The following is a 57,671-nucleotide window of genomic DNA, read 5'->3' on the forward strand; positions in this document are numbered from 1 at the left end:
ATACGACCACGAGTCTCAGCAGTTAAACGCTGCCGATAAGGCTTGGCTTTACGTCTGAGACACTGCCATAACCTGCCGCCCTTACGCTTGTTTGTCCATATATAGCGATAAATGCTCATATGACTGAGTCCACCATGAACACCTGCTATTTGCTGGGGACTCCAGTTCTCTTTAAGCTTGTCTGTGACCCAGTCCCATACGTCAGCGATGATGCTGAGCGCATTGTTTGATCGTCTTGCACAAGCTTTCTTATGAGCGTTATTGACTCGGTAACCGCGCAGGCTTTTATTGCGTCTGATTTCTCTTAATATGGTACTGGGACTTCTGTTTAACGCCCGCGCTATAAAATTAATACTATGTTCTGCCCCTATAAGGGCATAAATCTGGTATCGTTCCCCTAGGCTTAGATGCGTATAGTTCATGGTTGCAATCTCACTTTGGTCGGTGGATAAAGACTTTGATGCTAGCGCATCTAGGTCTTTTTTTCACCTCACATTTGGTATTGCACTTCATGTGTTAATCTAAGTGTCTTAATATATCACAACACAACATTGCATAACTTACGATGCATTTTCATACAGCATACCTTCAAAGCAAAAAAAAGCCTTTCAAGCTTTATATTTTATAGCTTGAAAGGCTTTACCGATCACATGTCTTTATCTAGGTAAGCGTCTTAATATTGGGGTTTGCTTACCGTTTACAGCCGCTCTTACTCTATGTTCAACATCGATTTTGCCACAGCTTCAGCCACTTTAATACCATCAATCCCTGCTGATAATATACCACCTGCGTAGCCAGCACCTTCGCCTGCAGGGAATAATCCTTTGGTATTAATGCTTTGGAATTCTTTATTGCGTTTAATGCTGATTGGTGACGATGTTCTGGTTTCTACGCCAGTGAGTAAACCGTCGTCAGATGAAAATCCTTTAATTTTTTTATTAAATGCTGGAATGGCTTCACGTATGGCATCCACGGCAAAGTCAGGTAACGCTTTGCTTAAGTCAGTTAAGGTAATACCCGGTGTGTAAGAGGGTTTTACATCGCCTAATTCTGAGTCTGGCTTTCCTTTTAAGAAATCACCAATGGTTTGCGCTGGTGCACTGTAGTCTTTGCCGCCCAATTCAAACGCTAAGGTTTCTAGTTGTCTTTGTAAGTCGATACCAGCAAGAGGGTGATTTGGGTAATCTCGCTCTGGGTCAATGCCGACAACAATAGCACTGTTGGCGTTACGCTCGTTTCTTGAATATTGGCTCATGCCGTTAGTGACAACACGGCCTTCTTCTGATGCGGCGGCAACAACCGTTCCGCCTGGACACATACAGAAACTATAAACAGAACGACCGTTTTTACAATGATGAACCAGTTTGTAATCCGCAGCGCCAAGTATTTCGTTTCCAGCATTGTCACCAAAGCGTGCTTTGTCTATGGCCGACTGTTTATGTTCAATCCTAAAGCCAATAGAGAAAGGTTTTGCTTCAACGTACACGCCTTTATCATGGATCATTTCAAAAGTATCTCGGGCGCTATGACCAACAGCAAGAATGACATGATTGGTTTTTAAGATTTCGCCACTATTAAGGGTCATGCCCGTTACTTTTGCGTCAGTGATATGCAAGTCGTCTACGCGAGTAGCAAAACGGACTTCCCCACCGAGTGCTATGATCTCGGCACGCATTTTTTCTACCATGGTGACTAACTTGTACGTGCCTATGTGCGGTTTACTAACAAATAAAATTTCCTCTGGTGCGCCCGCTTTTACAAATTCAGTCATGACTTTACGGCCATAATGATTGGGATCTTTCACTTGGCTATATAATTTACCGTCAGAAAAAGTACCTGCTCCACCTTCACCAAATTGTACGTTGGATTCTGTGTTTAATTTACGCTGACGCCAAAAGCCAAAAGTGTCTTTGGTGCGTTGTCTTACTTCATTACCGCGTTCAATGATAATTGGTTTAAAACCCATTTGAGCAAGGGTAAGCCCTGCTAATAACCCACAAGGTCCAAAACCAATAACAACAGGACGCTCAATTAAATTCTCTGGTGCTTCACCTACATATTTGTAGCTGGTATCTGGTGTTGCTTTAACATGGTTGTCTGACTCAAATTGAACCAGTAAATCATTGGCTAACTCCGAGTCGGTCAGTGTGATGTCTAACGTATAAATTAATTGGATATTTCTTTTATTACGAGCATCATAACCACGTTTAAACATCACAAATGACGCCATTTGCTCAGCAGAAATTTTAAGTTTTGTCGTTATAGCAGTCGTTAGATCTTCAGGTGTATGATTTAATGGCAATTTAATTTCAGTTAAACGTATCATTGGTTACTCATAAACTAGTGTAGAAAACAGTCTCGCATTTTACTGGTACTGATACAAATAAGCGAATAAATATTTTACTTAGGCAGGATAAATTTACGGATTTGTATTGTAGTTTGAAAATGTTTTATGTTGTAGTTCGCTTAGCCATGTATAAGTCAATCTCATGATTTTGCTCTATCAGATTCGAATGTAATCGAACAAAACCATGGATTTTGAGTAGCGTCTAAAAACTTAAAATTAGCTACATTTATGAAATCGCCGTCATCTCAGTAATGATAAACTCATCGACCATCCCATCTGTCACTTTTACATAATTTTGGAAATGCGGACTTTGTACATGCTGCTGCAACGACTCGTTGTTTTCCCAAATCTCATAAACGATGAAACCAGTCATATTCGCATTATCTTGATGCAAGATATATTGAATACAACCTTGATCCGCTTGTGATGCTGCGGTTAGTGTCAGCAGCTCAGATTTGACCTGCTCGGCATGCTCAGGTTTAGCTTTAATAGTGGCAACGATAGTCAGTGGTTTGTTTGCTTGTGTGTTCATAAATGCTTCCTATGTTCAAATATTGGGATTGTTTTAGACGGTATAAAACATTTGTTTTTAAGAACTTATACAGGCCAGCCTTCTAGTACAACCTTACCATATGCTTGGCTGTTTTCTAACATTTGATGCGTGTCTCGTAAGTGCTCAGCCGTTATCGTACCAATATGATGGGCGATGGTGGTTTTAATCTCGCCAGCATCAATTATTTTTGCTACATCTATCAATAAACGATGCTGTTTAATCATGTCAGGCGTTTGGAATATTGAGCGGGTAAACATGAATTCCCAATGTAAACTTAAGCTTTTCATTTTAAGCGGTATGACGTCCAGTGTGACTGGATCATCAATAAGTCCAAGCTTTCCTTGTGGCTTTAAGCACTTAATAATCTCTTCATAATGCTTTTCCGTATTATTAAGACTGACGACGTAATCTACTTCAGTAATGCCAGTCTTTTGCAGCTCATCGTACAAAGCATTACGGTGATTAATCACATGATCCGCGCCCAAGTCTTTAAACCATTGTACGCTCTCATCTCTTAAAGCGGTGCCGATAATAGTAGCCGATGTTCTCACTTTTAATAGTTGCGTCAATATTGAGCCCACGCCGCTTGCTGCACCAACGACTAGTACCGATACATTATTTTCATAAGCACTTAGGATTTACCTATTTTTATAGAAATGGCACGGATGAACAATTTATCTGCCTGTGCCTGTCATGTGGATCTCTGTCCAGCGATCATGATTGCCTCTATTAAATACTTATAGAACAATATTAATACTTTGTTGTTTATCCGATCAATATATAAACTGCGCCTAATCAGCAAGGCTGAGCAGTGTTTTTAGCAATGCAAAGAGGCAATCGGTATTTTGGATAGTGTCACTTTATCTACATACACTGGTGGGCTTATTGGATATTGACTCAAGGTGAAATATTCTAAGTTAATGTCTATAGGATTGACAGCGTAAGTCTTATCCGTTCACACTTTTTAAACTTAATAGCACCTCGCTTACCACCCAATCGTTTTTTATGCACAGCTTTGGTTCTCTAAACCAGACGCTTATGGTGCATAAAAAACCATAAATCCATGATGGTGCATAAATAAGAACAATATTCTCTAATTAAGAACGATTTTGGTGCAAATTATTATACTTTAGGTTGGCACAAATATTGAGGTATTAATAGTAGTTAGGAATGGGCTGTTCATTCAGCCTAACCAAGCTGCTACTTTATCTTTTGGAGAAATATATGTCTTTGTTGCCCACTCTTATCACTGTTACTCCTATCAATACAAACTATCGTATCGATTCAAAATTGACATCACGTTTATCTGTATTAGCAGTCGCCATTATAGGAAGTTTAAGCCTGATTGGTTGTCAAAAACCTGCTGAAACCAATACTGAAACCAACTCTACAGCAACAAAAACTGAAACAACTGCGACTACTGCTACCCCTGCGGCAAATGGCGATACGATCAAAGTGGGTATCTTACATTCTTTGTCTGGAACGATGGCCATCTCTGAAACGTCATTAAAAGATACTGCCCTCATGACCATTGATGAAATAAATGCCAATGGCGGCGTGTTAGGTAAGCAGCTAGAGCCCGTCGTTGTAGATCCCGCTTCTGATTGGCCGTTATTCGCTGAAAAAGCTCGTCAGCTATTAACCCAAGACAAAGTTGATGTGATATTTGGTGGCTGGACATCGGTGTCACGTAAGTCAGTGCTGCCTGTCGTTGAAGAGTTAAATGGCCTCATGTTCTACCCTGTGCAGTACGAGGGTCAAGAGCAGTCAGAAAACATTTTTTACACTGGTGCGGCTCCCAACCAGCAAGCCATTCCTGCCGTTGAATACTTAATGAGTCCAGAGGGCGGTAGTGCAGAACGCTTTGTACTGCTTGGGACAGATTATGTCTACCCCCGTACTACCAATCAGATTTTACGGGCTTTCTTAAAGTCTAAAGGCGTCGCTGAAAAAGACATCATGGAAGAATATACTCCATTTGGCTTTAGCAACTATCAGACTATCGTTAGCAATATTAAAAGCTTCTCTACCGGTAAAAAGACGGCAGTTATCTCTACCATTAATGGCGACTCAAACGTGCCATTTTATCGTGAGCTTGCCAACCAAGGTATTAAAGCCTCTGACATTCCAGTTATGGCATTCTCAGTAGGAGAAGAAGAGCTTCGTGGTATCGATACCAGCTTGTTACAAGGGCATTTAGCGTCATGGAATTATTTTATGTCGGTTAAGAATCCCGTTAACAGCGCCTTCACCAAAAAGTATAAGAAATATGCACTAGATCATAAGCTACCGAATGCTGATAAGGTCGTGACCAACGACCCTATGGAAGCCACTTACGTCGGTATCAATATGTGGAAACAAGCGGTTGAAAAAGCGGGTACTACTGATGTCGATAAAGTGCGTATTAGTATGGGAGGTCAGACTTTTGACGCGCCATCAGGATATACCTTGAAAATGGATGAAGAAAATCATCACTTATGGAAGCCTGTCATGATCGGTCAAATCCGTGCCGATGGTCAGTTCGATGTGATCAGCAAAACGCCAAAAGTCATTCGTGCTGAGCCATGGAGTCAGTACATTCCTAAATAAGTTTATGGTCACCTAAACCTTAAACCTTAGTCCCTTAATGATATCAATACCAGCAACCCTTTAGAGCCTCTACTGATAAAACATTTTTTTAGTAGAGGTTAGAGGAGTGTTGACTGCAAAAAAGGAATTATCATGTCACATTATCCTTCCTATTATAAAAGTGACGCGCCAGCCAATTATTCTAATAATACTTTTATCATTACCCTATTATCTTTAGCACTATTACTGATTACTCCCACATCGTCTGTTTATGCTCACGAGACGCCAGTAGTACACAGTCATGACGAGGCAATATCTACTAATATGGTGGCTGCGACATCCAATGCTGTCAGTAATAAGACTTTGCTTGTTCAAAACGAGCAGTCTTTAATCACGCCAGCTAATGCTGTGATAGGTCAAGGGGATGCTATAGAACAATTTGTTGCTGCTGATTTCACCAAGCGCCAAACCATGCTCAATCAGTGGCCAGGGTCAGTTGAGAGTCTAGATACTTTGGTTGAGCTGATAAAAAATGATGAGCTCTACCAAGGCAATGGCGGGCAAACCTACCTACTTAACAGCGAAGATGAGCTATTTACTTATCCTACTAAGCAGCTGACCACCGAGTGGCCCAGCGACTTGGCGCAAGTGACTTTGACCAATACGCTACGCTCAGCTTTGGTGTTTGGACAAGCCAAAGTTAAGCTTGAATCAGACGATCCTAAGCAACGTATGCAGGCAGTAGCCATCTTAGCGGACAATATCGAGCAGCTAGATCCAGCGCTCATAAGTACTGCTGCCACTAATGAGCAAGATGTCGACGTCAAAACGGCGTTGAGCACTTTACAAGCGAGGATTGATTTTAGAGATGGCGACGTCGCTAAGCAAATTGTCGCGCTTACCGTGCTTGCCGATAGTGATAGCCCGCAAGTCTTAGTCGATGTCAAACGGGCATTGGCGGCGGACGATATCGATCCTGTGCTCAAATCTGCCCTGTTAGACGCTGAGACGAGTATCGAGCGACGTATTACTATCAGTACTTGGATAGGACATCTCTTTACTGGTATGAGTACCGCCAGTATCTTGTTATTAGCAGCACTTGGTCTTGCTATTACCTTTGGGCTACTGGGTGTCATCAATATGGCGCACGGTGAGCTGATTATGATTGGTGCTTACGCCACTTATATGGTGCAAAATTTATTTCAAGCGTATTTTCCCGGTATGGCAGGTTGGTATCTGGTTGCCGCTATACCCGTTGCTTTTTTAGTCAGTGCCATTATCGGCATGATTATCGAACGAATCGTTATTCGACCGCTTTATGGACGGGAGCTTGAAACCTTACTGGCAACCTTCGGTGTCAGTCTGATTCTTATGCAGTTGGTAAGGATGATATTTGGCGCGCAAAACGTTGAAGTCAGCAATGTTGACTGGTTAAGCGGTGCCTATCAAGTGTCCTCTAGCCTTGTACTCCCCTTCAACCGTATCGCTATTATCGGCTTTACGATCATTATTCTTATGCTACTAGTGTACTTACTTAAAAAGACTCGTTTCGGGCTATTTGTGCGCGCTGTGACGCAAAACCGGCAAATGGCGCGCGCGGTTGGTATCTCATCTGCCCGTATCGATATGTTGGCTTTTGGACTTGGTTCAGGTCTCGCAGGTCTCGCTGGCTGTGCGTTAGCGCAAGTAGGCAACGTCGGACCTGACTTAGGTCAAACTTATATTATTGATGCGTTCTTAGTCGTCGTGGTTGGCGGTGTTGGGCAAGTATGGGGCGCGGTATTGGCATCTTTAGGTCTTGGCGTCAGTGGTACGGTGCTTGAGATTGGCATTGGTGCTGTGATGGCTAAGATTGTTTTACTGGTTCTTGTGATTTTGTTTATTCAAAAACGTCCACAAGGTTTGTTTGCCCTCAAAGGCCGTTTTGTGGATTAAGGAGAACCTAATGCGTTTGACTCAATTATTATCTGATTCCCCACGTAATGCCATTTTGATTGGTTTATGTTTTTTGGTGTTACTGATATTGCCTTGGCTCCATCTACTACCTGAAACCTCTAGTTTTCATTTGTCTGCTTACTGGATAACGCTCATCGGTAAAATAATGGCACTGGCTATGGTAGCACTGGCGCTAGATCTCGTCTGGGGCTACGCTGGCATTCTAAGCTTAGGACATGGTCTTTATTTTGCTTTGGGCGGTTATGCCTTTGGTATGTACTTGACGCGTGAAACGGCTGGCGCTGGTATCCCAGACTTTATGCGCTTCTTAAGTTGGACCGAATTGCCGTGGTATTGGGCAGGCACTCAACACTTTTGGTGGGCGATGGCTCTAGTGGTGTTAGTTCCCGGTTTGGTTGCTTTTATCTTTGGTTATTTTGCTTTTCGCTCAAAAATCAAAGGTGTTTATTTTTCGATTATCACTCAAGCCATGACCTACGCTGCCGCCTTATTATTCTTCCGTAATGAGACAGGCTTCGGTGGTAACAATGGCTTCACAGGTTTTACCACGCTATTAGGCTATGACATCACTGCTGCTTCAACGAGAGCTGTGCTGTGCTTTACGACTGCTTTGGCGCTGCTAGTGTCATATCTTGGCCTACGCTATCTGATGAGTCAGCCTTACGGGCGCGTGCTCGGTGCCATTCGTGATAGTGAAAATCGCTTGCAGTATTTAGGCTATCGCACGCTTTGGTACAAGCTTTCGGCTTGGGTATTGTCTGCAGTCATTGCTGGTATCGCTGGTGCTCTATATGTACCGCAAGTTGGCATCATTAACCCAGGCGAGATGAACCCAGTCAACTCTATCGAGATGGCAGTATGGGTGGCTGCTGGAGGGAGAGGGTCACTCATCGGTGCTATCGTAGGCGCAGGTGCCGTGAATGTTATTAAAACTTACTTTACGGTGGCCTACCCTGAGTTTTGGTTGCTTATTCTAGGTGGACTATTCGTGGTGGTTACTTTGTTTTTACCTAACGGGATTATTGGCGTACTCGATCGTTTTAAGAAGGAAAAAGAATAATGTCAAAAGTACCTAATGAAACTGACCGTAGTATAAATACCCCAGCTAGGACTCTTAAATCTGCTAACAGCATAGCGACTGCAGAAACCACACCTACCCGACCAGTCACTACTTTGGCTGAAGATTATGGAGATAGTGCTGGCTTGGCGCATCCTGTTCCTAAATCAGGTCCAGATATGAGACATGGTATTGCGCTATATTTGGAAGACGTTAGCGTCTGGTTTGACTCGTTCCGTGCACTCAATGACTTATCTTTATACATTGAGACGGGCGAGCTACGCTGCATCATCGGTCCCAATGGCGCAGGTAAGACCACGTTAATGGATGTTATCACTGGTAAAACGCGTCCGACCAAAGGTAGCGCGTTTTTTGGTCAAGTACATAATTTGGCCAAGCTGTCTACCGAAGAGATTGCCGAAGCAGGCATTGGTCGTAAGTTTCAAAAACCAACGGTATTTGAAAACTTTACCGTCCTTGATAACTTAATGCTAGCGGCCCCCAAAGATAAGCGGGTATCAAAAAGCTGGTTTACTAAAATTGATGCTGACACAAAAAACACACTTGACTCAACGCTACAGCAGATTCGCTTAAAAGACCTGATCAACAAGCCAGCCGGACTGTTATCTCATGGTCAAAAGCAGTGGTTAGAGATTGGAATGTTACTGATGCAAAGACCAAAGCTTATCTTACTTGATGAGCCTGTGGCAGGCATGACCGATGCCGAAACTGAACATACCGCTGAGTTATGTTTGCGCCTTAAAAAGAATCATACCTTAATCGTGGTTGAACATGATATGACCTTTATTGATGCCATCAGTGAGAAAGTGACAGTTTTGGCAAATGGCGCTATTTTGGCTGAAGGGACATTGAGTGAAGTACAGAACAATGAGGCCGTTATCGAGACCTATTTAGGTCGATGATACATTCAGGTCGATAATAAATAGTAGCTCTTAAACTTGACTTAAAAAAGAATAAAGGTATTTATATGTTAGAAGTCAATGCCATAAATCAATATTACGGTGGCAGTCACATCTTACGTGATGTCACCCTCGCCGCCCCGTTAGGAGAATGTAGCGTGGTACTGGGTCGTAATGGCGTCGGTAAAACCACTTTGCTTAAATGCTTGATGGGTATCCTACCCATCAAATCAGGTGAAATTTTATTAAACGGTAAGGATATTAGTAAGATGACGCCTGAACAGCGTGTACGCGCAGGACTCGCTTATGTACCGCAAGGCCGTGATATCTTTTCCACCTTGACCGTTGAAGAAAATATTCTAATTGGCATGGCTAAATTCTCTCAACGAAAAGCAAGTAAAGTACCCAAACACTTATATGATATATTTCCAGTGCTGGACGAGATGAAACATCGTCGCGGCGGCGATCTATCAGGCGGTCAACAGCAGCAGTTAGCTATTGCGCGTGCGCTGGCCTCTGAGCCTCAAGTGCTGGTACTTGATGAGCCTACCGAAGGCATTCAGCCGTCAATTATTAAAGACATCGGTAGAGTCATTCGTAGTCTTGCTGATAAAGGCGATATGGCCATCATTTTGGTCGAGCAATTTTATGATTTTGCTGAAGAGCTTGCCGATAACTATACTGTGCTTTCTCGAGGGCAAGTCGTTGCTCATGGAGCGGGATGTGATATGGCAGAAAATAATATCCAAGAATTGGTGGCAATCTAATGAGCAGCTACTAGATTCTACGTATTAAATAAAGCTTCGAGAAGGTAATACATGCTATATTTTTACTAGCTGTGATAGTCAAACTTATAGTCAAAATTGGGTTTAACAACATACAGCATAGTTTTAAGGATATTATATTTTGACTTGGCAATCCTCGCTACAGCTCCATTTCGACCATTTAGCGGATAAGACTAAAACTCGGCTGTGTCATCGTGCCCATACTGGTGCGCTAATGGTGCAGCGCGCGCTTTATCCTGAGCCTGACAGTCAAACAGGGATTTGCCATATTTATGTGTTGTATCCTCCTGCTGGTATTGCCGATAATGACCGCTTAACGTTAGCATTTAATCTACACTCTAATAGTCACGCGGTGATTACCACCCCTGGAGCCGGCAAATGGTACGGACAACGCAAGTCATTGCGATCCTCTAGACCCAACGCAAAATTTACCAACGGTACTTCATCAGCAAAAAACAACGTCTCCGACCATGCCCTTTATGATAGCTCCTGCTCTCATACTATTAGCAACACTTTCAACGATACCGTCAGCGCAGAACAACATATCGACGCGCGCCTTGATGACCACGCTATTCTTGAATGGCTACCCCAAGAAAGCATTTATTATGATCATTCCGTCTCTAATGCCAACAATCGCTTTTATTTAGCTAAGACGGCAAGCTTGCTGACTTGGGATATTGCGGTGTTCGGACGGCAAGCGTATCAAGAAACTTTTGCTAATGGTTATTATGCCAACCGCTTAGAGATATGGCGTGATGGCAATTTATTGGTCAGTGAGTGCACCTCCCAGCAAGCCAATACGCGCTGGTTTACCTCACCGCTTGGGTTAAACAATCATCATGTTCATGGCTCTTTTTGGGCAATACCTAGCACAGAGATTATTGCGCCTGAGCTGCAGAATAATCCGCTCAAGCTTGGTCAGTATTTAGATACCACTATTACCGAGATACGCCATCTTATCGATCAGCAGTTACTACCCATTCACTGTACTCATAATTATCAAGGTATTAATTGCCGTTATTTGGGGTCAGATGTGCGCGCCTGCTTTGAATCTTTTTACCAAGTCCGCGAGCTTATCAGGTCTAAATGGTACACGCTTGAGCCTCATCGACCGAGAATTTGGGACACCTAATATTATGTGCTTCCACTTAATCTCATCCTTAAACTACGCTTGGTCAAACCGAAATAACTTTATTTAAAATATTTGCTTTATAAAGGTTAAAAACGGTTAATAACCTTTAAAGTAAAATAATTATCGAGGAAGCTTTATGCAATTAAACCCTACCGAAAAAGATAAACTCCTGCTATTTACTGCCGGTATGGTGGCGGAACGTCGTAAAAATCGTGGCGTCAAGCTAAATTACCCTGAGTCTATCGCCTACATCAGCATGTTACTGATGGAAGGTGCGCGTGATGGCAAAACCGTGGCGCAGCTGATGAGTGAAGGGGCCACTTATCTCTCTACCGATGACGTCATGGAAGGCATTGCAGAGATGATACAGGATGTCCAAGTTGAAGCCACTTTCCCCGATGGCACTAAGCTGGTGACGGTACATAATCCCATCGTATAGCTTGTTTGCTATAAAACCGTATAAAACGATATTGAACGCGAATAAAGCCATTGCCGTAAGACAATTAAGGATAATAAAAATGACGATGAAAGCAGGCGAATATAAGATTAAAGCAGGCGATATGGCTTTAAATGCTAATCGCTGTGTTCAAACGGTAGCGGTAATCAATACAGGCGACCGCCCTATTCAAATCGGTTCTCACTATCACTTCTTTGAGGTAAACGCGGCACTGAGCTTTGATCGAGAGTCGACGCTTGGCTATCGACTCAATATCCTATCTGGCACTGCGGTACGCTTTGAGCCTGGGCAAACGCGTGAAGTGGAGCTAGTCGCTATCGCCGGTAGACATCACATTTATGGTTTTGCCGGAAAAGTCATGGGACTAGCCAAAGTCAAAGCCACCAAAGACACTTCGCAAAAACGCATTGATAGACGTATTTATGCTGAGCACTTTGGCCCTACTACAGGGGACAAAGTACGCTTAGCAGATACTCATTTATGGCTTGAGGTCGAGTATGATTTGACTAACCATAGTGACCAAAGTACTGATATTGTTAGCATCGGTGAAGAGGTTAAGTTTGGCGGCGGTAAAGTCATTCGCGATGGCATGGGTCAGTCACAGCTAATAGGTGAGCAAGTTGCCGATACTATTATTACCAATGCTTTGATTGTCGACTATAGCGGTATTTATAAAGCAGATATCGCTATCAAAGAGGGTCGTATCAGTGGTATTGGTAAAGCTGGCAACCCTGATATTCAGCCTAACGTGACGTTACCTATTGGCGCGGCTACCGAAATTATCGCAGGGGAAGGTAAAATCTTGACTGCTGGCGGTATTGATAGTCATATTCATTTTATCGCGCCGCAGCAGTGTGAAACGGCATTGATGTCTGGTGTGACTACGATGCTTGGCGGTGGCACGGGGCCTGCTGAAGGTACTCTAGCCACTACTTGTACGCCTGGTGCTTATCATATTCATAGTATGCTAAAAGCCACTGATTCTATTGCGATGAATATCGGATTCTTAGGTAAAGGCAATGTTAGTTTGCCTACGCCTATTGTGGAGCAGATTGAAGCAGGCGCTATTGGTCTTAAACTTCATGAAGACTGGGGCTCCACGCCCAAAGCCATTGATAACTGCCTTAGTGTGGCTGAAGAATATGATGTGCAAGTGGCTATTCATACCGATACGTTGAATGAAAGCGGCTATTTGGATAGCACTCTAGGCGCGTTTAAAGATCGCTGTATTCATACCTTCCATACCGAAGGAGCCGGTGGCGGTCATGCCCCAGATATCTTAAAAGCTATTGGCGAAACCAACGTTTTGCCGTCATCAACCAACCCAACGCGCCCTTTCACTATTAATACCATTGACGAGCATCTCGACATGCTCATGGTTTGCCACCATCTAAGCCCAGCCATTGCTGAAGATGTGGCTTTTGCAGAAAGCCGCATTCGTAAAGAAACCATTGCCGCTGAAGATATCTTACAAGATATGGGCGCCATCTCCATGATGAGTAGTGATTCGCAAGCGATGGGACGCGTGGGAGAAGTCATTATTCGCACGTGGCAAACGGCTGATAAGATGAAAGCCCAACGTGGCCACCTTGCTCCAGATCAATCAGCTAAAACCGAGCAATCTTCAGAGCATATCATGCTAAGTCCTACTGACTCTGATAGCGGCAATGATAATTTTCGTATCAAACGTTACCTCGCAAAATACACCATCAATCCCGCAATCACTCATGGCATTAGTGATGAAGTGGGGTCACTTGAAATAGGCAAATGGGCAGATTTAGTGTTATGGTCGCCTGCATTTTTTGGAGTAAAGCCTGACCTAATCATTAAAGGGGGTTTAATTGCAGCAGCGCCTATGGGCGACCCCAATGCCTCCATTTCCACTCCGCAGCCTGTGCACTATCGCAGCATGTTTGGTAGCTTCCCCAAAACTGTAGCGCAGACTTGCATTACCTTTATGTCAAGCGCTGCTATAGACAAGGGCGTTGACAAGCAATTAGGATTAGAAAAAGTTATCAAAGCCGTACACAACATCCGTCAAGTACGCAAACAAGACATGAAGTTTAACAGCTACTGTCCTCAGATGGAGGTCAATCCCGAGACTTATGAAGTATATGCTGATGGTGAACTGTTGACCTGTGAGCCTGCTGAATATCTACCGATGGCACAGCGCTATTTTTTATTCTAGCTGCTTTTTATTTTAGTAGTGATGACCCCTAATCAAACATAAAACCTTAAATTATTGGTTTTAACTGACTATAGACATACTTATGAAAATTTATACGCAACGCCTCGATAAATCAGACCTAAACGCTGTACAGCAAGCCTTGATTGATAGCCATAAAAAGGCAGAAAACTTTTTATATCTAGATTTTGATACTCGTCAACGTAGCCGGTTTAAAGCAGAAACTCAACATCAAGAAGCCGTTGGTGTTGATCTACCGCGTACGGAAACCATTAAAAATGGCAGTGTACTGGCGGATAATCAAGGCAACTTAATACAGATTATGGCTGCCAAGCAAGCCTTAATCGAAGTGACTGCCGATAATAGCTTTGATCTCATGAAGGGCGCTTACCATTTAGGCAATCGTCATGTTCCTTTAATGATTACACCTAAGGCGCTATATTTTGAGCCTGACCATGTTTTAGAAGCAATGTTAAATCAACTTAGACTACGTACCCAAGCCGTACAAGCGCCGTTTGAGCCAGAAACTGGTGCATACAAAGGCAATCATGGCGGGCATTCTCATGGTCATGATCATTCACACAGGCATGGTCACTCTCATGACTAATCATGCCACGCCTTCACAGCAGACTACCAGTACAGCACAAGGTACAAACAACTTGAATAATACAGATGTGACCGGACGGCTGTTGATGTTGGCTTCAAGTAACTTGCCTATTGGCAGTTATACCTACTCGCAAGGCATAGAACCCGCTATTGAGTCAGGTCTCATTCATAACGAAAGCAGTACTTTAGAGTTTATGAGTGATTATTTGGAACTGGCGTTATGTCGTTATGAGCTACCACTACTGGCGCTCATGATTGAAGCCCTTATGGTTGATGACGTAGAGCTGGCTGATGCTTTAGGTGCAGATTACCACGCCAGCCGTGAAAGCAAAGAGTTCGTTTATGAGTCGAGCCAATTGGCACTGTCTTTATCTGCATGGCTAGACAATGTTCTTGAGCTCAACGTGCCTGATAGCTTACTCGCACATGGGTTTTTGCCACTATTTGCCCATATCAGCTCACATTGGCAATTTAACCCTGTACAAGCTATGACTACTTACGCCTTTGGTCAAATAGAAAATATGGTGCTGGCGGCGGTTAAAACGGTACCGCTTGGGCAAATGGCAGGACAGCGAATCATTTGGCAATTACAGCAGTTATTAAGCACGCAGGTATATCCATTGGCTACCAGCGTCAAGCAAAGCTTTTTGCAAGTTCAAGACATGCCGTTAGAGCTCAACACACCTAATGTAAGTATATTAAAGCTAAATCTACTTTATAAACAGCTACACATGTCCGCTAATTTACCCAATTTAGCGATACTGTCTTGTCAGCATGAAAGGCAATACAGCCGTTTATTTCGCTCTTAATCGCTAATCAACACAACCCTTCTTAAGGAAATTTATTTATGGCACTGACACCTAAAGTCGAAAGCAAACATTCAGACACGACACTGTCTCCCCTACGCCTAGGTATTGGCGGTCCCGTTGGTTCAGGAAAAACGGCATTAACACTAAGATTATGTCAACGCTTGCGTGATGACGTCGATATGGCAGTGGTGACTAATGACATTTATACCAAAGAGGACTCTGAATTTTTAACCCGCAATAATGCCATGCCAGCTGAGCGTATTCGTGGTGTCGAAACGGGTGGCTGCCCGCATACTGCCATTCGTGAAGATGCATCAATTAACCTCTCTGCTATCGCCGAATTACAAAATCAATTTAAAGATCTTGAGCTTATTATTATCGAATCTGGTGGTGATAATTTGGCAGCAACTTTTAGCCCTGAATTATCAGACTTGACCTTATATGTCATTGATGTTTCAGCAGGCGATAAAATCCCTCGTAAAGGTGGACCTGGCATCATGAAATCTGACTTACTTATTATTAATAAAACCGATCTTGCCCCTTTAGTAGGCGCATCGCTTGAGGTTATGGCACATGATGCGAAAAAAATGCGCGGCGATAAGCCGGTAGTCTTTAGTAACATGAAAACAGGCGAAGGGCTTGATGACATTGTAGCCTTCATCCTTGATAAAGGCATGATAAGTGTGGCGTAAGACGCTACATATAATGTCTCATGCCATGGCATAAAGAGATGTTATACAAACCACTGACTGATAAGTAAATTATTAGACAGTGATCATATCCATTTGTTAACTAATTAAGGATTTATTATGACAAAAAAAACATCACAAACTATGATACGCAAAAATTTTACTCGCAAAACTGCAACGGCTAGTGGCTTAGCATTGTTATCATTACTACCAACACTCGCATTTGCTCACCCTGGACACGACTTGCTAGCAGATGGATCATTTAGTACTTCTATATTATCTGGTATGTTGCACCCTTTAACTGGGTTAGACCATCTTATGTTAGCGCTGGGTATGGGCTTACTATTTTCTCAAATGCACAGTTTTAAAAAGGGCTTTGTAGCACTGTTAATTGGTTTAGTAGCAGGTTTTGCAATGAGTTTAAGTGTGAGCCTGAACAGCTTGTTTATTGAATACGGTATCGTACTGTCTATCGTATTACTAACCATGGCACTTATGAGCAGCTACTTTAACAGTGCATTAAATCAAAGCAGTGAGACGTCCGTCAAAACCGTGTATAACTTTTTAGTAATCGGCTTTGGGGCGCTTGCTATGTTCCACGGTGCAGCCCATGCAATCGAAGTTCCTGTAAACGGCAATACCGCTGGCTTCTTTACAGGTATGATTGTTGCTATGCTAGGTCTATATACTGTCGGCAAAGGCGTGGCCACTTATCTAAACAATTACCTGCAAGATAGCTTGATTATTCAACGCGTTATGGCGGTTGTCGGTCTATGCGCTGTACTATTTAGTTAGGGCGTATCATCAATTAAACCAAACAACACAAGACGCTTTAGTCGCTAGGGCAATACCTTCAACTGTCATGAGTATTTGAATGAAGTTATAAAATACAAATTCAAGATATTGTCGTCTGATAGAGACTTATTTGGCAAAATCACGGTATACATAGCGATTACTTATTTCTTCTTAAACGCTCAATGACCCAGCCTGCTAGTGGGAAAGACACCAACTGTGTCAGTGGAACAAGTATTATCGTTTCAATTAATACCACCACTGGCAGGCTTAATCCTTGGGTCACAGGCTTTAGTAACGTTAACACGATCAAGAGCGTCGGATAAAGGCCGACATATCCTACTAATATGCGTATCAGTCTGTCTTTAACTTTCTCATTCATTGTATTACACCAGAAACCATTAAGTTTATAAGTAAAAATAAGGCCACGAATGGCCTTATTTTATTAACTATTTTCGTTTTTTAACTATTCTTGATATAGTCGTTCCACTATTAAATAAATACAGCGTTAAAATTTACACCAGTAGCGCCTGATAATAGTTATACTTTTTTATTTAGGACTGACTATAGCGCGGATAATCACTATAGCCAATCTCAGTGCCGCCATACATCGTGGCAGGATCTGTCTCATTAAGTGGCCAATTATTGGCTATGCGCTCAGGTAAATCGGGATTAGCAATAAAAGGACGACCAAAAGCAAATAAATCCCCATAACCTTTAGATAGTATATCGACCGACTTCTGCACAGTGTATTTACCCGCATAAATAATACGTCCTGAAAACTCAGCTCTGACCGCTTGATAAAAAGGCTCTGGTAAATCAGGCGCATTGTCCCAATCAGCCTCTGCAATGGATAGGTAAGCAATGCCTGCTTGTTCAAGTACTTTAACGGCTTCGATATAAGTATGATGCGGGTCTGATTCTACGAGACCCAAATACACACGGGTCTCGTTGGTACTCGCAAATAAAGGCGCAAAACGCACGCCTAAACGATCAGCACCAACCACATCACTGACGGCAGCGACCACTTCTTGTAAAAAACGCAGACGATTAGACAGTGAACCACCATATTGATCATCGCGTGTATTGCTATGCTCAGAGATGAATTGATTCACTAAATAACCATTGGCACAATGCAGCTCTACCCCGTCAAATCCAGCTTTTAATGCGTTGCGAGCAGCTTGTGCATACATCGCGACCAACTCGCCCACCTCTTCTGTACTGAGTGCGCGTGGCTCACTTGGATCAGCTAAAGCGCCCTCGCCTGGACCGGTTTCAATAAATACTTTGACGTTAGTGGCAGTGATAGCAGATGGAGCGATAGGCTGAGCTTGATTTGGTTGTAAGCTGGTATGAGACACACGGCCAACGTGCCAAAGCTGAGCGAAAATAATACTGCCTTTGGCATGTACCGCCTGCGTGACTTTTTTCCAGCCTTCAATTTGGGCTGGTGAATAAATGCCTGGCGTCCATGCGTAACCTTGACCTCTTGGCTCAATCTGTGTGCCTTCGGTCACCATAAAGCCTGCCGAGGCGCGCTGTGCATAATAGCTTGCCATTAAGTCATTAGGGATGTTGTCAGGTTGCGTGCTACGAGAGCGCGTCAACGGTGGCATCACGATACGGTTTTTAAGCGTATAAGGTCCAAGTTCTACAGAGGAGAATAATGTACTGGTATTTGGTATAGATTGTTTCATAACACTCTCTTTTGAAGCAAACGGATAGGCTTATTCTTTGAGCCAAGCACCCTGTTTTCAGGTTTGATTGGCGACTTAAGCAATGTTGGTCAGCATAGAGTTTTATAGGTACAATTAGAAACAACCTTTTCTTGTTTAAGATACAATTATTAATGGTATTAATTATGGATGGTATGAACCGGCTTGATATCAAGCAGCTCAGAGTGCTACAGGCATTACTTGATCTAAAAAATCTCTCAAAAGTTGCACGCAAAATGGGTCTGACGCAACAAGCGATTAGCGAGCAGTTGCGTAAGCTGCGCGATCTATTTGATGACCGTCTATTTATTCGTCAAGGCAATAGCATGGTGGCAACGCCAAAGGCACTATCGCTGCAACAACCTATTGACGAGATATTAAAGCAGTTGGAAGTATTATTAGAGCCGGAGGTATTTACGCCGCAAACCTATAAAGGCGTCTTTACGATTAGCGCGACCGACTATGCGACGCAGGCATTATTGCCGCAATTGTTTCATATAACGCGCCGTGAAGCGCCTGATTTAAAATTGATCGTGCGCGACTTCGCCTTGGACAATATTAATCAGCTGATTGCGGCAGGCGAACTTGATTTGCTGATTACTTTTCCAGAGTTTATTCCTGATAACTTATCGTATGTTACTTTGCTTGAAGAGCAGCACTTATGTATTACAGGTTATAAAAATGAGTTGGCAACAGAGATATTGACACTGGCGCAAATTGCCGTACACCCGCAGCTAGTAGTATCCCCTTCGCGTGCCAATTTGCGTGGCTCCCATGATCAATGGTTCGCTGAAAAAGGCCTTAAGCGAAACATCGTGATGTCAGTCCCTAGCTTTTCAGCGGTACCAGATATTCTACACACCACCGATATGATTGCGTTTTATCCTGCGCGACTATTGCCAAACAGTAAGGTTAAAGAGATTGCTGTGGAAGCCTTACCGCCAACCTTTAAGGTAATAGCCGCATGGCATCCACGTACCAATGACAGTGGCATACACCGTTGGTTAATTGAGCAATTAAAAAATTTATAACGTATAGGGTTGTTAGCTACTTGTCTTGCATATTCTGAATGAGGCAGTCAATACTGTAGCCACGCGTATTACAAGATCATCAAGCAGCACCACGACACGGTTGTTAAATAACATAGCATCGATTTTATATTCGTCGAAAAGTTAAGTTACTATAAAAAGTTAGGGCGAGTCATCTACTTTTGAGCGCGCTACTCTCGTTTTCTGTGAGCTTATCCTAAATCGTATTCATAAAATCAACTTTGCTTTTATACGTAAAGTCCTCACCCGCTACTACTTCGTTCTATAACTTTCTAAGCTTAAGTTAAGCGCTTACGGCTCATCACAAACCCTCTTGATACTTTTGCCAAAGAGGGTTTTATTAAGTTGATTATAATGACTAAAGACTTTTTGAGAGTCAGCATGATAAATCTGATTATTGACGCAGTTACCAAAACCAAAGGTTAACAAACTTATTTTGGCATAATTAGCAGGATCGCTGGCTTTTTCTTCCTCATAGCGCTCGGTCGCAAACTTGCGATATGACTGACCACCATCACTATGCATAAGGGCTTGCTGCTCAATTCTTTGTTCAATGAACTGCCGCCATTTACGCTGTACGGCAGTTTCGTTTTTGAAGAAAGGTTCAAGATACTGTTTGCACATCGGCGGGCTCAATCTCATCGCTTGTATAGGATCTATATAAGCCAAAATACTCAATCTATCATGAACGTATTCGCCTTCAATAGACTTTAGTAGCTCACGCTTATACGTCTGGGCTGCTGGTACGACTTCTAATGGCTCAACTTTACGCTTGAGTGACTCATACTCTTTATCTAAATTGGTTATGTCTGTCTTCGATACGTTGTCTATATCGTTAATATTCATCGGTGGAAAAAAGCTTTGTAGATTTGCCCTCGTTAAACCCTCCAATACGAAATGTGAATTCTTGATTTGCTTGGCGGTATATTTTTTATTGTCAAAATTACCCTGCATATCGCATAGCTCATCTTGCCATTTATAGATCTCGGCTCGGGCGATATTAGTGACTGTCATTGCGGTAAGTATGGCGGCGATAGTCATTGCTTTCATGACTTCAGCTCCTGATTTAAGTCCTTTTATTTATCTTAGTATTTATAAAGATAATGTAGGGGAAAATATTACCCATCTTTATACTTTCTTTATACCCCACCGCGTTATCTTGACAACACTTTTATACCTCTCTCGGCATACTATTCCTATTAATAACTAAGCAATAAAAAAGTAATAAAAGATCAGTCTAACCATCGCTGATCTTCATTATTCATGGTTCATTGTGCGTTTTTGGAGAGTGTCATGGAAGTTTTTGCAGGGTTTCTAGCCCTCGGTTTATTCATCTATTTGTTATATGTACTGATTAAACCGGAGGCATTTTAATGACCATATATGCGCTTTCACAGCTGGTTATTTATTTAATCGTTCTATTTACCTTAGGGTATTTTCTATCAGGGTACCTGCTGCAAAGGATGCAAGCCCCTGTTTCTCGGCTTGAATCCCGTATTTTTACGACGCTAGGTATGATCGGTCAAGATACCAAGGGCAACCCTGCTTTTGGTATGAATTGGAAACAGTACGCGCTCGCCATTGTGCTATTCAATCTCATTGGATTGTTGGGGTTATTTGTGTTGCAGTTGGTGCAAGGACACTTGCCGCTAAACCCTGCCAATATGTCAGGCGTCACATGGGACTTGGCGATGAATACCGCCATTAGTTTTGTCACTAATACCAATTGGCAGGCTTACGGCGGCGAAAGTAACATGAGCTATCTGACCCAAATGATGGGTATGTCGTTGCAAAACTTCTTATCAGTCGCAACCGGTATCGTAGTGGCTTTTGCCTTAATGCGCGGTCTAGTATTTAAAAAAACCACGCACTTGGGTAATGCTTGGATAGATTTATGGCGCTGTAATCTTTATATTTTGCTGCCGATAGCGGTAATTATAGCCGTGCTGTTGATGAGCCAAGGCGTCATACAAACGCTATCCATGTATACCGATGTGCAGACCCTACAAGGTGAATCGCAAACGATTGCTTTGGGCCCTGTTGCCTCGCAGGAAGCCATTAAGATGCTCGGTACCAACGGTGGTGGATTTTTTAATACTAACTCTGCTCATCCGTTTGAGAATCCCACGCCCTTTTCTAATTTTATCCAAATGTTGGCCATCTTCCTTATCCCAACGTCGCTTTGTTTTTGTCTTGGCAAAATAAGCGGCAACCTCAAACAAGGTATCGCTATCTTAAGTGCTATGACGATCTTGTTCATAGCGATGTATTCTTTGACCGTCAGCAGCGAGCTTGCCGGCAACCCTTGGTTGGCGTCACAAGTTCAAGGTCTGACCGATGCCAGTGTGAGCGGCAACATGGAGGGCAAAGAAGTGCGTTTCGGCATTGTTGCCACGTCATTGTTTGCCACGATTACCACTGCCGCTTCGTGCGGAGCGGTCAACGCCATGCATGATTCGGTGGTGTTCTAAAAAGTATGCTGGCATTAGACGTAGCCATAATTGACATAAAAGAACACCAGATCGAATACTTTAAAGTGATTATCAAGCTTTTTTGAGAAGCAACAAGTCTTTCTAACCGCTCGTCTTAACCGGTGTCTAAGACGGCAGTTATTACCTTCAATGCCTACCGTATGTTGTTTGCCAATTCGTTTGTTATCACTTTTAAAGGCGGTTATAAAACTGTCCCAGTTGTCCATACTGATAGAGCCATAGCTGACTGTAAGCTGCTTAAGACGCGCTCTTAACTTCTTAGCCGTTTTTAGGTCACGTTTGCCCCAGACATAAGCGACAATCTCATTAGTTGCACGGTCATAAGCGTAGATGAGCCAGACTTTACGCTTCTTGCGATACACGTAAGTCCAGAACTCATCAACCTCTAAGCGTTCATAGTAGCGCTTCTTAGGCGCGATCTTATAAACAGATGAGCCTATGGTGCTCAATACTTTACCAATACTGACTGAGGCTATAACCGCTATGTCTCTAACGCCGCAACCATGAACCGTCATTAGCCGTATTTTATCTTCTATTTGAGAGTGACAACCTTGGTAGGTTAAAGCATGATCACCAATAAATTGTCGTTTGCAGTCCTTACACTGGTAGTTTTGCTTACCATAGCTTTTTATACCATTTTTCTTTAGACTAAGACTGTGACAGTCGGGGCAATTGATCTGTATTTGTGTCTTCATAACCTCAAATATATCATCTTGCTTTGACTGTCACCCTTCCTTTATTACCCCAGCATACTTTTTGATACACCACCAAATATTAAAACTGGATTTAAACGCTACTCGCTGATTTTCTAAGCTCATGGCGCAGTGTTTTACCTACGGTAGATTTGGGTAACTCGGTTATGAATTCAATATGGCGAGGGCATTTGTAGCCTGCTAGATTTTCTTTACAAAGCGCTTTTATCTCGTTTTCATTCAAACTCTGATCGGCTTTAACAACATAAGCTTTGACCGATTCACCTTGCCGTTCATCAACAATACCAACAACAGAACATTCGACAACTTTAGGATGAGTTTCAATGATGTTTTCGACTTCGTTAGGATAAACATTAAAGCCGCTGACAATAATCATGTCTTTTTTACGGTCATAAATTTTGATAGCGCCCTGCTCGTTCATAGACGCGATATCGCCAGTTTTTAGATAACCATCAGCAGTGAAAAAACCAGCATTGTCAAGATTATGATAACTAGCGATGACGTTATCGCCTTTGATACACATCTCACCCACTTCACCTAATTCGATAATTTCCCCTGCTTCATTACGGATACTAATATCGACTCCGGGTAGTGGCAGGCCGACATTGCCAGTGTACTCGGTGCCATCGAATGGATTGGCAGTGCCAACTCCTAGGGTCTCAGACATTCCCCACCCCTCTAAAATAGGCAAGCCCGTGACTTCAAGCCAGCGCCTTGCTGTCTCAGGGGTTGCTGCCATACCGCCAACCACGGTCAATTTGCATTCTGAAAAATCTAATTTGCTAAATTCGGGATTATTGACAAAAGCTTGAAACAAAGTATTGACGCCAGGAAGAAAGTGGAAAGGACGTTTAGCTAGAATCTTAATAAAGCCAGGAATATCACGTGGATTGGTGACTAAGGTGAGATGTTGACCTACGCTCAATCCTACTATCGAGCAGATAAAGGCATAAATATGATAAAGCGGCAGGGCAATAATACTATTCATCTGGATGTTATCAGCAACGTCCGCATAAACCGGTTTAAACCATTCAACGAACTGATAAGTCGCCGTCACCACGTTTTTATTGCTAATCAAAATACCCTTAGCAACACCCGTAGTGCCCCCTGTATATTGCAACATCAATAAGTCATCAGGTTTTATAGCAGGGCGAGAGTAAGGCAAGTTTTTGCCGTTTTTTAACAGTGACTTATAGCTAGTGACCTCATAATTAGCGTTAGATTTTAAATGATAACTAGGGATAGCTTTTTTGACATAGTTAGCGGCAAGGTTTACAAGTGTCCCTTTCGCTGTACCTAGCATGTCGCCAATTTTGCTAATGACAACAGTTTTGACTGGAGTATCTTTGACTATTTTTTCTAAAGTATTGCAGAAAGGCTCTAAGATAAAAATTGCCGCAGCATCAGAATCAATCAACTGATGTCTCAATTCGCGGGGACTATATAGTGGGTTGATTAAGGTCGTCACCATACCTGCGCGAACGATCCCTATAACAATAGGCAAGTACTGATGAACATTGGGCATCATAATACCGATGACTGAGCCTTTGGCTAAGCCTAAGTTCTGAATCCACGCGGCAATCGTTAATGATATCTGGTCAATTTGGGCATAAGAGTAGCTAACGCCCATATTGCTAGAGAACTCTCGATCAGCATATTCTATTAACTTATCATTGATTATATCAATCACGGTACTGTGCGGCGGGGCTATTTGGGCGTTCACCCCTTTTGGATAACCCTGTGTCCAAAACTTATCCATAACTTACCTTCCTTGGTAATGAGTTTAAAGAATAAATGATTTCAAAATTCAGCTTTGATAATTATTCTTTGATATCTTGCCATCCTATTGTTGAGTGATGCTCGTCCTGATGGGCAAATAGTGGATGTGCTTTGGCCTCTTCTAACGTCAGTACAGGAGTGGCGCAAACGTCTGTAGCCTCAAATGCTTGTTGCCAAAAATCAAGCGGCTGACTGGCAAATTTATCAGTAACCGCTTTAGCAGCTTCTTGACTAGCTGGCAGATTAGGCATAACTCCGCGCTGCCAATGAGCATCTTTGTACTGCGGCAGCTCTAAAACCTCACATAATCCTTGCCAAAATTTCAGCTCAAGCGAACCCACCGCCATGTAGCGATCATCTGAAGTTTTGTATAAGCGATAGCATGGTAATAACCCACCTAAAAAGTCATAGTGTGGTGGCGGATTTTGACCCGAGAAGCTCTTAACGAGCGTCCCCGTAGCTTTAGGCATAATCATATGATTGTATAAGCTATGCGTCATGCTGACTGCGACATGTCGACCTTTGCCCGTGCGCTGAGCAGCAAAGACCGCTGCAAGTAAGGCAATGACAGCCGTATCACTACCCCCAGCCAAATCTGCAAACTGAATATTAGGCATGGCTTGTTCGCCCTTTGCGGTACGCAGCTGATCCAGCACGCCACTCATCGCCATAAAGTTGATATCGTGACCCGCTTTATCCGCCCAATTATGCTTAACTTGAACTTCGGAATCAGCTTTAGCATCGCTGTCGTCTGCTAAACCATATCCTGTAATCGATATCATGACCAGCTTAGGATTAATTGCATGTAGGGTTTGAGCATCTAAACCCATACCCTTGAGCACTCCGGGACGGAAGCTGTCGAGCATGACATCGGCGTTCTTAAGATGCTCCTTAATAGCCTCGATGTCTGCAGTATTACGGAAATCTATCTTTTCAATCGTTTTTCCATGATTTAAAGCATCGAACAATCCACCTAGAGCGCGAGCAGGATCGCCACCTTTAGGCTCGATTTTTATGATTTCTGCGCCCAAATCAGCAAGCAAACGTGTCGCAAAAGGCCCAGGCAGATTGCGGGTCAAGTCAATGACGCGCAATCCTTGTAAGCAGTCGCTCATGCCATCCATAGCATTAGCTAAATTAGCCATCGAATCAGTCATCAGAGAAAACCTCACCACTTGACGCCATCTCTACTAGAATATTCGCCGGCTCAAAACGCTTGCCATATTGCTTGGCAAGTTCGCGACTACGGGCGACAAACTGCTCTACACCCATAGAATTAATAAACTGCAACGTACCACCTTGATGCGGCGCAAAACCCCAACCAAAAATAGAACCAATATTGGTATCGGCCACTGAGCGCACGACGTTTTCTTCATAACACTTAGCGGATTCGTTGGCTTGAATAAACATCAAACGATCCACAAGATCTTGTTGCGATGGTTGCTCAGCGGTGGTTGGGTATAAGTTCACCAGCTCAGACCATAAGTGCTTGTCGCCTTTTTCTGGATACTCATAAAAGCCTTTGCCGTTCTTTTTACCTTCGCGATCGTGCTCTTTAACAAAAGCGCTAAGGATATTATAAGAAGGAGGCATCACCATCGTTTTGCCTTCGGCTTCCATATCCTTTTGCTGCTGCTCGATGACATGCAAGGCTAAGCTCAATGACACCTCATCTTGTAGCGCTAGCGGCGGCATAGGCATACCGGTTTTCATGCCAGCAACTTCGATACTACGTGGATGCACACCTTCACCTAGCATGGCGACGCCTTCTGATACATAGGTACCGAATACACGTGAGGTATAAAAGCCGCGACTGTCATTGACAACAATAGGAGTCTTACCAATTTGCAGCACGTAATCAAAAGCTTTGGCTAAGGTTTCGTCGTCAGTTTTTTCACCGACAATGATTTCCACCAAAGGCATCTTATCGACTGGCGAGAAGAAATGGAGACCAATAAATTGCTGCGGACGTTTGCTCGCTTCAGCCAGTCCTGTTATGGGCAAAGTTGACGTATTAGAAGCGTAAACCGCTGATTCTGGAATCACAGCTTCAGATTGCTGCGTACACTTGGCTTTGATTTCACGGTTTTCGAACACGGCTTCGATGATTAAGTCGCAATCTGTTAGATCGTCATAAGAGACAGTTGGGTGAATACGTGCCAGTAATGCTTGCTTCTTGTCTTCGGTAGAGCGTTTACGAGTGATCGCTTTATCCAAAAGATTGGTAGAATACCCTTTGCCTTTTTCGGCACCTGCCAATTCAGTATCGAGTAGTACCACATCTAGTCCTGCTTTTGCGCTGACATAAGCGATTCCCGCACCCATCATGCCCGCACCTAAAATGCCCACTTTTTTAGTTTTATAGTGCTCAAAACCATCAGGACGAGACTGCCCTTTTTTGATGTTATTCAGCTGCGTCCAAAGGGTGCCAATCATGTTTCTAGATTCAGGGGATAGCACACAAGCGGCAAAGAAACGCGACTCAAGCTCGAGACCGGTGTCGATATCGACGATACAGCCTTCAAAGACGCAAGACATGATATGAGTAATCGCTGGATAGTTGCCGTGCGACTTTTGATTAGCCATCGCAGACGCGATAGAGAATACTTGCACCACTTTAGGATGCATACTATTGCCGCCAGGGATTTTGAAGCCTTTTTTATCCCAAGGTTGCTGCGCTTTCGGATTGGCTTCGATCCACGCTTTCGCTTGCGCTAACATATCATCATTATCAGAGGCAGTAGCATCGATAAGACCGATATCTAAGGCGGCTTTAGGACGTAGCTCAATTCCTTGCGTCATCAGCTCAAGCGCTTTTTGAATGCCTACAAGTCTTGGTAGACGTTGAGTACCGCCCCCACCTGGCAATAGACCCAACTTAACTTCTGGTAGACCAAGTTTGGTTTTTGGAGAGTCAATCGCTATACGGTAGTGACAGGCTAATGCAAGCTCAAGCCCGCCGCCTAAAGCCGTTCCCGTCATAGCGGCAACTACAGGTTTACCTGAAGTTTCAAGTTTACGTAGGCTACCTTTTAAGTCTTCGACTAAATCAAACGCTTGTTCAGCGGTCTCAATACGTGATAGTTGATCAATATCAGCGCCCACAACGAAGCTGTCTTTTGCTGAGGTTAGGATCAAGCCTTTAGCAGACTCATCATTAATAAAACTGTCCGTCATAGCGGCAAAAGCGTCGGTAAAACCATCGCCGATAACGTTCATTTTTCGATTACTTTGATCGATAGTGACCATGACGATACCGTCATCATCACGTTGCGCTGAAAAGTTTGCTAGATTATTAATAATATCGATGCTGTCTGTATTTGTAGTCATTTTTTATCCTTTAAATGATCTCAAAATTATCATTTTTATGCATTAAATAGAGGGTTTATACGCGCTCAATGATAGTCGCAATTCCCATACCGCCACCGACGCATAACGTCAGCATGGCGGTTTTAAGATCACGACGCTCTAACTCATCTAGTACGGTAGTCATTAGCATAGCGCCCGTAGCTCCTAGCGGATGACCCATAGCAATAGAGCCACCGTTTACATTGACAATATCAAGAGAAATACCAAAATCATGAGCGGTGTTCATAGGAACAGCGGCAAAGGCTTCGTTAATTTCCCACAGGTCAATATCAGAGGCTTTCATACCGGCTTTATCCAAGGCCTTTTTGCAGGCAGGTGTTGGACCCGTTAGCATAATGGCAGGTTCTGAGCCTATAACTGCGGCCATGGTAATCTTGGCACGCGGCGTAAGGCCGGCTTTTTTGCCAGCAGCCGCGCTACCGACCAAGCATAAGGCAGCACCATCAACGATACCCGATGAATTGCCCGCATGATGCACATGGTTTACTTTTTCGATAGTGGTGTATTTGTCCAAAATAACACTATTAAAACCCATCTGACCGGGCATCACAAAAGAAGGATTTAACCCTGCTAACGTCTCAACCGTCGTATTCGGACGGATAGTCTCATCTTTAACTAGTAACAGCATGCCATTAATGTCTGTGACAGGCACCACTGACTTATCAAAATAACCTTTTTCCCAAGCGTTGGCAGCGCGGCGATGGGATTCGGTAGCGAATGCGTCAACATCAGTACGACTAAAGCCTTTGAGTGTGGCTATCGTATCAGCGCCAACCCCTTGTGGTACAAAGGCAGTTGCGGCGTTAACTCGTGGATCCATGTACCATGCACCGCCATCAGAACCCATTGGCACTCGGCTCATTGATTCGACGCCACCTGCGACGACCAAATCTTCCATACCTGACATAACTTTGGCAGCCGCAAGATTGATGGACTCAAGCCCTGACGCACAATACCTAGAAAGCGTGACGCCAGCGACACTTTGATCCCAGTCGGCATCAAGCACCGCAATACGAGCAATATCAGAACCTTGCTCGCCTACAGGAGTGACGCAGCCAAGGACAACGTCATCCACTAAGCTGGTATCCAAGTTATGGCGCTGCTCCATCTCTTTTAATAAACCACGCACCAGCCAAATAGGCGACGCTTGATACAATGAGCCGTCTTTTTTGCCTTTACCACGCGGGGTACGAATACTGTCATAGATGTAAGCGGTCTCAGTCATAAAAATCCCTTTTTACTTTTTTAAATGGGTAACAAATATAATTGCTAATAAATATCAAATTGTCAGCTGAATTATAAGTGATCAAAACCTCAATAAATAAATCCAGCTGCACTTCTCGAACAAAACGAGTTACATAAAGCGAGCAGCAAGCTCTTTCATAATCTCGTTGGTACCGCCATAGATCTTTTGTACCCGTGCATCAGCGTATAAACGCGCAATAGGATACTCGTTCATATAACCATAGCCACCGAACAATTGCACACATTCATCGATCACTTCGCACTGCTTTTCAGTGACCCAGTATTTGATTAGTGAAGCATGAGGAATAGACAGTCTTTTTTCCATGATGGCATCTATCGCTAAGTCACACATACTATGAGCAGCTAGATAATTGGCATAACACTCTGCCATTTTGAATTTGGTGTTTTGGAATTTCCAAACCGGCTTGCCAAAGGCTTCACGTTGTTTGACATAATCAAGCGTCAAATTGATAGCTAATTTCATCGCGCCGATGCCTGTCAAGGCGATTAATAAGCGCTCACGAGGTAGCTCTTGCATCATTTGAATAAACCCCATCCCTTCTATCGGACCAAGCAGATTCTTTTGCGGGACGCGCACGTTACTAAAAGAAAGCTCTGAGGTATCTTGGGATGTCAGGCCAACTTTATCCAAATTTCGACCACGCGCAAACCCTTCTAAACCATCAGTCTCTATTACGATGAGCGAGACGCCTTGCGCGCCTTTTTCGCGATCTGTCTTACAAGCGAGCAGAATGAGATTGGCATGCTGACCATTGGTAATAAAGGTTTTTGAACCATTAATAATATAGTCATCACCCTCTTTTACCGCATAAGTCTTCAGGGCTTGTAAATCAGAGCCAGTGCCCGGCTCAGTCATAGCGATAGCCGCGATATATTCGCCACTAGCCATTTTGGGCAACCACTCTTTCTTTTGCTCTTCGGTAGCATGGTTCAATATATAAGGAGCAACAATTCCTGAATGCACAATACCGCCAAAGCCTGACTGATTAGATTCTGCTTGCGCATAGATAATCGCGACTTCATCACGAAAATCACCGCCACCGCCGCCATATTCTTCAGGCATTGAGGCACATAAAAAACCATTTTCGCCGGCTTCTTCCCAAGCCTCGCGGTCAATCATGCCGTTCTTTCGCCATTGCTCATCTTTTGGTTCCCAACCTTTAAACATTTTAAGCGCACTCTCGTATACCATTTTGCGCTCTTCAGTCATCCAATCTGGCGCTAAGTTTTCGATACTCATATTGTCTATCCTTGACGGTGTGACTTAGTAATAACCAATTAATTTAAAATTATATAGAACTTCAATAGCGCTATTGGTAATTATAATTACCTTAATATAAAGCTATCCATTCATTTAAAGTTCCTTACCATGCTAGATATACTAAAATAGTAAGTATGCGGTTGCAACCCATATTTTAACAATGGTAATTTATATTACTTTATCACTATAATACTATTTTAAAGGTCAGTGCGGCTTTATTAAAATAAAAAAATTTCATACAGCCGCACACCATCAAAAACTCAGTTTTTAATGAGGTGTAATAAAACCTTAATACGCAGCGTTGGAGTGAACAATGAAGGCTAGGATATATATAGTTGAATTCAAATATTTTTCATACATGGAAACCAAGTGCAATCTATACCTTAGCAGGGTTATCGAGAATACATCGGGTTTATATGGATTTGGTTATATAGCCATTAATGCCGTCATCAACTACAAACAGAGGAAGCTGATGTCGTATTTGTTGTAGTTGATCCAATGTAAAAGTACTACAAAGCAACTGAGTGCCGATGTATATGTGATACTTCAAGCGAGGTTAACGTCGGAACTTTTTTATAGGGGATTGACTATAGGAGAATAAAAGGACAGTCTGCTTTTGGAAAGCTAGCGAAGAGGCAGTATTGGTAGCTAATGGCTTTTGAGCTTTGAACTTTGTCATTAGCTACCAATGCATGTACTATATTTTTTGACGCTCGTTGCGTGGTAGCTGCACTGCATAAATATGGCATACCACTCTGCAACCACTTATTTATAAAAGCTAAAGCTGTGGGAGTTTTGAAGTCTATAGGACTGTACTTTTATCCTTATCTTTAAAATGAGGACACGCCCTAGGCAAAATTTACGCGATAAAGGTCATCTCAGTGATAACAAAGTTATCGATCATATCCTTTGTCACTTTAACAAAGTTTTGAAAATGCTCGCTTTGTCCATGCTGCTCCATCAGCTCCTGATTTTCCCAAACCTCATAAGTGACAAAATTATTAGGATTGGCATTGTCTTGATGTAGGTTATACTGAATACAGCCTGTTTCAGCTTGTGACGCTTTGGTTAGCTTGAGTAGCTCAGATTTGGCTTGCTCAGTGTGTTCGGGTTTGATCTCAATAGTGGCAACGAGGGTGATGGCTTGGTTTGCTTGCGTGTTCATAATGGCTTCCTATGTTTATATACTATGATGATTTTGAGTGCATTCACTTTGTTATGGTATCCAATAAATGATCCGACTGACTATAAGTCTTATGTAGAAATCGATTTTAATACTGCCTGAGTTTGGCGTTTAAGCGCTGTAATGGCTTCTTTATTTAAAGCATCGGCATGCGGTTGACCGAACTCGCCTCTAGCATCGCCATGTGCCCCATCTTTAATATCATTATCAAAGTATTTGCCCGTATCATCAGCGAACTCATCCGAGATAGCCAACTCCGCTAGGATATTCGCCCCTTTATCTGCTGAGGACCAATATTGTCCGTAAGCCGCATCGACCATTTTGGTATTGAGTAACGAGCCTGGATTGACAGCAATCACACTGATACTATTGCCTGCGACGGTATCGGCTAAGTCCATACTCCACATCGTGAGCGCCAGCTTACTTTGCGCGTAGGCCTCTTTATCATTGAGATGCTCGTTTCCTGCAAATGCTTTATAGGATATCGGCGCTTGAGCTGCTGAACTTAGATTGACGATGCGCGCTTTATTAGATTTTTTGAGTAGCGGTAACAAGGCGTTGGTCAGCTTGTAAGGCGCTAAATAATTGACCACAAATCGTACGTCTAATCCGTCTTTGGTAATGGCCGATGCAGTGGTATAAATCCCTGCGTTGTTAATCAGCACATCAAGCTTTGACAGTTTTTCGCTTACTTCTACAGCCATATGACGTACTGCATTTAAATCTGAAAAATCAGCCACAAATCCATCAATATTATCTACCGCTGCACCTGTTGACACTGCTTTGACTTCTGCAATGACCCTGTTAAGTTTGTCAGCATCTCTGCCATGCAAATACACTCGATGTCCCGCTTCTGCTAACTTTAAAGCCGCAAGTTTACCAATACCATCAGTGCTGCCAGTAATTAAAATAGTTTTAGTCATGAGCCGTCCTTATGGTCTAAGTTGTTATTTGATTTTTAGAAGTGCGTTATATTGTATCCGTCGTCATGGCGATGATTGTAATGAAAATGTTGTGATTCAAATAGTAACCTAAGACCTCTACTTTTCTCTTCTTAAACGCTCAATGACCCAGCCTGCTAGTGGGAAAGACACCAACTGTGTCAGTGGAACAAGTATTATCGTTTCAATTAATACCACCACTGGCAGGCTTAATCCTTGGGTCACAGGCTTCAATAACGTCAATACGATTAGGAGCGTTGGATAAAGTCCGACATATCCTATCAATATGCGTATAAGTCTGTCTTTAAAATTTTTACTCATCACTTTATATCACCTTATAAAAATACTTACGTTTATAAGCAAAAAAATAAGACCACGAATGGTCTTATTTCACTAATTTATTTTTGGTAATAAGGATAATCACTGTAGCCCACATCAGTACCACCATACATCGTGGTAGGATCTACTTCATTCAATGGCCAGTTATTGGCAATACGCTCTGGCAGATCAGGATTGGCGATAAAAGGACGACCAAACGCGAATAAATCACCGTAGCCTTTTTCTAAAATGTTCACAGCTTTTTGTACCGTGTACTTGCCAGCATAAATAATACGGCCTGAAAACTCTTCTCTGACTGCTTGATAAAAAGTGTCTGGTAAATCAGGCGCATTATCCCAATCAGCTTCTGCAATGGACAAATAAGCAATACCCGCTTGCTCAAGCAATTTGACTGCTTCGACATAGGTATGATGGGGATCTGACTCTACCAAGCCTAAATACACGCGCGTCTCATCCGTACTCGCAAATAATGGCGCAAAGCGTACGCCTAAACGATCAGCACCCACCACATCACTGACAGCAGCGACGATTTCTTTTAAGAAGCGCAAACGATTGGTCAACGACCCACCATATTGATCATCACGGTGATTGGTGTGCTCAGAGATAAACTGATTGACCAAATAACCGTTAGCACAATGCAGCTCTACCCCATCAAAACCCGCCTCTAATGCATTGCGTGCAGCCTGAGCATACATCGTTACCAACTCACCAACTTCATCGGTACTGAGAGCGCGTGGCTCACTTGGATCAGCCAATGCACCTGCACCTGGACCTGTTTCAATAAATACTTTGACGTTATCAGCGGTAATATCAGACGGCCCTACCGGCTGAGCACCATTAGGCTGCAAGCTGGTGTGCGACACACGGCCTACATGCCAAAGCTGAGCAAAAATAATACCGCCTTTGTCATGTACTGCTTGCGTGACTTTTTTCCAACCTTCAACTTGGGCTGATGAATGGATACCTGGCGTCCAAGCATAACCTTGACCTCTTGGCTCAATCTGCGTACCTTCCGTCACCATAAAGCCTGCTGACGCACGCTGTGCATAATAGCTGGCCATTAAGTCATTAGGGATATTGTCAGGTTGCGTGCTACGAGAGCGTGTCAATGGCGGCATTACGATACGGTTGTTGAGCGTATAAGGCCCAAGTGCTACAGAGGAAAATAATGTCTTTGTATCTGGAATAGTTTGTGTCATAAGTATCTCTTTTAAAGCAGCTGATGGCTTATTATTGAATGTATTGAGCCTGTTTTAATGCTTAATAGCTCATTTAGTGGCTACTTAAGCAATGTTGGTCAGCATAGAGTTTTATAGGTACAATTAGAAACAACCTTTTCTTGTTTAAGATACAATTATGAATGGTATGAAATTATGAATGGTATGAATCGGCTCGATATCAAGCAACTTAGAGTATTGCAGGCGCTACTTGATCTAAAAAACTTGTCGCAAGTCGCACGCAAAATGGGGCTGACCCAACAAGCCATCAGTGAGCAGTTACGCAAGTTACGTGAGGTGTTTGATGATCGTTTGTTTATCCGTCAAGGTAATAGTATGGTGGCAACGCCAAAAGCACTGTCGATGCGGCAACCGATTGACGATATATTAAAACAGTTAGAAATGTTGTTAGAGCCCGAGGTGTTTACGCCGCAAACCTATAAGGGTGTGTTTACGATTAGCGCAACTGACTATGCAACGCAGGCATTATTACCACAACTGTTTAATATAACGCGCCGTGAAGCGCCTGATTTGAGGTTGATAGTGCGCGACTTTGCTTCAGATAACATCAATCAGCTGATTGCGGCAGGTGAACTTGATCTACTCATTACCTTTCCCGAATTTATTCCTGATAATTTATCGTATGTGACGCTGCTTGAAGAGCAACATTTATGCATTACTGGTTGTAAAAACACCTTTGCAACAGAGGCACTAACACTGACACAAATCGCCGCACAGCCGCAACTGGTGGTATCGCCTTCGCGTGCCAACTTGCGTGGCTCACATGATCAATGGTTCGCTGAAAAAGGCCTTAAGCGAAACATCGTGATGTCAGTACCTAGCTTTTCAGCCGTGCCAGATATTCTGCATACCACCGACATGATTGCCTTTTATCCTGCGCGACTACTGCCAAACGATAAAGTTAAAGAGCTTAAAGTAGAAGCCTTACCGCCCACCTTTAAGGTAATAGCCGCTTGGCATCCCCGTACTAATGACAGTGGTATACATCGCTGGTTAATTGAGCAATTAAGAAAATTATAATAAATGTTCATCGCTATTTTATAAAACTGTCACCTGTCACCTGTCACCTGTCACCTGTCACCTGTCAGATAAATTTGAACAACCATTCAATAACCCTTACAATGCCTAACAGACCTATATTAGCCATTTTATTTGCATTTGAGCATTCACTCAAATTAAACCACATTGTTTGCATGTATTGCCCTATCTTTGATAAGGCATTCGAGTGGTTTAAGTTTGGGTAAAAGACTTTATCAGCTCAAGCTTAAGACAGCTGCTAGTAAGTCTGAGTAGTTATTTTGATCTACAAACTAAAAAACCATATGCAACGACGAATAATAAAAAAGTAGATTATAGTAAGACTGATGACATAACGATGCGTCTAGAAGTAAGACTTTTTTAAATGCTGTCATCCACATCCGCCCCTTTGCATGACTATTTTGCATGACTATATAGCTGGATAATCCATGATTAAAAAGATAGTTTTAATATTAGCCGTATTGATGTTAGTCATTGGCTTTTTTTACTTTGACCTCAACGAACTATTGACGCTTGACGGCTTAAAAGGGTCGATGGATCAGTTCGACCAATATAAAGCGCAAGCGCCGTGGCTGGTCATTGGTGGCTTCTTTTTAATCTATATATTAGTCACAGCCCTATCCTTACCGGGTGCCGCTATCCTAACTTTGGCAGCTGGAGCGTTGTTTGGCTTATGGCAAGGCTTACTGGTTGCCTCATTTGCCTCTAGTATTGGTGCGACACTGGCCTTTTTAACCTCACGTTATTTACTGCGTGATTCTATCAAACAGCGCTTTCCTGAACGCTTAGCAGCCATTGATGCTGGCGTTGAAAAAGAAGGCGGGTTTTACTTATTTACCCTGCGCTTAGTGCCGATATTTCCCTTCTTTTTAATCAATCTCTTGATGGGCGTCACCGCGATTAAAGCAAGGACATTCTACTGGGTCAGCCAAGTTGGTATGCTCGCCGGCACCTTGGTTTACGTCAATGCAGGTACACAGTTGGGGAAAATCGATAGCCTTTCAGGTATTTTATCGTTTAATTTAATTGTCTCATTTGCGTTGTTAGGTTTCTTCCCATTAATAGCAAAAGGGATATTAAATATGCTAAAAAAACGCCGCGTCTATAAAAACTACAACAAACCTAAACAATTCGACCGTAATATGATTGTGATTGGCGCTGGTGCTGGCGGGCTAGTCACCAGCTATATTGCAGCCACCGTCCGAGCAAAAGTGACTTTAATCGAAGCGGGTGAAATGGGTGGCGACTGCTTAAATTATGGCTGTGTACCGAGTAAAGCTTTGATTAAAAGCGCAAAAGTCGCAGAACAGATGCGCAATGCTGAGCGTTACGGCTTAGAAAATACACCACCAAAGTTCTCATTCAAAAACGTCATGAGCCGTATCCATAAAGTCATCGCTGATATCGCGCCAAACGATAGCGTCGAGCGTTATACGGAATTGGGTGTCGAAGTGCTAAAAGGTTATGCCAAATTCATCGATCCGTGGACGGTAGAGATTGCGCTAAACGATGGCGGCACGCAAAAACTCACCGCACGTTCCATTGTTATCGCTACTGGCGCGCGTCCATTTATCCCAGATTTGCCGGGTTTGGAAGAAACCGGCTATGTGACCAGCGATACTATTTGGAACAAGTTTACCGAGTTAGAAGAAGCACCGAAAAAGCTAGTGGTACTTGGCGGCGGGCCAATCGGTTCTGAGCTAGCACAAGCTTTTGCACGCTTAGGCTCCAATGTTACCCAAATCGAAAGAGGCGCGCGTCTCATGAAAAAAGAAGACGTGGAAGTCTCTGAATTTGCACACAAAGTACTCGTCGAGAGTGGCGTGAATGTCTTAACCTCGCATCAAGCGATTCGCTGTGAAGCTCGCGATGGTAAAAAATTTATTATCGTTGAAGCGCAAGACGACAGTACAGTTAAAAAAAGCGGTACAGATAAGCAAGAGATCGCTATTGAATATGACGAATTGCTTTGTGCCGTTGGACGTAGTGCGCGCTTAGAAGGCTATGGCCTAGAAACCTTAGGGATTGAAACTGAACGTACCATCGAGACCGATGACTATTTAGAAACCCTCTACCCCAATATTTACGCTGCTGGTGATGTCGTTGGCCCTTATCAGTTTACTCACGTGGCCTCCCATCAGGCATGGTACGCCGCCGTAAATGGTTTGTTTGGGCATCTAAAGAAGTTTAAAGTAGATTACCGCGTGATTCCGTGGACGACTTTTATTGATCCAGAAGTCGCACGCGTTGGCTTAAATGAGCAAGAGGCTATTGAAAAAGGCATCGACTTTGAAATTACTCGCTATGACTTTAAAGATTTAGATCGTGCGGTGACGGAAAGCGCCAACGATGGCTTTATCAAAGTCATTACGCCGAAAGGCAAAGATAAAATACTCGGCGTGACCATCGTCGCTGAGCATGCTGGAGACATCATGCCGGAATTTATATTAGCGATGAAGCATGGCTTAGGGCTGAATAAAATACTCGGCACCATTCATATGTACCCGACATGGGCGGAGGGTAATAAATACGCGGCTGGTGAATGGAAACGCAATCATGCGCCTGAAACGGTATTAAACTGGCTTGAGAAATATCATACATGGCGTCGAGGGTGATTAGCTTTCCAGTGAAACTCAATGCTGTTGGCACTCATTAGTTTATCAACTTTTAGACGATCGATTTGCTTTAGAAATAAGTGCTGTTGGTACAAATTTTCTTCGCTTGCTGTGTGACTTCGTCACTCCAGAGGCTTCAAAAAATTTATCCCAACAGCACTCTTCAGAATATATGACTGAATGACGTTTAACACGGGTTATAACGAGAACATAAATGTACGTTATTAAATCTTTACTAGCTTTGCCAACGCTAAAACATCTAAGCCGCTATAGCACCTATGCTATGGTGCTTAGCGTTTGCATTGGCATATCAGCAAGCACTGCCTCACCCACTACCGATGACCTTAATCAAACTTTATCATCTTGGCAGCAGATAGAAGCCCAAGGTAAAAACCAAGACGTTTACTTCTATGCATGGGGCGGTGACCCGCAAATAAATGCCTATCTACAGTGGGCCGCTGAAGAAGTGGATGACAAATATAATATTAATTTGGTTCATGTCAAATTGAGCGACACCAGTGAAGCCGTTAGTCGCGTACTCGCGGAAAAGTCTGCCAACAACAATGATAAAGGCAGCGTTGATCTCATCTGGATAAATGGCGCAAACTTTGCCACCATGAGTGAGAATTCGTTATTACTCAAACAATGGGCGAACAAGCTGCCTAACTTTGCTTTGACCGATCCAGAGAATAATCCTGCCGTTAACTTTGATTTTGGTGTGCCAACCAATGGTATGGAAGCACCATGGGGTCAAGCCTCGCTGACCTTTTATTACGACAGTTTATCAACGAATAAGCCACCAACGACTCTGAATGAGCTGGTCAATTGGACGGCGCAAAACCCCGGGCGTTTTAGCTATCCAAAGCCACCTGACTTTTTAGGCATGAGCTTTTTAAAATACGCTTTAGTCATGCTGCACGAGCAGCAAGATGCGAATACAGGCAAAAATATCAAAGCACAGCTCAACCTGCCAGCCACTGAGCAGAATACAGATATGATATTAGCCCCTTTATGGGCGTTTTTAAATGATTTGCATCCCACCTTATGGCGCAAGGGTGAGCAATTTGTGCAAACGGGCGCGCACATGCGACGTCTGGTCGATGATACTGAACTTAGCTTAGCCTTTAGCTTTTCCGCGCCTGAAATTCCTGCGGCCGTGCAGCGTTATGATTTACCCCAGAGCATTCGTAGCTATGCCATGAGCGATGGCAGCTTAAGTAACACCCATTTTGTGGCGATTCCTTATAACGCCAGCCACCCACAAGCCGCGCAGCTAGTGGCAAACTTCTTGCTAAGCCCAGAAGCACAGGCTAGAAAGCAAACGCCTGCTGTGTGGGGTGATAAAACCGTACTCATCCAATCGACGCTCGACCCTGAGCAACAAGCGCTATTCAAGACTAACAAACCGCATCCGAGCGCCCTACCTGTTGACGCTATAAAACGTACCGTGAATGAACCACATCCGAGCTGGGTTGATGCCATTATGCAAGGCTGGCAGACACGTTATGGAGTCAGCCCATGAGTAAAGATTCTAACAATAAAAGGGAGAAGAAAAACGTCAATTCCGCAACAAGCACTCGCATAACCGCGCCTTATAAAACAGATCTATTTACGCGTACCGTCTCCTTGAGTCCGACATTTTTACTGCTGCTACTGATATTACCGGTACTCGGTGGTTTACTCAGCGTGCTGTTACCTGCCTTTAGCTGGGTGCCTGCACTTGAGCAAACGACTTTTGGTCTACAAGGCTTTAACGATCTTTGGCAGACGCCTGGTCTTATCCAAATGGTAGCGTTGAGCATCGCTACTGGATTAATCAGCACGCTATTCGCTTTTGTCATGGCCTTAATGGTATTGGCGGCATTTTTTAATAGTGTTTGGCTGACCCGTATTGAGCGTTTGCTGAGTCCAATCTTGGTCATTCCTCATGCAGCGGCAGCCATCGCGGTTGGCTTTTTGATTGCGCCTTCTGGTATGTTTTCGCGCCTTATTTCACCGTGGCTAAGTGGCTGGGAGTTGGCGCCAGGCGGTATGTTTCCACATGACCCGTACGGCATCAGTATTATTTTAGGTTTGACGTTAAAAGAGCTGCCATTTTTATTACTTATGGCACTAGGGGCTTTGGCACAACCAGAGCTTGGTAAAAAGCTGCGTCAACAATATAAAGTTGCGCTAAATCTCGGCTATTATCCCATCACTGCCTTTTTTAAAGCCGTACTCCCTGTCCTCTATCCTTTTTTACGTTTGCCTATCTTAGCCGTTCTTGCCTATGCCAGTGCCAGCGTAGAGATGCCATTGATATTGGGTCCAAACACGCCGCCAACGCTAGCGGTTACTATCATGCAATGGTTTAACGATGTGGATTTAAACCTACGTATAAAAGCCTCGGCGGGCGCGTTATTACAATTGGCATTGACGGGTAGCTTAATCGCCTTGTGGCTTGGTAGCGAGAGAGCGATAAAAACTTGTTTTAACAGCACGTTGATAAATGGCAAGCGCCACTATGCCGATGCATTATGGCAAAAAATCACTGCCGCGTTGACCACTGTATTGATTGGCTTTATTTTGCTGGCGCTCATTGGTCTGGTCATGTGGTCAGTAGCTGGTTTTTGGCGCTTTCCCGCCGTATTGCCAGAGCAATTGGTGTTATTACATTTTCAAAGTGCCTTTACGCAAATGGGTACGCCATTATTTAATACCATCACAATCGGTATCGTGAGCACCGTATTTGCCATTGTGCTGACTTTATTATGTCTAGAAGCTGAACAATTAAGTAAAAAACCACTTTCAACATTTACCAGTTTCATTATCTATTTACCACTGTTAGTGCCCAGCATTGCCTTTCTATTTGGTTTGGTATGGCTACAGCAGTTGGTAAATAACCAAACGGCGTTTTTTAATGTGGCGTTTACCCATCTGCTTTTTGTACTGCCTTATGTGTTTTTATCGCTTGCCAGTAGCTACAGGCGTCTAGACCCTCGTTTTGCTCATGTAGCCGCAAGCCTTGGTGCGACCCCAGCAAAAGTATTTTTGCAGGTGAAATTGCCACAATTATTTGCGCCGCTGTTAATTGCTATCGCCCTTGGTTTGGCGATTAGCTTTGGTCAATACTTGCCGACATTATTAGCAGGCGGCGGACGAATCGCCACCATCACCACAGAAGCGGTGACTCTCGCAAATGGTGCCAGTAGGCGCACCAGTGCGGTGTACGCCATCATCCAAATGGCACTGCCGTTAATTGGCTTTATATTGGCGTGGGTATTGCCGAAGTATTTCTTTAAAAGTGGCACTCGTTAGAAATAACATCTATAAGCGCTCCACTTTAAAGAAACAGTTGGCGTAGGCTGTGGCTTTAGCCCAGCTTAAATCTTTGCAAAAGCAAAATGCTGGGCTAAAGCCACAGCCTACGTTCGTCCATACTAAGTTAAGAGTCAGGTAGCTGTGAAAATATCAGTCGTTAAAAACACAAAAAAGGGTCCTTGATGCAATCATCTTTACAGATAAAAAACTTACAGTTATATCGACAAGGCAAGCTATTACTAAGCCTAGACGAGCAGATTGCTGGTGGTGAAATATTGACTGTCATGGGCCCATCTGGCAGTGGTAAATCGAGCTTATTGAATTGGCTGACAGGTACCTTACCAAATGGTTTTACCGCTACTGGTGAGGTCTGGCTAAATGATAAAAATGTAAGCCACCTGCCGACGCACCTGCGCCATATTGGGGTACTGTATCAAGACGCCCTACTGTTTTCGCATTTATCGGTAGCGGGTAATATTGCTTTTGCGATGCCTAAAAGCAATAAAATGGGCGATAGAAAACAGCGCCATGAAAAAATAGAACAAGCGCTTGCACAGGTTGGATTAGCAGGCATGGGAAATCGCCATCCTGACAACCTATCGGGCGGACAACAAGCACGAGTGGCACTACTGCGCACCTTGCTCAGCGAGCCAAAAGCGATACTACTCGATGAGCCTTTTAGCAAGCTCGATACCCAGCTGCGAGTAGATACGCGCCAATTGATATTTGAGCAAATTCGTACTCATAAACTCCCCGCCATCATGGTCACGCACGATCATAGCGATGCTGAGGCCGCAAAGGGTAAAGTGATTCATTTAGACTTGTAGCTCTAAACCTGTAGTCTTAGAATTATAACCTTAAACATTGAAGCGAAATACAAAAGGCAAGCGCATGCTAGACAAATTTCTCACGCCCATGATTAAGCCGATACTAGCCCCTGTGGTCGTTGTATTGCACAAGCGTGGTATTACAGCTGATCAGCTCACGGTGGCGGGCTTTTTAATCGGCATGTTAGCCTTACCATTACTGGCGTTTGAATTGTGGTATGGCGCGCTTGCGGTGATTGTATTAAATCGCATTTTGGATGGTCTTGATGGCGCGCTTGCCCGCTATGCACAGCAAAGCTCAAGCGCAGGCGGCTACTTAGATATTACGCTTGATTTTATCTTTTATGCAGCAGTGCCGCTGGGTTTTATCTTGGCAAATCCTGAACAGAACGCTATTGTTGGCGCTTTATTACTTGCTACCTTTATCGGCACAGGCTCTAGCTTTTTGGCGTTTGCCATCGCCGCGGAAAAGTTTAAACTGGATAAACCACAGTTCAAATATAAAAGTTTTTATTATTTAAACGGTTTGACTGAAGGTACTGAGACTATTGCGCTGTTCGTGGCCTTTTGCATTTGGCCACAGCACTTTGTACTACTCGCTAGCATTTTTGCCACGGCATGCGCGATTACGATTTTTACCCGTATCCATGGTGGCTATCATACCCTTAAACAGCTAGAGGCGAATGTTAGTAGCTCAGCTGGTTTAAACTCTCAAGAGGTAAGTAATGACTAACGAAGTATGGTGGCGGCTTGGGTTCTTTTTTAGCATCTTAGTCATCATGATGCTGATTGAATGGCGCATGCCTGCACGCACCGCGCCGATCAAAAGCAGCAAACGCTGGTTCGCTAACTTTGGCTTGGTGTTTGCGTCATCCGTTATTGCTCGTCTAGCCGTGCCTGTCGGTCTAACCGCTGTGGCGCTTAATAATCAGCAGCATGGGATTGGTCTATTTAATATTATCAATTTGCCAAGCATTGTCGTCATCATACTAAGCCTAATATTGCTCGATATCATTATTTACTGGCAGCACCGATTATTCCACCGCGTGCCTATTCTATGGCATCTGCATAAAGTCCATCACGCTGATGCGCATGTTGATGCCAGCACAGGACTTAGGTTTCATCCTATTGAAATCGTTTTAAGCATTTTAGTGAAGCTCGTTGCCGTCAGCTTATTGGGCGTCCCTGCCATCGCAGTACTGATTTTTGAGATTGCGCTAAATGGCTTAGCAATGTTTAACCACGCCAATATCCGCCTGCCACCTGCCATTGAAAAACCTGTTCGTCTGATATTAATGACGCAGATTTTGCACCGTATTCACCACAGCCAAAGCGTCAGCGAGACCAACTCAAACTATGGTTTTAGCGTGATTTGGTGGGATTGGATTTTTGGTAGTTATAAAGATGAAGCGACGAAGTCTGATAACGAGCTAGATATCGGGCTAAAAGAATATCCATCACCCAAACAAAACGCATCGCTATGCGGATTGCTCGTAATGCCTTTTAAAAGTAAAGCCTTTATAAATAAGTCATTCAAAGATTAGCATCGATTGAATAAAAGAATCTGCACAATAATAAGGAAGGAATACATTATGACCAATTCAAAAACTCCGCTTAGAATAGATATCATATCGGACGTGGTTTGCCCTTGGTGCGCCGTTGGTTATGGACAGTTGGCTGAAGCACTAAAGCAAACGGACAATGAACATGAGATTCATTGGCATCCGTTCGAATTGAACCCTGATACGCCAAGTGAAGGGAGAAATTGGCGTGAGCATATTGCTAAAAAGTACGGCTCTAGTAGAGAGGAGTCTGATGCCAGTCGCGTCCGAATCACTCAGGCGGGCGCAGAAGTGGGATTTGAGTTTAACTTTACTGAAGAGACTCTCACCTATAATACTTTTGATATGCATCAACTGCTGCACTGGGCAGATCAGCAAGGGCATATGCATGAGTTAAAAGAAGCGTTATTCGCGGCTCACTTCACCTATGCTAAAGATCTCTCTAAAAGAGATGTATTGGCAGATATTGCAGCACAGATTGGCTTAGATCGTAGTGAAGCACTCGCGGTATTAGAGGATCAACGCTTTGCCGAAATAGTACGTCAAGCGCAGCAGCACTGGCGGCAGCAAGGTATCCAAAGTGTGCCCTCCTTTATCTTTAATCAAAAACACTTGGTTAGCGGTGCACAAGGGGTAGAGAACTTCAAAAGTATCTTGCAGCATTTAGCAGAACTACCAGAGTAAGACGCATTTTTGATTATTTCAAAATTGATTTGGCAAAATCAGTTATTAAAATCCAGATATAAAAAAGGGCAACTCAAAATTTAATATTTGAGCCGCCCTTTTCTCATTTATTCATACCGATAATTGACCTTATTGCATATTGCTTGGTTCTCAGCTTAGCTTTTAATTATCCTAAAGATCACTCTTGCCTAAACCAGTTAGCAGTCTAATTAACAAACGCGCCATTACGCATGTTTTCTATAGACAATGCCATATCTTCAGCCAATGCTTGCACCGCTGCACTATCAACATCACGCTGAGCAAAGGCACGCAAGCCCATCACTTCAGCCTGCAAGCGTCGCCCCAGCCTAGTCGCATCAAGATCACTATCAAGCTCGCCTAGGCGCTGCGCCTCAACGAAACACTTTGTAAAACGTGTTTCCATGCCAGCCAGTAATTTTTCTACTTTATCTAACGCTGATTGCTCACGAGCACCAAGCTCGAGTAAGCTTTTGACCAACATACAAGCTCGACTCGGTATCTTTTGATCACAGATACCGCCAAGCTGACGCATATAAGCCGCCAATCCTAATAAAGGGGACTCGTGGCTGGCGAATATGCGTTCAAGCTCAGTCAGCGAAGCGTTAGCATAATGATCGAGTGCTTCTTGAAACAGCCCATCCTTATTACCAAACGCCGCATAGATACTTCCCGGCCGCATATCGAGAGCTTGTTCGATATCTTTTAAGGAAGTGGCATGAAAGCCCTTTTGCCAGAACAGCTGTATAGCACGCTCCAAGGCTTCGTGACGATTGTATAGTGTGGTACGTGACATAATATCTTCCAACCTCTCAAAGCCATGACCTCTATATGAAGTCAGCATGGCTGTATCGTTTGAGTAATTAGCCAATTTTATCTTGAATGATTACTCAAGTCCAGTTAAAGTAGGCGTAACCAGCCTTTAATGGAATGCTTAGCAAGGTTTACGCTAACTTATTCACAAACACTCATTACCCAATAATTAAATAAGTTTTTTAACCCTCATCACTCACATTAATACAACACCTCAAAGGATAATATGATGCAAGCAAAAGATACTCAAAAACTCCGCGCCGGTAGTCAATTCCCTGACATACAAGTACCAATGTTAGATGGTGAAATGAAAACCTTAGGCAAGCCTGAAAATGGTCACGATTGGAAGTTAGTGGTGGTTTATCGCGGTAAACATTGCCCGATCTGTACTAAATATCTCAATCAATTAGAAACGGTAAAATCATCATTCGCTGATGCTGGCGTCGACATCATTGCTGTATCAGGTGATAGTAAACAGCAGCTAGAGGCGCATTTAGAAGAGCTGGATATCAGCTTTCCAATAGCTTATGGCTTGACTGTTGAGCAGATGAATACCTTGGGGCTTTATATCTCCGACCCACGTTCTGAAAAAGAAACCGATCATCCTTTTGCAGAGCCTGGTGTCTTCGTTATTAATGCTAAAGAAGAGATTCAAATCATTGACATCTCTAATGCCCCATTTGCCAGACCTGAGCTTGAAGCCCTTGCCAACGGATTGTCTTTTGTTCGAAAAAACGACTACCCTATTCGTGGTACCCATGTTTGATTGCAGAGGGCTATATGATACTTCAAACGAGATGAATCCTGTCACGTTTTTATAATAGACTGTCTGTCTATTTCAATACAACAGTGAAAGCATCTCCTTAAAATAAAAAACCTTCAAGCTCTATATACTATAGCTTGAAGATTTTTTTATTAATCCAGTACTGGTTGATTATATTTAATCAACGAAACTATAGTCAGTGAAAAGTAATATCGATACACGACGCCCTGCTGATATCAATTTTTCTTGCTTGCTGTGCCTGCGCAGACAGAGGCGACAAAAAATTAATATCAGCAATACCCTAGAGCGTGTCCTCAATTCAACCGATAGCAATCTAAATGGGCTAAAAATGGTTAAATCTTGCCAAACATCGTCAAATAGCTAGGTAATATCTCGATATTATCTGCACTATTTTCCTTGTTTGACTGCAATTTACCTCATTTTTATCACCATTTTTAAAATGAGGACACGCCCTAATGTTTTTAGGATATTTTGACTATATATTTAATCTTAACCGAAGAATATGCCGCTCTAATAATTAACCTGTATTGCGCAAACCTGCTGCCAAAGCGTTAATACTACGGATTAATGGATCCTCAACATCAAGCTCATCATGATTGATGACGCCTGTAACGTCTTTTTGTCTGGCACGTTTTAACAGCTCGATTTGTATATAATTAATCGGATCTAAATAAGCGTTTCGCCACTGTAGTGAGGCGGCAAGATTCTGCTGGTGCTCTAATAACGATGTTTGGTTAAGCAAGGAATTTAAACCAGAAGAGGTCAGCTGGTGCTCATCGATGACCGCTTGCATAATTTTTTCACGTAACGCCTCATCGTCACATAACTGGCTATAAGCCTGAGCGATATTCATCTCAGATTTGGTAAAAGCCATTTCGATATTGCTGATAAATACGCTAAAAAATGGCCAATGTTTATTCATCTCCCTCATTAAGTCTTCGTCTGCTTTAACGCTCTGTAACGCACTGCCGACGCCATACCAAGCCGGTAAGGTGAAACGCGCTAATGACCAACCAAATACCCAAGGAATTGCCCGTAAAGTCGTTTTGCTCGGCAAGCCTTTTTTGCGATGCGCTGGACGTGAGCCAATATTTAATAAAGAGATTTCTTGCACAGGGGTCACCTGTGAGTAGAACTGATAAAACCCTTCAGTATTATCAGTCAGTTGACGATAACGCTGCTCACCTGCATCTGCCAAACGCGCAAAGAGTGCTTCATAATTTGGTAGTTCAGGCGGTTGCACAACGAATCTGGTAGAGCAGGCTTTCAATGTACCGGTGATGCCCATGGTCAGCTCAAATACAGCGGTGTCGGTGTTGGCATATTTGGCATAGAGTACTTCGCCTTGCTCAGTGACTTTAATTTCTCCATGCAATGTACCCGCTGGTTGTGCGGCAATCGCGTTATGCGTTGATCCGCCACCACGACTCACTGAGCCACCACGACCATGGAACAAGCGCGTTTTGATGCCGTATTCTTCAGCGATACGATTGATAGTTTGCTGCGCGCTATACAGCTGCCATGCAGAGGTAATGATACCGCCATCTTTTGATGAATCTGAATAGCCAAGCATGATTTCTTGGGTGTTATCTGAGTGCGCAAGCAACCCTCGATACAGTGGATTATCCAACACGGCAGGTAGAATCTTGTCAATATTTTTAAGATCTTCAATGGTCTCAAACAAGGGTGCAACGGGCAAATCAGCAGATAACTGTCCTGCCTCATCAACCCTGCACAGGCCAGCAAACCGCATCAATAATAAAACTTCTAATAATTGACTGGCATTATTAGTCATCGAAATAACATAACTGCCAAAAGTCTCTTGCCCTACCAGCTTACGTAATGTCGCCACTGAGTTCATCAATGCCAATTGTTCACGTGTTTTATCAGTCAAGTTATCAGTATAAATGAGCGGTGTACCAGGCTTTGCAAGCAAACGAGTCAGCCACTCTTGGCGCTCGCTTTCACTCAAAGTTTGATAATCTGGCAGATTAGAGGCACTGGCAAAAATATCGTCAATCACCTCACTATGATAAGACGACTCTTGACGGATATCCAGCGCGGCTAAATGAAAGCCACAGGTTTTCACCAGACGAATAACGTCAAGCAATAAGCCTTCTGCATGAGCAGTATCATGGCCATTCACGCTCTGACGAATAATACGCAGGTCTTCTAACAGCTCTTGTGGGTCGGCGTAGGCATCTTTTTTAGCGTCACTATCACTGCCTTTACTTTGAATCAGGCGATTAGTAGCGTTGACTTTAGTAAGGATTAAAGAAAGCAATCTACGATAAGGCTCATTGCCATAATCATCGAGATTATAATCAAATACTCGTCTATCGAGCTCATCGTAACTTTTGATTTTGGCGTAGACCTCAGGAGCAACATGAACCGTAGTATCACTATGAATGAGCTGGCGGCGCAGTTTTTTGAGCAGTACTTGATAGTGACGCAACACGGTATCCGCATGCATTAATACAGCAAGCTCTGTGGTCTCAAAAGTCACGAATGGATTACCATCTCTGTCACCACCGATCCAAGAGCCAAAGCTCATAAACGCTGGTAATGGGTTGTCCGCTAGCTCTGGGTAGATATCGATAATGGCTTTTTTAATATTACGATAAACCTTGGGAATGGCATTAAATAAACTGGCGTTAAAATAGTGTAAACCATTATTTATCTCGTCATAAACCAAAGGCTTACGCGTACGCACCTCATCAGATGACCATAACAAATCAATGGTTTGCGCCGTTTGTTCTTTCGCTTGCTCGTAGGCGAAACTGTCTTCATTAAGATTGTTTAAGGCATCGCTATGAGTAAATAGACTTTGCAAGATATTCATCGTCGTGCGGCGACGCGCTTCAGTAGGGTGTGCGGTAAAGACAGGAATAAATTTGAGTTGATCTATGAGCTCTTGCATTTGGGCAGGTTCAATATTACGTTCACGACACTCAAGCAGGGTACGACGAAACGACCCTTCCCAGCTTTGCTCAGACTGCGCACGCAGGTTATGACGCTGCTCACGTAAGTAATTTTCTTCCGTTAAATTTGCTAAGAAAAAATAGATAGAAAAGCCACGTATGACATTTTTCAATGCTTGATTGTCTAAAGAGGCAATAAAGTCAATAAGCTCCTGCTTTTGTGCGTCATTAGGCTCGCGGCGTTGTTGGATAAAACCTTTACGCAATTTTTCGATGGTATGTACCGTCTGTTCACCAGACTGGCGAGAAATCGCAGCCCCTAAGAAAGAGCCTAATAAGCTCGTGCGTTCCCGTAACACATTATTATCTATCGTCATCCTTGACCTTCTCATCAAATTAGTTGGCAAAGCAGTCACACTGCTTTGAGGGTAATGTCTCTATTGTCTTCTGAAGTAACTATTTATTATCATAAAAATTAAGATATTGGTCTTTTAACTTACGGTTATTTACTACCACAAACCATGCGCTTTGATTTCAGCGACTTTAGCAATTTACCACACTAGCCCTAGCAAAACCATTAAACCTCGATAACATAAACGAGATTTTAGGCACTGCGTACGCAAGACTAAACTAGTGGAAGAAACGTATAAAATATAGAAAAAAGTTAAACCCACATAATGTTCATAAAGTACACCACGCTTTTATCTCGATATAAATAGCAAATCATAATGCTGTTATTAAGTCTCAACCAACCACTTAAACACGATACAACTGCTCAGAATTTAAAAAAACCTCGTAAGCGTTGCGCTACGAGGTTTCTTTTATTTGAATCAAAATAATTAGAATTAGATAGCATTTGCACAGAGTGTCAAAAAAACACCATCAAATCATAGGAGATAAGCACAAGCGTTTAACCCATAGGAGCAGAATCTGACATGATTGTCTTCTTATGAGTTTGATGGGTCTGTATTCGACTGATAGTCACCCCTGTGAAGCCAAACAGAATTGTAAGTAGTAGCGATAAATAACAGAAAAAGGCATAAGGCAGATAATCAAGTACGGGAACGCCCAATGCTTGGCTGATAAACACGCCGCACACACTCCAAGGTACCAATGGATTAATCACCGTACCGGCATCTTCAATGGTACGCGATAGGTTTTTTGGGTGTAGGTTTAAACGCTCGAACGTTGGTCGGAAGGCGGTTCCTGATAATAAGATACTCAAGTACTGCTCACCAATAAGTACGTTGATGCTTAAAGCCGACATGGCAGCAGCAAAAATAGCACGCCCTGCTGTCGTTAAATTGTCTTTAATACCTGATAATAATGCTGGCAAGATACCTAATGCTGTCAGCAAGCCACCAAGACTGAGCGCTAATATCACAATCGCTTGGGTAAAGAACATGCTTTGGACACCGCCGCGCGATAGCATGCCGCCTACCTCGCCCAACTCTAATGACTTAGCAGGGGCATAACCTGCAAACAGATAACCACCCAACTGACCAAAGCTTGGCGAGCTATGTAAGTAAGTAATAATCAATGCCGCAGCGATGGTACAGATGATGGTATAAATGGCATTGACACGAAATATCGCCAGTCCTACTAGCACGACGAAAGGCAATACGGCATAACCATGTACCAAGCCACTTTCAATTAACTGTCCTTGCAGCACTCTTACTTGACTTAAGTCAGAGCCAGCCGTTTGCCCAGAGAAGAACCAAAACAATATCACCGTCATTATCCAAGCCGGCACAGTGGTATACATCATATTGCGAATATGGTCAAACAAATCAATGCCGACAACCGATGAGGCAATGGTACAAGTATCCGATAATGGCGACATTTTATCACCAAAAAATGCTCCAGATACCACCGCACCAGCGGCAATCGCCACATTGGCATCAAAGGCATTGCTCATCCCTATGAAAGCCACGCCAAGGGTGGCGGCCGTGGTCAAACTACTGCCCAAGGCAATACCGATAATAGATGTCAATACAAAGGCTGAGATATAATAATACTCTGGCGATATCAGCTGAAAACCAAAATACATCAGCGTCGGAATGGCACCAGACATTATCAAGGCGGCGATCATCAAACCAATAAAAAAGAATAAATAAATCGCACCGATACCGCGCATGACGCCAGACGCCATTTGCGCTTGCATATCATCGAAGCTTAAACCTTTGAACAGACCGATGGCTAGTAGCACACAGATGGCGAGTATCAATGATAAATGCGGCACCCAGCCAAAGCCAATCATGGTAACGCCCATGATGGCGATGACAATGGCAGAAATCATAAACGCCAGTTGCGGTGAAATTTGGGTGAGTATTTTTGGTGGCATCACACATCCTTAGCTTGCCAGTGGATTCTGGCGTTGGGGTTGGCTTTGGGTTGGACAAGTTTAATGAGTTGCAATGATTATTGCTACCCTCATCATTTACCCAGTAGGCTATCAGTCTTCGCGGCCATGACAAAATCATTGCGAGGCAAACCTTATTTGGTAGACATTCCACTTATTACTTTACAAGGGCTATTTATTGAACAAGTGACCATTGCTTTTAAGCAGTTTTTACAGTCGTATTTTGATGATCATTTCGATAATTTTCACAGTGATTGACATAAGCCACTGGCAGGCTGCTTAAATCGTTATCAACTCTAGGGCGCGTCCTCAATTCAAGCGCTTGTCTCTAAAGGGGCTAAAAATAAATCTTGCGTTGAGTTAATTATTGATTTGGATTATGCTTTTTGTCCGCAAGACTCATATTTTTGTAAGGACACAGAATGTTTAGACATGTAGAGTATTATGCTGGTGACCCTATTTTAGGATTGATGGACCAGTTTTTTGCTGACCCCAATCCCGATAAAGTCAATTTGGGCATCGGTATCTATTACGATGAAGAAGGTGTATTGCCCGTATTAGACTGCGTCAAAACTGCCGAACAGCAGATTGCAGATTCAATCTCTCCGCGCCCTTATTTGCCGATGGCAGGTCTGGCTGGACATCGTAGCGCTTGTCAGAATTTACTGTTTGGTAAAGGGGCTCAGGTATTGACTGAGGGCCGTGTGGCGACGATAGCGACTCTCGGGGGTTCTGGTGCACTAAAAGTTGGTGCTGAATTTATACATCAGTGGCTACCTCAGTCGAAGTGCTACGTCAGCGACCCAACATGGAGCAATCATATTGCTATTTTTGCAGGTTGTGACGTAGAGGTTGGCAGTTATCCTTACTACGATAAAGCCAGCAGTAGCATCAAGTTCGATGAGATGATCCGCTTTTTTGAAACCTTGAATAAACACGATGTGGTGTTGTTGCACCCTTGCTGCCATAACCCAACCGGTATGGATTTGACAAAGCAGCAATGGGATAAAGTGCTAGAGGTAATAAAGCAGCGTGAGCTAATTCCATTTATGGACATCGCTTATCAAGGCTTTGGCGAAGATATGGACAGCGACGCGTATGCTATTCGTAAAGCAGTTGAGATGAATTTGACGGTGTTCGTGAGTAACTCCTACTCCAAAAACTTATCACTGTATGGTGAGCGTGTTGGCGGTCTTTCCGTCGTTTGTCCGACAGTAGACGAAACTGAGCGCGTCTTTGGTCAGTTGAACTTTATTGTTCGTCGTATCTATACCAGTCCACCCTCCCATGGCGGCCGCGTGGTTGATATCGTCATGAATGATGAGGAACTATATCAGCAGTGGGTTGGTGAAGTTTATGGAATGCGCGACCGTATCAAAGCTATGCGCTTAAAGCTCAAATCGGTATTAGAATCCAAACTACCTGAGCGTAATTTTGATTACATTACTCGTCAAAACGGCATGTTTAGCTTTACCGGCTTAACAGTTGAGCAAATCGAGCGCTTACAAAGCGAATTTGGTATTTACCTAGTCTCTAACTCACGTATGTGTGTGGCAGGCTTAAACGTCAGTAACATTGATTACGTAGCCAATGCCATGGTAGAGGTCTTACAAGAAACCTCAACCGATTAGGCTTGGTAGCCAAATTTTTAATAGAACTATTTACTAAAAAAGCTGAGCCTTTGCTCGGCTTTTTGCATTTATGAATGCATCTGCACTTAGATAACATTGGGGCACATCTTTAATTCAATCAATGACCATTTAAATGCTAAAAAACTACTATTTTAAAGCGCTCACTGCAGTATGCTCATCCGTCCTAGCTTCTTAGTATTCGTATTTCTATCCAGAAAGACTTTAAAATCAGTTTCACCTCACATTTGGTATTGCACTTCATGTGTTAATCTAAGTAACTAAAAAATAAAATGACAGGCTAAGGCGCTGTCAATGACACATACAACTGAGCGATGTGCTGTAAATATTTCATCGCAGGATCGCTTCTAACATTTATTTGACTATAATATTTTATATATGCAAATTATTGGTTGTATAGCGGTCAACTGTTGGCTATTCTTGGTATAGGCATTGTTATATCTCAAATTTAGAATTGATTTTTATTTATTAATTCTAAATCAACATACTGTTTTATTCATTAAAATAAGGTTGAAAATTATGAGTGATACACCTTCATCAAATAATAATAAAGACGCTCTACCATCCGATGCCGCTGAAGATGTTTATGATTTAGCCATATCGGCCAGAGAGGAAACAGAAACCTGTAGAAAAATTGCACCGATAGTGGTCAAAAAACTGTCAGCGCTATCACTATTTAGAATGGGGTTGCCAAAGTCGTTGGGAGGATGGCAAGGCAATCTTGTAGAAACGCTAAAAGCTTATGAGACGCTGGCCAGTGCTGAGGCCTCAGTATCATGGATTGTTTGGAACAATCATTTGGCTTGCACATTTGGACGATTTTTGGACGAGCCTAGTATGCAGGAAATATACAGTGACCCCTCTCATGTCTATGCCAACTCAGCTCGCCCTGAAGGTGTTGCTAAACAAACAGCAGAAGGCTATACGGTCTCAGGTCAATGGACATTAGTATCAGGGTGTGAGTTGGCCGACTGGTTTGTGCTACGTTGCTTGGTAATTTCCGAAGGCTCACCCACCACCCTTGGGCCGGGCGCAAATTTAAAACTGTTCTTTATTCCAAAAGAAGATGTTGAAGTGATTGATACTTGGCATGTTGGCGGCCTAAACGGTACAGGCAGTCACGATATCGTCGTTAAAAACGCTTTTGTAAAATCGGACTATGCGGTCGGATTTGATAGTCCGGTTGCCATCGACAACGCCTATAATCGCCTACCGATTGGTTGTATTAATGCAGCTGGCTGTGCAGCGATGGCACTGGGCGTCTTAAAAGCAGCGACAGATGAGTTAATCCAAATTTGCCTAGAGAAAGTAACGCCCGGTAAAAGCCCAGATTTGCGTGATCGAGCAGCGGTACAAGCGACTATCGCTAAGAGCAAAACACTTTTGGCCTCTAGGCGCGTGCAATTACACAATAGTGTCGAGGTAATATGGGATGCAGCGCAGCAACAAAACAGCTTTACCGATATACAGCTGGCTGATGTGTGGGCAGCAGCCTGTGAGGCAGCACGAGAAGCCCGAGCCATGATATCGGAGATTTACGCAGTTGCTGGTACGGTCTCGCTATATAAAAAACATAGGATAGAGAGAGCGCATCGAGACATTCATGCTATTTTACAGCATGGGATTATTCAGCCACATTGGATGGATCAAGCCGGTATGGCTTACGTCGGACTGACCCCAAATGCCGCCATGTTCAGAGTATAAAATTGCTTTTATGATAATAGACAAGCCCTCATAAAATGAGGGATTTTTATCGCTTTGCTATTCAGCCAAAGAAAAAAAATCATTGTTAAAAATTATATAGTGGCTACCAAATCATCACTCTAAAAACTTATGAATTCTCAGGTTGCAAAAAAGCAAGACATCTAATGCCTTGCTTTTTTATGATTAACGAATTGCTTTATTCGATACTGCGCTTGATTTCTTTAATCAAAATGGAAACCAGCACCAATCGAGCCGCCAGCATTACCTTGGGTATCAGCGGTGCCGTTTACCTTCATGACCCAACGACCATCATTGGACAATTTCGAGAAGCCAATCGCCACTGCGCTTTCTCCGTTATAAGTACCAATACCACCGCCGATTAATGACTTACCTGGAATAAAGGCTTGTGGTAATGAAGACATGGCCATGGCTGCCGAGATACCCGCGTTTGCATCATCTTCGACTTCACCAATTTTGTAGCCTAGATCGCTCATGTTATTATTGAGCCTGCTATCAAGTGCACTTAATTGACCGAAATTGACGGCATCTGTGGCTTCTGTAGCATTGGCAACCCCGGTAATGCGGCTATCGCCTGCATTGATACCGCTTGCAGTCATACTAGGTCCGCCGACAATCGTGACGCCATTGTTATTAATGGATGTATTGCCAGTCTTGACACTATCTACGTTGATGTTGCCGTTTAGATCAAACTTAATACTACTGCCTGCTGCTGTAGTGCTGATGTTATTGCCACCTGTGAAGGTGAGGACACTGTCATCACCTACTGGTTTGTTGATGGTAGCGCCGCTATCTGCACCAAAATTGAGACCCGCATCTATTTTGTCCTTATTCACTTTAATGTTGGTCGTGTTGGTTTCGATATTCGTGGTATTCGTTACGATATCGGCCGTATTGGTGGCAATGTTCGTGGTATTGGTTTGGATATTCGTAGTATTGGTCTGGATGCTTTCATTGATTATAACTTCACCTTGCTTGATAGAAGCTATTGCACCATCGATACTATTTTGACCAGTACCACCAATATTATTGTTCGTAAAGGTTCCATCTACAGGATTGTAGACTGTATCTCCTCCAATAATACTACTGATACCAGTGCCTTGAGCGTAGAGCTGACCACCGTTGATGGCATCTTTACTACCTTCAGAGACAGCACCATTCATCACGTTTGTAATCTGAGTATCGGCAGCATTGATACCGGCTTTGGTGACACTAGGTCCGCCTGCGATAGTCAGACCATTATTGTCAATAACGGTGTCACCCGCTGTGACGCTATCTACATTTAGGTCTGGGTTTAAATCAAAGCTAATATCATTTGCGTCTACCGCTCGGCCAGCTTGACTTGCTACACCACCATTTGCCGACGTTCTAGAAATAGTAATGTTTCCATCTCTGCTGTTCATATCAACAGCGCTTCCCTGTTTTACCATGGTAGCGGTATCACTTTGTGCACTTAATGCCCAACCTCTGTCTAAGGCAAACGTCGTCGCGTTCAACTGTCCCACAGTCGCCGCATCTGTGTCTGCCATACCGGCAGCTACATTGGTGATTCTATTAAAACCATTGTCAAGACCACCACTACTCAGTCTAACCGTTCTACCGGGACCATTGTCAGTAAAGGTAAAGCCATTGCTGTTCATAATGCTATCACCAATCTGCATGCTACCCTCATTGCCTAAGTTCAGCTGGTTATTCAGTTTTACTTGAACACCCGTTGCCGAGGCCATCGTCGTAATATTGCTATCACCCGTGACGTTGATGGTATCACCTAAAGCAAACTGCTGGTCGTTGGCACTATTGCCATCACCGATTTTGATGCCTTTGGCAATCTCACCATTAGTCTTAAACAACTGACTACCGTTAACCGCATCTCTACTAGTAGCGCTCAACAATCCATCAGCGACATTAGTAATCTTGTTGTTGCCATTATTCAGACCATTGTTAGTGAGTGCTACTTGGTTATTATCACCATTATATAAAGTAACACCTGCATTATTAACTTGAGTATTTCCAGTGGTAACGCTGCCTGTATTACCAAGATTAATATCTTTGTCCAATTTAACAGTCAAGGTATCATCTCCATTAGCGGTGACACTAATGTTTTTCGTTGCTGGATCAGCATTGATAGTATCCCCACCTTTGACTGTGAGTTTTTGACCAAGTTTACGATTAACGGTAGTACCCGTATCACCATCGAAGTCGAGACCTTTATTTATCGTTGTAGTCGTTGCATTTAGTTGTCTAATATTAACGGCATCAGTATCTAGTGATCCATCGGCGACATTGGTGATTTGGTTGCCGCCATTATTTAGACCGTTATTACTGAGCGTGACGGTTTGGTTACTGCCGCCTGTGAGGGTGACACCGTCATTGTTAATAACGGTAGTTCCTGTGGTCAAGCTGGTTAAGACTAAGTTAGCAGCAGTGGCAACTTTAATACCACCTTCGTCAGCGGTTAAGACAATATTGTCACCGCTAATAAAATTGGCTGTGTTATTGTCCTTATTCAGAGTTTTGACATCAGAACCATTGATTTGCGTTACTACTGTTTGCATCGCGCTATCGGCTTTGCCCAAGCTTGCTTTACTGCCTTCGCTTAGATCCACTTGGTAATCAGTGATATTGGTATCAGGATCTTTGATACTGGCGGTTACTGTTAATGCATTTGCATCTGCAGTAGAAACACTGGCGCCATTGGCATTGACGGTGTAGACGTCCTGTCCAGTATCGCTATCGGTTGAAAAATCAACACTGGCAACATTCGTTCCTTTAACCACTTTGGTTCTCGCTCCTGCAGCAGCCATCTGTACATCACCGATGTTTGCCGCATTGCTGACTGTATCACCACCACTTTTTACTCCCTTGATCTGGGTGTCATTGGCATTGATGCCAGTAGTAGAGATATTAACGCCGCCAAAGTCTGCACTGGTGAGTCCAGTCAAAGTTGGAGACAAGCCGAGGGCTATACCATCACCACTACCCAAGGCTGTGGTCGTTAAATTGCTGTCCGTATCAAGTTTAATCTCTTCACCTAAGGCAAAGGTTTTTTTGAGCGTGCCGCCGCTGCTTACATCGTTCACATTAAATTTGATGCCTTTAGCAATATTGTCAGCGTTGGTGCCAATATTGGTGGTATTGGTCGAGATATTGCCAGTATTGCTGGTGACTTGTTGGT

Annotated in this window: 48 protein-coding genes (1 of these 48 running past the window's edge); 27 read left to right on the plus strand and 21 right to left on the minus strand. The window is 43.2% G+C overall.

Features of this window, described 5'->3' with window-relative positions:
* From W293_RS0113100 to W293_RS0113115, 4 genes are all read right to left on the minus strand, one after another.
* The coding region (locus W293_RS0113100) for a helix-turn-helix domain-containing protein (protein WP_025652747.1) at window positions 1–422 on the minus strand (422 nt) is incomplete at its 3' end.
* Window positions 423–709: 287 nt separating this feature from the next.
* The gene (locus tag W293_RS0113105; RefSeq protein WP_025652865.1) at window positions 710–2,326 is read right to left on the minus strand and encodes an NAD(P)/FAD-dependent oxidoreductase; all 1,617 of its coding nucleotides are present in this window, start codon (window positions 2,324–2,326) and stop codon (window positions 710–712) included.
* 247 nt (window positions 2,327–2,573) lie between these two features.
* Window positions 2,574–2,879, minus strand: coding sequence for a putative quinol monooxygenase (locus W293_RS0113110; protein WP_025652866.1), 306 nt, complete (start codon window positions 2,877–2,879; stop codon window positions 2,574–2,576).
* Between the two features lie 65 nt (window positions 2,880–2,944).
* A complete protein-coding gene (locus tag W293_RS0113115; RefSeq protein ID WP_025652867.1) occupies window positions 2,945–3,481 on the minus strand; it encodes a zinc-binding dehydrogenase in 537 nt (178 codons plus the stop codon).
* A gap of 697 nt (window positions 3,482–4,178) precedes the next feature.
* Here W293_RS0113115 and urtA point away from each other — a divergent pair.
* The 12 genes from urtA (at window position 4,179) to W293_RS0113175 (ending at window position 16,859) form a co-directional block, all read left to right on the plus strand.
* Window positions 4,179–5,489, plus strand: a complete 1,311-nt coding sequence (gene urtA / locus W293_RS0113120) for an urea ABC transporter substrate-binding protein (RefSeq protein WP_025652868.1) — start codon at window positions 4,179–4,181, stop codon at window positions 5,487–5,489.
* Window positions 5,490–5,621: 132 nt separating this feature from the next.
* Window positions 5,622–7,403 carry an urea ABC transporter permease subunit UrtB gene (gene urtB, locus W293_RS0113125; protein ID WP_025652869.1) on the plus strand — a complete coding sequence of 594 codons (1,782 nt, stop codon included), beginning with the start codon at window positions 5,622–5,624 and terminating at the stop codon, window positions 7,401–7,403.
* A 10-nt stretch (window positions 7,404–7,413) separates the two neighbouring features.
* Window positions 7,414–8,484 (plus strand): urea ABC transporter permease subunit UrtC, encoded by a 1,071-nt coding sequence (urtC, locus tag W293_RS0113130; RefSeq protein ID WP_025652870.1) that lies wholly within the window; start codon window positions 7,414–7,416, stop codon window positions 8,482–8,484.
* A gap of 113 nt (window positions 8,485–8,597) precedes the next feature.
* Window positions 8,598–9,404, plus strand: coding sequence for an urea ABC transporter ATP-binding protein UrtD (gene urtD / locus W293_RS0113135; protein WP_051395057.1), 807 nt, complete (start codon window positions 8,598–8,600; stop codon window positions 9,402–9,404).
* Between the two features lie 65 nt (window positions 9,405–9,469).
* The gene (urtE, locus tag W293_RS0113140; protein ID WP_025652872.1) at window positions 9,470–10,168 is read left to right on the plus strand and encodes an urea ABC transporter ATP-binding subunit UrtE; all 699 of its coding nucleotides are present in this window, start codon (window positions 9,470–9,472) and stop codon (window positions 10,166–10,168) included.
* A 139-nt stretch (window positions 10,169–10,307) separates the two neighbouring features.
* Complete coding sequence (locus W293_RS0113145; protein ID WP_025652873.1) at window positions 10,308–11,318, plus strand: urease accessory protein UreD; 1,011 nt, start codon at window positions 10,308–10,310, stop codon at window positions 11,316–11,318.
* 136 nt (window positions 11,319–11,454) lie between these two features.
* Window positions 11,455–11,757 (plus strand): urease subunit gamma, encoded by a 303-nt coding sequence (gene ureA / locus W293_RS0113150; protein ID WP_025652874.1) that lies wholly within the window; start codon window positions 11,455–11,457, stop codon window positions 11,755–11,757.
* A 79-nt stretch (window positions 11,758–11,836) separates the two neighbouring features.
* Window positions 11,837–13,963, plus strand: a complete 2,127-nt coding sequence (ureC, locus tag W293_RS0113155) for an urease subunit alpha (protein WP_025652875.1) — start codon at window positions 11,837–11,839, stop codon at window positions 13,961–13,963.
* A gap of 82 nt (window positions 13,964–14,045) precedes the next feature.
* Window positions 14,046–14,567, plus strand: a complete 522-nt coding sequence (gene ureE, locus W293_RS0113160; RefSeq protein WP_025652876.1) for an urease accessory protein UreE — start codon at window positions 14,046–14,048, stop codon at window positions 14,565–14,567.
* Window positions 14,560–15,375, plus strand: coding sequence for an urease accessory protein UreF (locus W293_RS0113165; protein WP_025652877.1), 816 nt, complete (start codon window positions 14,560–14,562; stop codon window positions 15,373–15,375). Before ureE ends, W293_RS0113165 begins: the two co-directional genes overlap by 8 nt.
* Window positions 15,376–15,413: 38 nt before the next feature.
* A complete protein-coding gene (gene ureG, locus W293_RS0113170; RefSeq protein WP_025652878.1) occupies window positions 15,414–16,067 on the plus strand; it encodes an urease accessory protein UreG in 654 nt (217 codons plus the stop codon).
* Window positions 16,068–16,184: 117 nt separating this feature from the next.
* Window positions 16,185–16,859 carry a HupE/UreJ family protein gene (locus tag W293_RS0113175; protein WP_025652879.1) on the plus strand — a complete coding sequence of 225 codons (675 nt, stop codon included), beginning with the start codon at window positions 16,185–16,187 and terminating at the stop codon, window positions 16,857–16,859.
* Window positions 16,860–17,016: 157 nt separating this feature from the next.
* Here the strand turns inward: W293_RS0113175 and W293_RS17065 are convergent, their stop codons facing one another.
* Together W293_RS17065 and W293_RS0113180 are read right to left on the minus strand one after the other, a co-directional pair.
* Complete coding sequence (locus tag W293_RS17065) at window positions 17,017–17,238, minus strand: hypothetical protein (protein ID WP_084212331.1); 222 nt, start codon at window positions 17,236–17,238, stop codon at window positions 17,017–17,019.
* Window positions 17,239–17,410: 172 nt separating this feature from the next.
* The gene (locus W293_RS0113180) at window positions 17,411–18,553 is read right to left on the minus strand and encodes an alkene reductase (RefSeq protein ID WP_025652880.1); all 1,143 of its coding nucleotides are present in this window, start codon (window positions 18,551–18,553) and stop codon (window positions 17,411–17,413) included.
* A gap of 164 nt (window positions 18,554–18,717) precedes the next feature.
* Between W293_RS0113180 and W293_RS0113185 the strand changes: the two genes are divergently transcribed.
* On the plus strand, window positions 18,718–19,602 hold the full coding sequence (locus tag W293_RS0113185) for a LysR family transcriptional regulator (RefSeq protein ID WP_025652881.1): 885 nt from the start codon (window positions 18,718–18,720) through the stop codon (window positions 19,600–19,602).
* 309 nt (window positions 19,603–19,911) lie between these two features.
* On the opposite strand, the gene W293_RS0113190 is transcribed toward W293_RS0113185, so the two are convergent.
* Window positions 19,912–20,670, minus strand: coding sequence for a hypothetical protein (locus tag W293_RS0113190; RefSeq protein WP_025652882.1), 759 nt, complete (start codon window positions 20,668–20,670; stop codon window positions 19,912–19,914).
* A 243-nt stretch (window positions 20,671–20,913) separates the two neighbouring features.
* Here W293_RS0113190 and kdpF point away from each other — a divergent pair, with 243 nt between their 5' ends.
* Together kdpF and kdpA are read left to right on the plus strand one after the other, a co-directional pair.
* A complete protein-coding gene (kdpF, locus tag W293_RS17635) occupies window positions 20,914–20,994 on the plus strand; it encodes a K(+)-transporting ATPase subunit F (RefSeq protein ID WP_193005043.1) in 81 nt (26 codons plus the stop codon).
* Entirely contained in the window at window positions 20,994–22,091 is a 1,098-nt protein-coding gene (gene kdpA, locus W293_RS16495) for a potassium-transporting ATPase subunit KdpA (protein ID WP_227502382.1), read from the plus strand. The genes kdpF and kdpA overlap by 1 nt, the downstream gene beginning before the upstream one ends.
* A 14-nt stretch (window positions 22,092–22,105) precedes the next feature.
* On the opposite strand, the gene W293_RS0113205 is transcribed toward kdpA, so the two are convergent.
* The 10 genes from W293_RS0113205 to W293_RS0113255 all read right to left on the minus strand — a co-directional run bounded on the left by W293_RS0113205 (window position 22,106) and on the right by W293_RS0113255 (window position 34,150).
* Window positions 22,106–22,807 (minus strand): IS1 family transposase, encoded by a 702-nt coding sequence (locus tag W293_RS0113205; RefSeq protein WP_025652883.1) that lies wholly within the window; start codon window positions 22,805–22,807, stop codon window positions 22,106–22,108.
* Window positions 22,808–22,898: 91 nt separating this feature from the next.
* Entirely contained in the window at window positions 22,899–24,584 is a 1,686-nt protein-coding gene (locus W293_RS0113210; RefSeq protein ID WP_025652884.1) for an AMP-binding protein, read from the minus strand.
* Between the two features lie 61 nt (window positions 24,585–24,645).
* On the minus strand, window positions 24,646–25,761 hold the full coding sequence (locus W293_RS0113215) for a CaiB/BaiF CoA transferase family protein (RefSeq protein WP_227502365.1): 1,116 nt from the start codon (window positions 25,759–25,761) through the stop codon (window positions 24,646–24,648).
* Complete coding sequence (locus tag W293_RS0113220; RefSeq protein WP_025652886.1) at window positions 25,754–27,934, minus strand: 3-hydroxyacyl-CoA dehydrogenase NAD-binding domain-containing protein; 2,181 nt, start codon at window positions 27,932–27,934, stop codon at window positions 25,754–25,756. The genes W293_RS0113215 and W293_RS0113220 overlap by 8 nt, the downstream gene beginning before the upstream one ends.
* A gap of 55 nt (window positions 27,935–27,989) precedes the next feature.
* Window positions 27,990–29,198: an acetyl-CoA C-acetyltransferase gene (locus W293_RS0113225; protein WP_025652887.1), complete on the minus strand. Its 1,209-nt coding sequence runs from the start codon at window positions 29,196–29,198 to the stop codon at window positions 27,990–27,992.
* 129 nt (window positions 29,199–29,327) lie between these two features.
* Window positions 29,328–30,479 (minus strand): acyl-CoA dehydrogenase family protein, encoded by a 1,152-nt coding sequence (locus W293_RS0113230; protein ID WP_025652888.1) that lies wholly within the window; start codon window positions 30,477–30,479, stop codon window positions 29,328–29,330.
* An 880-nt stretch (window positions 30,480–31,359) separates the two neighbouring features.
* The gene (locus W293_RS0113240; protein ID WP_025652889.1) at window positions 31,360–31,665 is read right to left on the minus strand and encodes a putative quinol monooxygenase; all 306 of its coding nucleotides are present in this window, start codon (window positions 31,663–31,665) and stop codon (window positions 31,360–31,362) included.
* Between the two features lie 89 nt (window positions 31,666–31,754).
* A complete protein-coding gene (locus W293_RS0113245; RefSeq protein ID WP_025652890.1) occupies window positions 31,755–32,606 on the minus strand; it encodes an SDR family NAD(P)-dependent oxidoreductase in 852 nt (283 codons plus the stop codon).
* Window positions 32,607–32,723: 117 nt separating this feature from the next.
* Window positions 32,724–32,945, minus strand: coding sequence for a hypothetical protein (locus W293_RS0113250; RefSeq protein WP_025652891.1), 222 nt, complete (start codon window positions 32,943–32,945; stop codon window positions 32,724–32,726).
* A gap of 77 nt (window positions 32,946–33,022) precedes the next feature.
* Window positions 33,023–34,150, minus strand: coding sequence for an alkene reductase (locus W293_RS0113255; RefSeq protein ID WP_240990891.1), 1,128 nt, complete (start codon window positions 34,148–34,150; stop codon window positions 33,023–33,025).
* Window positions 34,151–34,336: 186 nt separating this feature from the next.
* On the opposite strand from W293_RS0113255, the gene W293_RS0113260 reads away from it, so the two are divergent.
* The 8 genes from W293_RS0113260 to W293_RS0113295 all read left to right on the plus strand — a co-directional run bounded on the left by W293_RS0113260 (window position 34,337) and on the right by W293_RS0113295 (window position 44,227).
* A complete protein-coding gene (locus W293_RS0113260) occupies window positions 34,337–35,221 on the plus strand; it encodes a LysR family transcriptional regulator (RefSeq protein ID WP_025652893.1) in 885 nt (294 codons plus the stop codon).
* A 446-nt stretch (window positions 35,222–35,667) separates the two neighbouring features.
* On the plus strand, window positions 35,668–37,854 hold the full coding sequence (locus W293_RS0113265; protein WP_025652894.1) for an FAD-dependent oxidoreductase: 2,187 nt from the start codon (window positions 35,668–35,670) through the stop codon (window positions 37,852–37,854).
* A gap of 214 nt (window positions 37,855–38,068) precedes the next feature.
* Entirely contained in the window at window positions 38,069–39,376 is a 1,308-nt protein-coding gene (locus W293_RS0113270) for an ABC transporter substrate-binding protein (protein WP_025652895.1), read from the plus strand.
* Window positions 39,373–41,151: an ABC transporter permease gene (locus W293_RS0113275; RefSeq protein WP_025652896.1), complete on the plus strand. Its 1,779-nt coding sequence runs from the start codon at window positions 39,373–39,375 to the stop codon at window positions 41,149–41,151. Before W293_RS0113270 ends, W293_RS0113275 begins: the two co-directional genes overlap by 4 nt.
* 185 nt (window positions 41,152–41,336) lie before the next feature.
* On the plus strand, window positions 41,337–41,981 hold the full coding sequence (locus W293_RS0113280; protein WP_025652897.1) for an ATP-binding cassette domain-containing protein: 645 nt from the start codon (window positions 41,337–41,339) through the stop codon (window positions 41,979–41,981).
* A gap of 64 nt (window positions 41,982–42,045) precedes the next feature.
* Window positions 42,046–42,714: a CDP-alcohol phosphatidyltransferase family protein gene (locus W293_RS0113285; protein ID WP_025652898.1), complete on the plus strand. Its 669-nt coding sequence runs from the start codon at window positions 42,046–42,048 to the stop codon at window positions 42,712–42,714.
* Entirely contained in the window at window positions 42,707–43,525 is an 819-nt protein-coding gene (locus tag W293_RS0113290) for a sterol desaturase family protein (protein WP_025652899.1), read from the plus strand. Before W293_RS0113285 ends, W293_RS0113290 begins: the two co-directional genes overlap by 8 nt.
* A 48-nt stretch (window positions 43,526–43,573) precedes the next feature.
* Window positions 43,574–44,227, plus strand: a complete 654-nt coding sequence (locus tag W293_RS0113295) for a DsbA family oxidoreductase (RefSeq protein ID WP_025652900.1) — start codon at window positions 43,574–43,576, stop codon at window positions 44,225–44,227.
* A 205-nt stretch (window positions 44,228–44,432) separates the two neighbouring features.
* Here W293_RS0113295 and W293_RS0113300 read toward each other — a convergent pair whose 3' ends face one another.
* A complete protein-coding gene (locus W293_RS0113300; RefSeq protein ID WP_025652901.1) occupies window positions 44,433–45,041 on the minus strand; it encodes a TetR/AcrR family transcriptional regulator in 609 nt (202 codons plus the stop codon).
* 246 nt (window positions 45,042–45,287) lie between these two features.
* Here W293_RS0113300 and W293_RS0113305 point away from each other — a divergent pair, with 246 nt between their 5' ends.
* Window positions 45,288–45,824 (plus strand): peroxiredoxin-like family protein, encoded by a 537-nt coding sequence (locus W293_RS0113305; protein ID WP_025652902.1) that lies wholly within the window; start codon window positions 45,288–45,290, stop codon window positions 45,822–45,824.
* Window positions 45,825–46,359: 535 nt separating this feature from the next.
* Here W293_RS0113305 and ppc read toward each other — a convergent pair.
* Window positions 46,360–49,140, minus strand: a complete 2,781-nt coding sequence (gene ppc, locus W293_RS0113310; RefSeq protein ID WP_025652903.1) for a phosphoenolpyruvate carboxylase — start codon at window positions 49,138–49,140, stop codon at window positions 46,360–46,362.
* Between the two features lie 533 nt (window positions 49,141–49,673).
* Window positions 49,674–51,107, minus strand: coding sequence for a Na+/H+ antiporter NhaC (gene nhaC / locus W293_RS0113315; RefSeq protein WP_025652904.1), 1,434 nt, complete (start codon window positions 51,105–51,107; stop codon window positions 49,674–49,676).
* Between the two features lie 63 nt (window positions 51,108–51,170).
* On the opposite strand from nhaC, the gene W293_RS0113320 reads away from it, so the two are divergent.
* The 3 genes from W293_RS0113320 (at window position 51,171) to W293_RS0113330 (ending at window position 54,478) form a co-directional block, all read left to right on the plus strand.
* On the plus strand, window positions 51,171–51,383 hold the full coding sequence (locus tag W293_RS0113320; RefSeq protein WP_025652905.1) for a hypothetical protein: 213 nt from the start codon (window positions 51,171–51,173) through the stop codon (window positions 51,381–51,383).
* 164 nt (window positions 51,384–51,547) lie between these two features.
* Window positions 51,548–52,756, plus strand: a complete 1,209-nt coding sequence (locus W293_RS0113325) for an aromatic amino acid transaminase (protein WP_025652906.1) — start codon at window positions 51,548–51,550, stop codon at window positions 52,754–52,756.
* A gap of 537 nt (window positions 52,757–53,293) precedes the next feature.
* A complete protein-coding gene (locus W293_RS0113330) occupies window positions 53,294–54,478 on the plus strand; it encodes a hypothetical protein (RefSeq protein ID WP_025652907.1) in 1,185 nt (394 codons plus the stop codon).
* A 221-nt stretch (window positions 54,479–54,699) separates the two neighbouring features.
* Here W293_RS0113330 and W293_RS0113335 read toward each other — a convergent pair whose 3' ends face one another.
* Window positions 54,700–57,671 carry the 3' portion of a beta strand repeat-containing protein gene (locus W293_RS0113335; protein WP_156916425.1) on the minus strand. Its footprint extends 1,111 nt past the window's final position, so 2,972 of the gene's 4,083 nt are visible here — the last part of the coding sequence; its start codon lies beyond the right edge, outside the window; it ends in the stop codon at window positions 54,700–54,702.

It is taken from the genome of Psychrobacter sp. TB67, from assembly GCF_000511065.1.
Classification (GTDB): Bacteria; Pseudomonadota; Gammaproteobacteria; order Pseudomonadales; family Moraxellaceae; genus Psychrobacter; species Psychrobacter okhotskensis.

Excerpts from the sequence above, each read along its gene's own strand:
- ureG (WP_025652878.1), top strand. The coding sequence starts at position 15,414 with ATGGCACTGACACCTAAAGTCGAAAGCAAACATTCAGACACGACACTG.
- urtB (WP_025652869.1), top strand. The coding sequence starts at position 5,622 with ATGTCACATTATCCTTCCTATTATAAAAGTGACGCGCCAGCCAATTAT.
- W293_RS0113110 (WP_025652866.1), bottom strand. The coding sequence starts at position 2,879 with ATGAACACACAAGCAAACAAACCACTGACTATCGTTGCCACTATTAAA.
- urtE (WP_025652872.1), top strand. The coding sequence starts at position 9,470 with ATGTTAGAAGTCAATGCCATAAATCAATATTACGGTGGCAGTCACATC.
- W293_RS0113265 (WP_025652894.1), top strand. The coding sequence starts at position 35,668 with ATGATTAAAAAGATAGTTTTAATATTAGCCGTATTGATGTTAGTCATT.
- urtC (WP_025652870.1), top strand. The coding sequence starts at position 7,414 with ATGCGTTTGACTCAATTATTATCTGATTCCCCACGTAATGCCATTTTG.
- W293_RS0113270 (WP_025652895.1), top strand. The coding sequence starts at position 38,069 with ATGTACGTTATTAAATCTTTACTAGCTTTGCCAACGCTAAAACATCTA.
- W293_RS0113175 (WP_025652879.1), top strand. The coding sequence starts at position 16,185 with ATGACAAAAAAAACATCACAAACTATGATACGCAAAAATTTTACTCGC.
- W293_RS0113205 (WP_025652883.1), bottom strand. The coding sequence starts at position 22,807 with ATGAAGACACAAATACAGATCAATTGCCCCGACTGTCACAGTCTTAGT.
- W293_RS0113185 (WP_025652881.1), top strand. The coding sequence starts at position 18,718 with ATGGATGGTATGAACCGGCTTGATATCAAGCAGCTCAGAGTGCTACAG.
- W293_RS0113305 (WP_025652902.1), top strand. The coding sequence starts at position 45,288 with ATGCAAGCAAAAGATACTCAAAAACTCCGCGCCGGTAGTCAATTCCCT.
- W293_RS0113300 (WP_025652901.1), bottom strand. The coding sequence starts at position 45,041 with ATGTCACGTACCACACTATACAATCGTCACGAAGCCTTGGAGCGTGCT.
- W293_RS0113320 (WP_025652905.1), top strand. The coding sequence starts at position 51,171 with ATGAGTTGCAATGATTATTGCTACCCTCATCATTTACCCAGTAGGCTA.
- W293_RS0113245 (WP_025652890.1), bottom strand. The coding sequence starts at position 32,606 with ATGACTAAAACTATTTTAATTACTGGCAGCACTGATGGTATTGGTAAA.
- W293_RS0113290 (WP_025652899.1), top strand. The coding sequence starts at position 42,707 with ATGACTAACGAAGTATGGTGGCGGCTTGGGTTCTTTTTTAGCATCTTA.
- W293_RS0113285 (WP_025652898.1), top strand. The coding sequence starts at position 42,046 with ATGCTAGACAAATTTCTCACGCCCATGATTAAGCCGATACTAGCCCCT.
- ureC (WP_025652875.1), top strand. The coding sequence starts at position 11,837 with ATGACGATGAAAGCAGGCGAATATAAGATTAAAGCAGGCGATATGGCT.
- W293_RS17065 (WP_084212331.1), bottom strand. The coding sequence starts at position 17,238 with ATGAATGAGAAAGTTAAAGACAGACTGATACGCATATTAGTAGGATAT.
- ppc (WP_025652903.1), bottom strand. The coding sequence starts at position 49,140 with ATGACGATAGATAATAATGTGTTACGGGAACGCACGAGCTTATTAGGC.
- W293_RS0113275 (WP_025652896.1), top strand. The coding sequence starts at position 39,373 with ATGAGTAAAGATTCTAACAATAAAAGGGAGAAGAAAAACGTCAATTCC.
- W293_RS0113260 (WP_025652893.1), top strand. The coding sequence starts at position 34,337 with ATGAATGGTATGAATCGGCTCGATATCAAGCAACTTAGAGTATTGCAG.
- W293_RS0113210 (WP_025652884.1), bottom strand. The coding sequence starts at position 24,584 with ATGGATAAGTTTTGGACACAGGGTTATCCAAAAGGGGTGAACGCCCAA.
- W293_RS0113190 (WP_025652882.1), bottom strand. The coding sequence starts at position 20,670 with ATGAAAGCAATGACTATCGCCGCCATACTTACCGCAATGACAGTCACT.
- W293_RS0113250 (WP_025652891.1), bottom strand. The coding sequence starts at position 32,945 with ATGAGTAAAAATTTTAAAGACAGACTTATACGCATATTGATAGGATAT.
- W293_RS0113295 (WP_025652900.1), top strand. The coding sequence starts at position 43,574 with ATGACCAATTCAAAAACTCCGCTTAGAATAGATATCATATCGGACGTG.
- kdpF (WP_193005043.1), top strand. The coding sequence starts at position 20,914 with ATGGAAGTTTTTGCAGGGTTTCTAGCCCTCGGTTTATTCATCTATTTG.
- W293_RS0113220 (WP_025652886.1), bottom strand. The coding sequence starts at position 27,934 with ATGACTACAAATACAGACAGCATCGATATTATTAATAATCTAGCAAAC.
- W293_RS0113280 (WP_025652897.1), top strand. The coding sequence starts at position 41,337 with ATGCAATCATCTTTACAGATAAAAAACTTACAGTTATATCGACAAGGC.
- kdpA (WP_227502382.1), top strand. The coding sequence starts at position 20,994 with ATGACCATATATGCGCTTTCACAGCTGGTTATTTATTTAATCGTTCTA.
- W293_RS0113165 (WP_025652877.1), top strand. The coding sequence starts at position 14,560 with ATGACTAATCATGCCACGCCTTCACAGCAGACTACCAGTACAGCACAA.
- W293_RS0113105 (WP_025652865.1), bottom strand. The coding sequence starts at position 2,326 with ATGATACGTTTAACTGAAATTAAATTGCCATTAAATCATACACCTGAA.
- W293_RS0113230 (WP_025652888.1), bottom strand. The coding sequence starts at position 30,479 with ATGAGTATCGAAAACTTAGCGCCAGATTGGATGACTGAAGAGCGCAAA.
- W293_RS0113225 (WP_025652887.1), bottom strand. The coding sequence starts at position 29,198 with ATGACTGAGACCGCTTACATCTATGACAGTATTCGTACCCCGCGTGGT.
- ureA (WP_025652874.1), top strand. The coding sequence starts at position 11,455 with ATGCAATTAAACCCTACCGAAAAAGATAAACTCCTGCTATTTACTGCC.
- W293_RS0113330 (WP_025652907.1), top strand. The coding sequence starts at position 53,294 with ATGAGTGATACACCTTCATCAAATAATAATAAAGACGCTCTACCATCC.
- W293_RS0113180 (WP_025652880.1), bottom strand. The coding sequence starts at position 18,553 with ATGAAACAATCTATACCAAATACCAGTACATTATTCTCCTCTGTAGAA.
- W293_RS0113325 (WP_025652906.1), top strand. The coding sequence starts at position 51,548 with ATGTTTAGACATGTAGAGTATTATGCTGGTGACCCTATTTTAGGATTG.
- ureE (WP_025652876.1), top strand. The coding sequence starts at position 14,046 with ATGAAAATTTATACGCAACGCCTCGATAAATCAGACCTAAACGCTGTA.
- W293_RS0113215 (WP_227502365.1), bottom strand. The coding sequence starts at position 25,761 with ATGACTGATTCGATGGCTAATTTAGCTAATGCTATGGATGGCATGAGC.
- W293_RS0113240 (WP_025652889.1), bottom strand. The coding sequence starts at position 31,665 with ATGAACACGCAAGCAAACCAAGCCATCACCCTCGTTGCCACTATTGAG.
- nhaC (WP_025652904.1), bottom strand. The coding sequence starts at position 51,107 with ATGCCACCAAAAATACTCACCCAAATTTCACCGCAACTGGCGTTTATG.